At 70.9% G+C, this 41,849-nt stretch carries 40 protein-coding genes and 1 pseudogene; 23 read left to right on the plus strand and 18 right to left on the minus strand.

Features of this window, described 5'->3' with window-relative positions; genetic code table 11:
- Window positions 1-126 precede the first annotated feature (126 nt).
- Complete coding sequence (locus tag ABT08_RS01540; RefSeq protein ID WP_056207643.1) at window positions 127-888, minus strand: GntR family transcriptional regulator; 762 nt, start codon at window positions 886-888, stop codon at window positions 127-129.
- Between the two features lie 202 nt (window positions 889-1,090).
- On the opposite strand from ABT08_RS01540, the gene iolC reads away from it, so the two are divergent.
- The 9 genes from iolC (at window position 1,091) to ABT08_RS01585 (ending at window position 11,243) form a co-directional block, all read left to right on the plus strand.
- Window positions 1,091-2,044 carry a 5-dehydro-2-deoxygluconokinase gene (gene iolC, locus ABT08_RS01545; protein ID WP_056519374.1) on the plus strand — a complete coding sequence of 318 codons (954 nt, stop codon included), beginning with the start codon at window positions 1,091-1,093 and terminating at the stop codon, window positions 2,042-2,044.
- A 1-nt stretch (window position 2,045) separates the two neighbouring features.
- Complete coding sequence (locus tag ABT08_RS01550) at window positions 2,046-2,945, plus strand: Cgl0159 family (beta/alpha)8-fold protein (RefSeq protein WP_045247790.1); 900 nt, start codon at window positions 2,046-2,048, stop codon at window positions 2,943-2,945.
- A gap of 23 nt (window positions 2,946-2,968) precedes the next feature.
- Window positions 2,969-4,522 carry a CoA-acylating methylmalonate-semialdehyde dehydrogenase gene (locus ABT08_RS01555; protein ID WP_288113772.1) on the plus strand — a complete coding sequence of 518 codons (1,554 nt, stop codon included), beginning with the start codon at window positions 2,969-2,971 and terminating at the stop codon, window positions 4,520-4,522.
- A 78-nt stretch (window positions 4,523-4,600) separates the two neighbouring features.
- Window positions 4,601-5,512, plus strand: a complete 912-nt coding sequence (gene iolB / locus ABT08_RS01560) for a 5-deoxy-glucuronate isomerase (RefSeq protein WP_288113773.1) — start codon at window positions 4,601-4,603, stop codon at window positions 5,510-5,512.
- A complete protein-coding gene (iolD, locus tag ABT08_RS01565) occupies window positions 5,509-7,437 on the plus strand; it encodes a 3D-(3,5/4)-trihydroxycyclohexane-1,2-dione acylhydrolase (decyclizing) (RefSeq protein ID WP_288113774.1) in 1,929 nt (642 codons plus the stop codon). Before iolB ends, iolD begins: the two co-directional genes overlap by 4 nt.
- Entirely contained in the window at window positions 7,434-8,351 is a 918-nt protein-coding gene (locus ABT08_RS01570; RefSeq protein ID WP_045247794.1) for a sugar phosphate isomerase/epimerase family protein, read from the plus strand. The genes iolD and ABT08_RS01570 overlap by 4 nt, the downstream gene beginning before the upstream one ends.
- Window positions 8,352-8,370: 19 nt before the next feature.
- Window positions 8,371-9,378, plus strand: a complete 1,008-nt coding sequence (gene iolG / locus ABT08_RS01575; protein WP_045247795.1) for an inositol 2-dehydrogenase — start codon at window positions 8,371-8,373, stop codon at window positions 9,376-9,378.
- Between the two features lie 16 nt (window positions 9,379-9,394).
- The gene (locus ABT08_RS01580) at window positions 9,395-10,468 is read left to right on the plus strand and encodes a transaldolase family protein (RefSeq protein WP_056207623.1); all 1,074 of its coding nucleotides are present in this window, start codon (window positions 9,395-9,397) and stop codon (window positions 10,466-10,468) included.
- Between the two features lies 1 nt (window position 10,469).
- A complete protein-coding gene (locus tag ABT08_RS01585) occupies window positions 10,470-11,243 on the plus strand; it encodes a TIM barrel protein (protein ID WP_056519387.1) in 774 nt (257 codons plus the stop codon).
- Between the two features lie 56 nt (window positions 11,244-11,299).
- Here ABT08_RS01585 and ABT08_RS01590 read toward each other — a convergent pair whose 3' ends face one another.
- Entirely contained in the window at window positions 11,300-12,481 is a 1,182-nt protein-coding gene (locus ABT08_RS01590; RefSeq protein ID WP_045247798.1) for a Gfo/Idh/MocA family protein, read from the minus strand.
- Between the two features lie 203 nt (window positions 12,482-12,684).
- Between ABT08_RS01590 and ABT08_RS01595 the strand changes: the two genes are divergently transcribed.
- The 3 genes from ABT08_RS01595 (at window position 12,685) to ABT08_RS01605 (ending at window position 15,680) form a co-directional block, all read left to right on the plus strand.
- Window positions 12,685-13,665: a substrate-binding domain-containing protein gene (locus ABT08_RS01595; RefSeq protein WP_048809011.1), complete on the plus strand. Its 981-nt coding sequence runs from the start codon at window positions 12,685-12,687 to the stop codon at window positions 13,663-13,665.
- A gap of 66 nt (window positions 13,666-13,731) precedes the next feature.
- On the plus strand, window positions 13,732-14,793 hold the full coding sequence (locus ABT08_RS01600) for an ABC transporter permease (RefSeq protein ID WP_045247799.1): 1,062 nt from the start codon (window positions 13,732-13,734) through the stop codon (window positions 14,791-14,793).
- Window positions 14,790-15,680: an ATP-binding cassette domain-containing protein gene (locus ABT08_RS01605; RefSeq protein ID WP_048809012.1), complete on the plus strand. Its 891-nt coding sequence runs from the start codon at window positions 14,790-14,792 to the stop codon at window positions 15,678-15,680. Before ABT08_RS01600 ends, ABT08_RS01605 begins: the two co-directional genes overlap by 4 nt.
- Before the next feature lie 69 nt (window positions 15,681-15,749).
- Here ABT08_RS01605 and ABT08_RS01610 read toward each other — a convergent pair whose 3' ends face one another.
- Window positions 15,750-16,913 (minus strand): Gfo/Idh/MocA family protein, encoded by a 1,164-nt coding sequence (locus tag ABT08_RS01610; RefSeq protein WP_056207615.1) that lies wholly within the window; start codon window positions 16,911-16,913, stop codon window positions 15,750-15,752.
- 37 nt (window positions 16,914-16,950) lie between these two features.
- Window positions 16,951-17,880, minus strand: coding sequence for a sugar phosphate isomerase/epimerase family protein (locus ABT08_RS01615; RefSeq protein WP_045247801.1), 930 nt, complete (start codon window positions 17,878-17,880; stop codon window positions 16,951-16,953).
- A gap of 107 nt (window positions 17,881-17,987) precedes the next feature.
- On the opposite strand from ABT08_RS01615, the gene ABT08_RS01620 reads away from it, so the two are divergent.
- Window positions 17,988-19,109, plus strand: a complete 1,122-nt coding sequence (locus ABT08_RS01620) for a Gfo/Idh/MocA family protein (protein ID WP_288113775.1) — start codon at window positions 17,988-17,990, stop codon at window positions 19,107-19,109.
- A gap of 22 nt (window positions 19,110-19,131) precedes the next feature.
- Window positions 19,132-20,121 carry a LacI family DNA-binding transcriptional regulator gene (locus tag ABT08_RS01625; RefSeq protein ID WP_288113776.1) on the plus strand — a complete coding sequence of 330 codons (990 nt, stop codon included), beginning with the start codon at window positions 19,132-19,134 and terminating at the stop codon, window positions 20,119-20,121.
- A gap of 19 nt (window positions 20,122-20,140) precedes the next feature.
- On the opposite strand, the gene ABT08_RS01630 is transcribed toward ABT08_RS01625, so the two are convergent.
- The 5 genes from ABT08_RS01630 to ABT08_RS01650 are packed head-to-tail and all read right to left on the minus strand — an operon-like array spanning window position 20,141 to window position 24,306.
- A complete protein-coding gene (locus ABT08_RS01630; RefSeq protein ID WP_288113778.1) occupies window positions 20,141-20,929 on the minus strand; it encodes an SDR family NAD(P)-dependent oxidoreductase in 789 nt (262 codons plus the stop codon).
- Window positions 20,930-20,961: 32 nt separating this feature from the next.
- Window positions 20,962-21,906 carry a sugar kinase gene (locus ABT08_RS01635; protein ID WP_288113779.1) on the minus strand — a complete coding sequence of 315 codons (945 nt, stop codon included), beginning with the start codon at window positions 21,904-21,906 and terminating at the stop codon, window positions 20,962-20,964.
- A complete protein-coding gene (locus ABT08_RS01640) occupies window positions 21,903-22,532 on the minus strand; it encodes a bifunctional 4-hydroxy-2-oxoglutarate aldolase/2-dehydro-3-deoxy-phosphogluconate aldolase (protein WP_048809015.1) in 630 nt (209 codons plus the stop codon). Before ABT08_RS01640 ends, ABT08_RS01635 begins: the two co-directional genes overlap by 4 nt.
- Complete coding sequence (locus ABT08_RS01645; RefSeq protein ID WP_288113780.1) at window positions 22,529-23,287, minus strand: SDR family oxidoreductase; 759 nt, start codon at window positions 23,285-23,287, stop codon at window positions 22,529-22,531. Before ABT08_RS01645 ends, ABT08_RS01640 begins: the two co-directional genes overlap by 4 nt.
- A complete protein-coding gene (locus ABT08_RS01650; protein ID WP_045247806.1) occupies window positions 23,284-24,306 on the minus strand; it encodes a (R,R)-butanediol dehydrogenase in 1,023 nt (340 codons plus the stop codon). Before ABT08_RS01650 ends, ABT08_RS01645 begins: the two co-directional genes overlap by 4 nt.
- 157 nt (window positions 24,307-24,463) lie before the next feature.
- Between ABT08_RS01650 and ABT08_RS01655 the strand changes: the two genes are divergently transcribed.
- Genes ABT08_RS01655 through ABT08_RS01670 form a run of 4 tightly spaced genes read left to right on the plus strand, consistent with a single transcriptional unit; the run spans window position 24,464 to window position 28,064 of the window.
- Window positions 24,464-25,837, plus strand: coding sequence for an ABC transporter substrate-binding protein (locus ABT08_RS01655; RefSeq protein WP_045247807.1), 1,374 nt, complete (start codon window positions 24,464-24,466; stop codon window positions 25,835-25,837).
- A gap of 46 nt (window positions 25,838-25,883) precedes the next feature.
- Complete coding sequence (locus tag ABT08_RS01660) at window positions 25,884-26,810, plus strand: carbohydrate ABC transporter permease (protein WP_056207597.1); 927 nt, start codon at window positions 25,884-25,886, stop codon at window positions 26,808-26,810.
- Window positions 26,803-27,738 carry a carbohydrate ABC transporter permease gene (locus ABT08_RS01665; RefSeq protein ID WP_048809017.1) on the plus strand — a complete coding sequence of 312 codons (936 nt, stop codon included), beginning with the start codon at window positions 26,803-26,805 and terminating at the stop codon, window positions 27,736-27,738. The genes ABT08_RS01660 and ABT08_RS01665 overlap by 8 nt, the downstream gene beginning before the upstream one ends.
- Window positions 27,739-27,740: 2 nt before the next feature.
- A complete protein-coding gene (locus tag ABT08_RS01670; RefSeq protein ID WP_048809018.1) occupies window positions 27,741-28,064 on the plus strand; it encodes an L-rhamnose mutarotase in 324 nt (107 codons plus the stop codon).
- Window positions 28,065-28,070: 6 nt separating this feature from the next.
- Here ABT08_RS01670 and ABT08_RS01675 read toward each other — a convergent pair whose 3' ends face one another.
- The 9 genes from ABT08_RS01675 to ABT08_RS01715 are packed head-to-tail and all read right to left on the minus strand — an operon-like array spanning window position 28,071 to window position 37,882.
- Window positions 28,071-28,841, minus strand: a complete 771-nt coding sequence (locus tag ABT08_RS01675) for a FadR/GntR family transcriptional regulator (protein WP_288113782.1) — start codon at window positions 28,839-28,841, stop codon at window positions 28,071-28,073.
- Window positions 28,838-30,349, minus strand: a complete 1,512-nt coding sequence (locus ABT08_RS01680; RefSeq protein ID WP_288113783.1) for an aldehyde dehydrogenase (NADP(+)) — start codon at window positions 30,347-30,349, stop codon at window positions 28,838-28,840. Before ABT08_RS01680 ends, ABT08_RS01675 begins: the two co-directional genes overlap by 4 nt.
- A complete protein-coding gene (locus ABT08_RS01685) occupies window positions 30,346-31,545 on the minus strand; it encodes a fumarylacetoacetate hydrolase family protein (RefSeq protein WP_048809020.1) in 1,200 nt (399 codons plus the stop codon). Before ABT08_RS01685 ends, ABT08_RS01680 begins: the two co-directional genes overlap by 4 nt.
- A 5-nt stretch (window positions 31,546-31,550) precedes the next feature.
- Complete coding sequence (locus tag ABT08_RS01690; RefSeq protein WP_045247810.1) at window positions 31,551-32,357, minus strand: enoyl-CoA hydratase/isomerase family protein; 807 nt, start codon at window positions 32,355-32,357, stop codon at window positions 31,551-31,553.
- A complete protein-coding gene (locus ABT08_RS01695; RefSeq protein WP_056207591.1) occupies window positions 32,354-33,493 on the minus strand; it encodes an extracellular solute-binding protein in 1,140 nt (379 codons plus the stop codon). Before ABT08_RS01695 ends, ABT08_RS01690 begins: the two co-directional genes overlap by 4 nt.
- Window positions 33,490-34,716: a CaiB/BaiF CoA transferase family protein gene (locus ABT08_RS01700; RefSeq protein WP_056207588.1), complete on the minus strand. Its 1,227-nt coding sequence runs from the start codon at window positions 34,714-34,716 to the stop codon at window positions 33,490-33,492. The genes ABT08_RS01695 and ABT08_RS01700 overlap by 4 nt, the downstream gene beginning before the upstream one ends.
- Window positions 34,709-35,761: a Gfo/Idh/MocA family protein gene (locus tag ABT08_RS01705; RefSeq protein ID WP_045247862.1), complete on the minus strand. Its 1,053-nt coding sequence runs from the start codon at window positions 35,759-35,761 to the stop codon at window positions 34,709-34,711. The genes ABT08_RS01700 and ABT08_RS01705 overlap by 8 nt, the downstream gene beginning before the upstream one ends.
- A complete protein-coding gene (locus ABT08_RS01710) occupies window positions 35,758-36,690 on the minus strand; it encodes an MBL fold metallo-hydrolase (protein WP_169815898.1) in 933 nt (310 codons plus the stop codon). Before ABT08_RS01710 ends, ABT08_RS01705 begins: the two co-directional genes overlap by 4 nt.
- A 28-nt stretch (window positions 36,691-36,718) precedes the next feature.
- Window positions 36,719-37,882 carry a mandelate racemase/muconate lactonizing enzyme family protein gene (locus tag ABT08_RS01715; RefSeq protein ID WP_045247814.1) on the minus strand — a complete coding sequence of 388 codons (1,164 nt, stop codon included), beginning with the start codon at window positions 37,880-37,882 and terminating at the stop codon, window positions 36,719-36,721.
- Between the two features lie 90 nt (window positions 37,883-37,972).
- Here ABT08_RS01715 and ABT08_RS01720 point away from each other — a divergent pair, with 90 nt between their 5' ends.
- The 5 genes and pseudogenes from ABT08_RS01720 to ABT08_RS01740 form a co-directional block, all read left to right on the plus strand.
- Complete coding sequence (locus tag ABT08_RS01720) at window positions 37,973-38,962, plus strand: aldo/keto reductase (RefSeq protein WP_056207799.1); 990 nt, start codon at window positions 37,973-37,975, stop codon at window positions 38,960-38,962.
- On the plus strand, window positions 38,959-39,831 hold the full coding sequence (locus tag ABT08_RS01725; RefSeq protein WP_056207583.1) for an amidohydrolase family protein: 873 nt from the start codon (window positions 38,959-38,961) through the stop codon (window positions 39,829-39,831). Before ABT08_RS01720 ends, ABT08_RS01725 begins: the two co-directional genes overlap by 4 nt.
- Window positions 39,832-39,839: 8 nt before the next feature.
- The gene (locus ABT08_RS01730) at window positions 39,840-40,679 is read left to right on the plus strand and encodes a fumarylacetoacetate hydrolase family protein (protein WP_045247863.1); all 840 of its coding nucleotides are present in this window, start codon (window positions 39,840-39,842) and stop codon (window positions 40,677-40,679) included.
- Window positions 40,676-41,434, plus strand: coding sequence for an SDR family NAD(P)-dependent oxidoreductase (locus ABT08_RS01735; protein ID WP_288113788.1), 759 nt, complete (start codon window positions 40,676-40,678; stop codon window positions 41,432-41,434). The genes ABT08_RS01730 and ABT08_RS01735 overlap by 4 nt, the downstream gene beginning before the upstream one ends.
- Before the next feature lie 39 nt (window positions 41,435-41,473).
- A pseudogene (locus tag ABT08_RS01740) lies at window positions 41,474-41,849 on the plus strand (chloride channel protein); the annotation flags it as partial.

Consider the following 41,849-nt stretch of genomic DNA (forward strand, 5'->3'; position numbering starts at 1 on the left):
CGCCTCCTGAGGGGTGATGCGCGCGCGACGCGAGCTCAGGAACTCGCGCACCTCGGCGCGGATGTCGTGCATGCGTCCACGCTACGTCTCGCCGGTGCGGCGCGGGAGGTACTGGCGGTAGCCCCGCTACTTCGCGACGACGGTCGTCTCGAAGCTGTACATGTCGGGCCGGTAGCAGTGGTGGCCGTACTCGAGAGCACGGCCGGAGTTGTCGAAAGCGATGCGCTCCATCGTGAGCAGCGGGCCGCCGCGCTCGACATCGAGCAACTCGGCCTCATCGCCCTGCGCGCGCCGGGCGCCGATCTTCTGCTTGGCGATCTGGATCGTCACACCGCGCGCACGGAGGATCTGATAGAGCCCGCGATCCTGCAGCTGCTCGGTCGTGATGTCGGAGAACTCGATCGGGAGGTAGTTCTCGAGCACGGCCACGGGCACGCCGTCGGTGCTGCGCTGGCGGCGGATGAAGACGACGTCGGTGCCGACGGCCACCCCGAGACCCTCCGCGACCGGATCGGTCGCGGGCACGATCTCGTGGGCGAGCACGCGCGTGCCGGGCTCGTGGTGGCTGTTGCGGAGGTCCTCGTAGAGGCTCGTGAGCTCGACGGGGCGGGTGACCTGCCCCTGCACGACCTGGGTGCCGATCCCGCGGCGGCGCACGAGCAGGCCCTTGTCGACGAGCTCCTGGATCGCGCGCCGGATGGTCGGCCGGGAGAGACCGAGCCGTACGGCGATGGCGATCTCGTTCTCGAGACGGGCGCCGGCGGGGATCACGCCGTCGTGGATGGCGGCCTCGAGCCGGCTCGACACCTGGAAGTAGAGGGGCACCGGTCCCGTGCGGTCGAGGTCGGTGAACAGCTCTTCCGGCCAGTAGATCTCGTCGCTCGCCATCGCGCTCGCCGCCTCCTCTTCGGGGCTCACTCCCATGTCGCGACAATCTTACGTATGTCGACACATGTTCGGTGATATCGACGCGGAGCGGGGTGTTGCGGCATCCGAAGTGCCCCTTGCCGACAGGTCAACATGTGCTATTGTTAGGACATGCCGTCGACCAGGGCGGCGCAGGTTTCCGAAGAGAGTTGTACAGCGGAGTATGACGCAGAACACGGCACCCGAGATCCTCGCGATCGGTCGCCTCGGCGTGGACATCTATCCCCTTCAGGACGGTGTCGGGCTCGAGGATGTCGCGACGTTCGGCAAATACCTCGGCGGCAGCGCCGCCAACGTCGCGGTGGCCGCCGCACGCCACGGTCGGCGCTCGGGCCTCGTGAGCCGCGTCGGCCACGACCCGTTCGGTCGCTATCTGCTGCGTGAGCTCGACCGCCTCGGCGTCGACCCGCGGCTCGTCGCCGTGGATCCGGCGCTGAAGACCCCCGTCACCTTCTGCGAGATCTTCCCGCCCGACGACTTCCCGCTGTACTTCTACCGCGAGCCGAAGGCGCCCGACCTCAACATCGACGACGCGCAGCTCGACCTCGCCGCCGTGCGCGGAGCCGACGTGCTCTGGCTCACCGCGACCGGACTCACCCAGGAGCCCAGTCGCTCGGCGCACCACACCGCTCTCGCCGCACGCGACCGTGCCCGCCACACCGTGCTCGATCTCGACTACCGGCCCATGTTCTGGTCGGGTCCTGCCGCTGCGAGCGAGCAGATCGAGCCCGTCCTCGGCCAGGTCACGGTGGCCGTCGGCAACCGTGAGGAGTGCGAGGTCGCCGTCGGCGAGACCGATCCGCACCGCGCCGCCGACGCACTGCTCGAGCGGGGTGTCGAGATCGCGATCGTCAAGCAGGGACCGCGTGGCGTGCTCGCCAAGACCGCGGACGAGAGCGTCGAGGTCGCTCCCTACTTCGTGGATGTCGTCAACGGCCTCGGCGCGGGCGACGCCTTCGGCGGGGCGCTCTGTCATGGACTGCTGTCGGGGTGGAGCCTCGGGCGCATCGTGCGCTTCGCGAACGTCGCGGGTGCCATCGTCGCCTCGCGGCGCGAGTGCTCGACGGCGATGCCGACGACCGATGAGGTCGAGGCCGTACTCGAGAGGATCCGCTGAGATGGCCGCGCACACTCTGGGGGACGCGGACTTCGCCCGCGTGCGGGACATCCGCGCCCACCGGCCCGAATCGATTCGGACCGCCCTGGCCGACCGTGTCCGCCGGCCGCTGCTGCGCGGTGACGGGCGCCTGTTCATCGTCGCCGCCGACCACCCGGCGCGCGGCGCCCTCTCGGTCGGTGCCGACGCGCAGGCCATGGCCGACCGCTACGACCTGCTCGACCGCCTCGCGACCGCCCTGCAGCGGCCCGGCGTCGATGGCGTGCTCGGCACCCCTGATGTGATCGACGACCTCGCCGCCCTCGGCCTGCTCGACGACAAGATCGTCGTCGGCTCGATGAACCGCGGCGGGCTGCGCGGCGCCGCGTTCGAGATGGATGACCGCTTCACCGGCCACGACGTCGCGGGCATGGTGTCCGACGGCATCGACGTCGCCAAGACGCTGCTGCGTGTCAACTTCGCGGATGCCGCGACCGCCCCGACGCTCGAGACCACGGCGCACGCCGTGACCGAGGCCGCCGCCGCCCGACTGCCGATCATGCTCGAGCCGTTCATCAGCCGGTGGGTGGACGGACGGATCGTCAACGACCTGTCGACGGACGCAGTCATCCTCTCGATCGCCATCGCCCAGGGTCTCGGATCGACGAGTGCCTACACCTGGCTGAAGCTGCCGGTCGTCGACGACATGGAGCGGGTGATGGCGGCGACGACGCTGCCGACCCTGCTGCTCGGCGGAGACTCGGGGGCCGATCCCGACGAGACCTTCGCGTCCTGGGAGGTCGCGCTCGGACTTCCCGGGGTGCGGGGCCTTACCGTGGGCCGTACCCTGCTCTATCCGCCCGACGGTGACGTCGCCGCGGCCGTGGACATCGCGGCCGGCCTCGTGCACCCCGACCTGTGACCCCAACCGAGGAGAGTTCCGACATGAGCACCACTGTCTCCGCCCCCGCCGGCACCGCCGACGCCACCGATGTGCGTGTGATCTCGCACTGGATCGACGGCGCCGAACGCGTGTCGACGAGCGGCCGCACCGCCCCCGTCTACAACCCGGCTACGGGCGCCGTGAGCGCGCACGTCGCGCTCGCCGATCAGGCCGAGATCGACGAGGCGATCGCCTCCGCGCAGCGCGGTTTCGAGATCTGGAAGGATTACTCGATCGCGAAGCGCCAGACGGTGCTGTTCGCGTTCCGCGAGCTGCTCAACGCCCGCAAGGGCGAGCTCGCCCGCATCATCACCGCCGAGCACGGCAAGGTCGTCTCCGACGCGATCGGTGAGATCCTGCGCGGCCAGGAGGTCGTCGAGCTCGCGACCGGGTTCCCGCACCTCATCAAGGGTGCGTACTCCGAGAACGTCTCCACCGGCATCGACGTCTATTCGCTGCGTCAGCCCCTCGGCGTCGTCGGCATCATCTCGCCGTTCAACTTCCCGGCGATGGTGCCGATGTGGTTCTTCCCCATCGCGATCGCCGCCGGCAACGCCGTCGTCGTCAAGCCCAGCGAGAAGGACCCCTCCGCCTCGCTCTGGATCGCTCAGCTGTGGAAGGAGGCCGGACTTCCCGACGGCGTCTTCACGGTGCTCCAGGGAGACAAGCTCGCCGTCGACGGGCTGCTCACGAATCCTGTCGTGCAGTCGGTCTCCTTCGTCGGCTCGACTCCCATCGCGCAGTACATCTACGAGACCGCCTCGCGCAACGGCAAGCGCGTGCAGGCCCTCGGCGGCGCGAAGAACCACATGCTGGTGCTGCCCGACGCCGACCTCGACCTCGTCGCCGACCAGGCTGTCAACGCGGGCTACGGCGCCGCGGGCGAGCGCTGCATGGCGATCTCGGTCGTGCTGGCCGTCGAGCCGGTCGCCGACGAGCTGATCGCGAAGATCGTCGAGCGCATCGGCAAGCTCAAAATCGGCAACGGTGCGGGCGTCGACGGCGTCGAGCCCGACATGGGGCCGCTCATCACGGGTGTGCACCGCGACAAGGTGTCGTCGTACGTCGACATTGCCGAGCAGGATGGCGCCACCATCGTCGTCGACGGTCGCGGCTTCACCGTCGACGGTCACGAGGACGGCTTCTTCTTCGGTCCGACCCTGATCGACGAGATCCCGACGACTTCCCGCGCCTACCAGGAGGAGATCTTCGGCCCCGTGCTCGAGGTCGTGCGGATCCAGACGTTCCAGGAGGGTCTCGACCTCATCAACTCGGGCCAGTTCGGCAACGGCACCGCGATCTTCACCAACGACGGCGGCGCCGCACGGCGGTTCCAGAACGAGGTGCAGGTCGGCATGATCGGCATCAACGTGCCGATCCCCGTGCCGGTCGCCTACCACTCGTTCGGCGGCTGGAAGGCGTCGCTGTTCGGCGACGCGAAGGCCTACGGCGTGCACGGGTTCGACTTCTTCACCCGCGAGAAGGCCATCACGAGCCGCTGGCTCGACCCCGCAACCCACGGCGGCATCAACCTCGGGTTCCCGCAGAACACCTGATCCAGACCCGGATGCCGCGGCCCCGCCGATCTGGCCGCGGCATCCGCTCCTCTCCTCCCTCACGAAAGCAGCACTGCCATGCCCGCTCCCGACCAGCGCTGGTTCCACCGGCGCGGCGCCCTCGCCCGCGACGGGTGGGAGAGCGTCGTCGACGCCTCGACTCCCGGCTGGGCCCACACGGGCATCCGGGTGGCCGAGCTCGCCGCCGGCGACGTGCTCGCCCTCGATGAGCGCGACGTGGAGCGCATCGTGGTGCCGCTCGCGGGGAGCTTCCGGATCGAGACGGCGGACGCCGCCTACGACCTCGCCGGGCGGGCGAGCGTGTTCGACGGCCCTACCGACGTGCTCTACCTCGGCGCGGGCGCGGCCGCGACCCTGACGGGGAGCGGGCGCGTCGCCGTCGCCACCTCGCCGACGACCGAGCAGCGCCCGACGCGCCACATCGCCCGCAGCGATGTGCCCGTCGAGCTGCGGGGGGCGGGGGCATCCAGCCGCCAGGTGCACAACTTCGGCACCCCGCAGGCCCTCGACGCCGCGCGGCTGATCGTCTGCGAGGTGATCACCCCCGCCGAGAACTGGTCATCGTACCCGCCGCACAAGCACGACGAGCACGACCCCGGTCACGAGACCCGGCTCGAGGAGATCTACTACTTCGAGTCCGCGCCGGCGCGCGGCGCCGCCGGGGGAGCCGCGGCATCCGCCTTCGGCATGTTCTCGACCTACTCGTCTCCCGCGGGCGACATCGAGATCGACGCGATGGTGCACTCGGGCGACATCGCCCTGGTGCCCTACGGCTACCACGGCCCCGCGGTCGCGGCGCCCGGCTACGACCTCTACTACCTCAACGTGATGGCCGGCCCCGACCCCGATCGGGCCTGGCTCATCAGCGACGACCCCGCCCACGCCTGGGTGCGCAGCACCTGGGAGGGCCTCGAGATCGACCCGCGCCTGCCGTTCACCGCGGCCGGCGAGGAAGGCAGCACCCGATGAGCGCGACGAAGCGCATGACCGTCAGCCAGGCGCTGATCGAGTTCCTCGCCCACCAGTGGACGGTGGACGGCGACATCCGCGAACGCACCATCCCGGGCGTCTTCGGCATCTTCGGCCACGGCAACGTCGCGGGTGTCGGTCAGGCGCTCAAGCAGCTGAACGTCGAGCAGCCCGACCTGATGCCCTACTACCAGGCGCGCAACGAGCAGGCGATGGTGCATCAGTCGGTCGGCTACGCGCGCATCCACCGGCGCCGCGCCACGTTCGCCTCGGCCGCGTCGGTCGGGCCCGGCGCGACGAACATGCTCACCGGCGCCGCGCTCGCGACCACCAACCGTCTGCCCGCCCTGCTGCTGCCCTCCGACACGTTCGCGACCCGCGTCGCCGACCCGGTGCTGCAGCAGCTCGAGCAGCCCTGGGACATCGGGCTCACGGTCAACGACGCGTTCCGTCCGCTCTCGCGCTTCTTCGACCGCGTGCAGCGGCCCGAGCAGCTCTACTCGATCGCGCTCGCCGCCCTGCGCGTGCTGACAGACCCGGCCGAGACCGGCGCCGTCACGATCGCGCTGCCCGAGGACGTGCAGGCGGAGACCATCGACGTGCCCGTCGCGTTCCTCGCCGACCGCGAGTGGCACATCCGCCGGCCGCTCCCCGAGCGTGCCGCCCTCGCGCGCGCCGTCGCGGCGATCCGCTCCGCGGAGCGTCCTTTCCTCGTCGTCGGCGGCGGTGTGATCTACTCCGGGGCTGAGGAGCACCTGCGCGCGCTCGTCGAGGCCACCGGCATCCCGGTCGGAACCACGCAGGCGGGCGGCGGCGCGCTCGCCTTCGACCACCCGCAGTACCTGGGCGGGGTCGGGGCGACCGGAACGACCGCGGCGAACCGGCTCGCGGCAGAGGCCGATGTCATCATCGGCATCGGCACGCGGTACAGCGACTTCACGACCGCCTCGCGCACGGCCTTCCAGAACCCGGACGTGCGCTTCGTCAACATCAACATCGCCTCCTTCGACGCCTACAAGCACGGCACGCAGATCGCCGTCGTCGCCGACGCGCGCGAGACCCTCGCGGAGCTCGCGATCGAGCTCGAGGGCTTCGAGGTGTCGGCCGAGTACGCTGCGCGCACCGCGCAGGAGAAGGGCGTCTGGGATGCCGCGGTCGACCGTGCGCTCGCCGCGACCGACGCGCCGCGTCCCGGCCAGCCCGAGATCATCGGCGCCGTGCAGTCGGCGTCGGCCCCGGCGGATGTCATCGTGCAGGCCGCCGGTTCGCTGCCGGGAGATCTCCACAAGCTGTGGCGGGTGCGCGATCCGCTCGGGTACCACGTCGAATACGCGTTCTCGACGATGGGATACGAGATCGCGGGCGGCCTCGGCGTCAAGCGCGGGCTCGACGCCCTCGACGACGACCGCGACGTCATCGTCATGGTCGGCGACGGGTCGTACCTCATGCTCAACTCCGAACTGGTCACGGCGGTCGCCGAGGGCATCAAGATCATCGTCGTGCTCGTGCAGAACCACGGCTACGCGTCGATCGGCCACCTGTCCGAGACCGTCGGGTCCGACCGCTTCGGCACGAAGTACCGCACCTACGACGCCGACGCACGCAACTTCCAGGGCGACCAGGTGCTGCCGGTCGACCTGGCGGCGAACGCCCGCAGCTACGGGCTCGACGTCGTCGAGATCGCCCCCGGCGCCACCGCGACCGCCGATCTTCACGCCGCCGTCGTCGCGGCCAAGGCGAGCACCCGGTCGACGCTGATCCACATCGAGAGCGATCCTCTCGTCTACGCCCCGGACGGCGAGGGCTGGTGGGACGTGCCGATCCCGGCTGTCTCCACCCTGCCGTCCACCCAGCGCGCACGCGCCGCATACGAGGAGCAGCGTCGGGCCCAGCGCCCGCTGCTCGGAGAGGAAGGTGGGCGATGAAGGCCACCGTCGCCGGAGCACCCGTCAGTTTCGGAGTGTTCGAGCTCACCCCCGAGGGTGCCGAGACCCTCAGTCCCGACGCGATGCTGCGCATCCTCGCCGACTCCGACTACCGGGGCGTCGACCTGGGTCCCCTCGGCTTCCTCGGCGAGGGAGACGTGCTGCGTCGCCGTCTCGCCGAGTACGACCTGTCGCTCGCCGGCGGGTGGGTGCAGCTGCCGTTCTCCGACGACGATGCGTTCGCCGCCAGCATCCCGTCGCTGCACGCCGCCCTCCGGGTGTTCTCGGATGCCGCGGCCGCCGGGCCCGCGCGACTGCCGCTGCCCACCCTCGCCGACGACGGGTCGGTCGCCCGCCGCGGCGCCCCGGGGCGCGGCGAGGAGGTCGACCCCCTCGCGGAGGCGGCCTGGGAGCGTCTGATCGCGAACGCGGAGCGCGCCGCCGACATCGTGCGGGCTGCGGGCTTCGAGCCGACGTTCCACCACCACGCCGGCACGTTCGTGGAGTCGCCCGCGGAGATCGACCGGTTCCTCGCGAACGTGAACGTCGACCTCACCCTCGACACCGGGCACCTGTTCATCGCGGGCGGCGACCCGGCCGACGCGGTGCGCCGCTGGGGGTCCCGCATCAACCACCTCCACCTGAAGGATGTCGATCTCGCCGAGCTGCGCCGTGTGCTCGCGGCCGGCGGCGGCATGCCCGAGGTGTGGTCGTCGGGGTCGTTCGTGGCGTTCGGGCGCGGCGACGTCGACCTTGCCGCGGTGATGGACGCCATCGCCGCGCAGGATTACGACGGATGGATCGTCGTCGAGCAGGACGTGCTCAACGGCCCGGATGTCTCCCTCTCGGCGTTCCAGCGCGACCGTGCCGCCGACCAGCAGATCAACCGCGACGCCCTGCGCATCTGGGCCTGAGACCTTCGAGGACACCACCATGACGACCCCTCTCCGCTTCGGTCTGATCGGCACCGGCCGGATCGGCCAGGTGCACGCAGCGAGCATCGCCGCCGATGCCGACGCCGTGCTGGCGCGCGTCGCCGACCCCTTCATCGACGGCGCCCGCGCCGTCGCCGAGACGTACGGCGCGATCGCGACCGCTGACGCCGAGGAGCTGTTCACCGCCGGCGACCTAGACGCGGTGCTCATCGCGTCCCCGACGCCGACGCACGTCGACCTGATCGCCCGTGCGATCGACGCGGGCATCGCCGCGCTGTGCGAGAAGCCGATCGATCTCGACATCGCCCGCGTCGACGCGCTGCGCCCCCGCGTCGCGGCATCCGGCGTGCCGGTCGCGCTCGGCTTCAACCGTCGCTTCGACCCGGCGTTCGCCGAGGTGCGGGCACGGGTCGACGCGGGCGAGATCGGTGCGCTCGAGCAGCTGTCGATCATCAGCCGCGACCCGTCGGCACCGCCCGCCGCCTACGTCGCCATCTCGGGCGGCATCTTCCGCGACATGACGATCCACGACTTCGACATGGCGCGCTTCTTCCTGCCCGACATCGTCGAGGTGAGCGCGACGGGCACCACCACCTTCGACCCGGGCGCCCGCGAGCACGGCGACTTCGACACGGCCGTCATCACGCTGCGGTCCGCCTCGGGGGCGATCGTCTCGATCACGAACTCCCGCCACAGCGCGGTCGGATACGACCAGCGCATCGAGGCGTTCGGTGAGCTCGGCTCGCTGTCGGTCGCCAACATGCCCACGAGCCTCGTGAGCGTCTCGGGCGCCGCCGCCGTCGAAGCCCGTCCGCCGTATCAGAGCTTCTTCCTCGAGCGTTACGCCGACGCCTATGCGGCGGAGCTGCACGAGTTCATCAAGCTCGCCCGCGGCGAGGCGTCCACCAGCCCCACCTTCGAGGACGGCCGTGCGGCGCTCGTTCTCGCCGACGCGGCGCAGCGCTCGGCGACCGAGCGCGTCATCGTGCCTGTCGACCTTTCCTGACCCCCGAGGATCCACCATGACCATCGACACCGACGCCCCGCTCGCCCGCGCGGCCGCGACCACCCCCACCTCGCTCTGGAACGACTCGGCCGACCCCGACGAGCTCGCGCAGTCCATCGCCTTCGGCGCGGTCGGAGCCACCTGCAATCCGGTCATCGCGCTGACCGCGATCACCAAGCGACCGGATGTCTGGGGTCCCCGCCTGCGCGAGCTCGCCGACGAGCATCCGACGTGGGGCGAGTCGGAGCTCGGGTGGGCGGCGGTGCGCGAGCTGTCGGTGGCCGCGGCGCGGCTGCTCGAACCGGCCTTCGCCGCCAGCGGCGGACGCAACGGGCGACTGTCGATCCAGACCGACCCGCGGCTCCACCGCGATCGCGATGCCCTCGTCGCCCAGGCGGTCGAGTTCTCGACGCTCGCGCCGAACATCATCGTGAAGATCCCCGCGACCGCGACGGGCGTGGCCGCGATGGAGGAGGCCGCGTACCGCGGCGTCAGCATCAACGCGACGCTGAGCTTCACGGTGCCGCAGGCGCTCGCCGTCGGAGCAGCGCTCGAGCGAGCACTCGACCGGCGTGCGGCCGACGGGCTCGAGGAGCGCGAGTTCGGTCACGTCGTCACGATCATGGGCGGTCGTCTCGATGACTGGCTGAAGAAGTGGGCGAACGCGCAGCGGATCCTCACCACCCCCGGGGTGCTCGACTGGGCGGGAGTGGCAGCTCTCAAGCGGGCGCATCACCTCTTCCGGGAGCGGGGATACCGCAGCCGCATCCTCTCGGCGGCCTTCCGCAACGCGCTGCAGTGGTCGGAGCTGGTCGGGGGCGACCTCGTCGTCTCGCCGCCGTTCGACTGGCAGGCTCGCATCAACGAGAACCGCATCGCGGTGGCCGACCGCATCGACGTGCCGGTTGCGGCGGACATCCTCGCCGAGCTCGAGACGCTCAGCGAGTTCCGGCGCGCGTACGAGCCCGACGGGCTCGCGCCGGAGGAGTTCGCGACGTTCGGCGCCTCCCGCAACACCCTGCGGCAGTTCCTCGAGGCCGACGCCCAGCTCGACGCGCTCGTGCGCGACATCCTCGTGCCGGCGGCCTGAGATGCCCGTCCGTCTCGCGGCCTCCGCGGAGATGCTCTTCCGCGACCTCCCGTTCGTCGATCGGGTGCGCCGCATCCACGAACTCGGCTTCGAGGTCGAGATCTGGGACTGGAGCACGAAGGACCTCTCGGAGCTGGCCGCCACGGGTGCCACCTTCTCGTCGATGACGGGATATCTGCGCGGCGACCTCACGACGCCGCACGGCATCGCCGAACTGCTCGCGACTGCCGAAGAGTCCCTTCGGGCCGCTGAGCTCATCGACTCGCCGCGGTTGAACCTCCACGGCACGGGACTCGACCCGAACGGGTTGCCCGTCGTGCCGCACGACGTCGTCACCGGCGCCGAGTGGCTGATCGCGGCCGACACGCTCAGCCGTCTCGCCGAGCTCGGGGAGCGCGCCGGGCGGGTGTTCACACTCGAGAACCTCAACACCGCCGTCGACCACCCGGGCACACCTTTCGCCCGCGCCGAGGACACCCTCGCGCTCGTCTCCGCGGTCGACAGCCCCGGGCTGCGACTCAACCTCGACCTCTACCACGCGCAGATCGGCGAGGGGAACCTCATCGAGCTCGTGCGTCGCGCGCAGCCCTGGATCGGCGAGATCCAGGTGGCGGACGTCCCGGGTCGACAGGAGCCGGGGACGGGTGAGATCAACTACCGTGCGATCGGCGATGCGCTCGCCGCGATCGCGTATGACGGCGTGGTGGGGCTGGAGAGTTGGGCGAGCGGATCGAGCGACGACGCTCTCGACGCCTTCCGACGCGCCTTCGCCTGAGCTGATGACGAGAGGGGCCGGTGAGCGGTTCGCTCACCGGCCCCTCTCGTCATGCCTCAGCCGAACGTGGTCTCGCCGTCGACCTCGGGCACCTCGACCCAGCCGCCGGTCTCCGCGGAGCGCAGCGCCGCGGAGACGATCTCGGCGGCGGCCCAGGCGTCGGCGGCGGAGGGGGCGAGCTGCGTGCCTGTTGCCACCGAGCGCAGGAACAGCGATGCCTCGATCGCCTTGAGGTCGTCGAATCCCATGCTCGTGCCGACGCCGGGCTGGAATCGTGAGAAGTCACCGAACTCGGGACCTGCCATGACCGTGCGATAGCCCGACGGATCGTCGGCGATCTGCAGTTCATTCAGGCGCTGGAAGTCCCACCGCAGGGAGCCCTTGGTGCCGTACACCTCGAGCACGTACTCGGCACGCGGACCGATCGCGACGCGGCTGGACTCGAGCACACCGACGGCGCCTCCCTCGAATCGCGCGAGAAGTGCGGCGTAGTCCTCGTTCTCGACGGCGCCGCGGGGGCCGTCCTCGGAACCCTTCGAGAAGTGGCTGGCGGCACCCGCTGCCGGGAGGGGGCGCTCGGGGATGAAGGTCGCCGTCAGCCCGTTCACCGAGGTGATGCGCCCCACGACGTACTGGGCGAGGTCGGCACCGTGGGAGAGCAGATCGCCCAGGACTCCGGAGCCGGCGCGGGCGGTGAGGAACCGCCAGGTCAGGGCTCCGGCGGGGTCGGCCGAGTAATCGGCGAGGAACGAGACCCGCACGTTCGTGATCGTGCCGATGGCCCCCGAGCGCACCAGCTCGCGCGCGCGGGCGACGGCGGGCACGTGCCGGTAGTTGAATCCCACCGACGTGACCAGTCCAGCTGATTCGGCACGCTCGGCGATCTCGCGGGACTCGACAGCACCGCGTCCCATGGGCTTCTCGATCCAGAACGGCTTTCCCGCCTCGATGGCGGCGAGGGCGATCTCGTGGTGGAGGAAGTTCGGCGAGCAGATCGACACCACGTCGACCTCCGGGTCGGCCAGCACCTCGCTGTAGTCGGCGACGGTGCGGTCGAATCCGAGAACGTCGGTCGCGTACTCGCGTCCGCCGGCATCAGGGTCGGCGGCCACGACGAGGCGCGGCGCATAGGTCAGGTCGGGGTAGTGCTGGCCGGCGGCGAGGTAGGAGCGGGCATGCAGCCGTCCCATCCACCCGACGGAGATCAGGCCTACGCCGAGCGGCGTGCGCGTGGTCATCTCGGTCCTCCTTTGGATCGACATCGGCGCGCGGGCGGGGTTCCCGCGCGAGTCTGTGGCCAGCCTACGCGCTAGTTGACAGAATGTAAGAACAAATTGTCGAGAAATGCTGGACATCGTTCATTTGATCGGACATACTCTCATTCACGGGTCGGTCCCAGAGCCCGTCCGCACTCACTCAACGAAGAGAAGGAGCACCAGAGTTGGTCAAGAAGAAGCTCGCCATCATGGCGGCAGGCGTGGCGGTCCTCGCTCTCGCCCTCGCAGGTTGTTCGGGGAAGGCCTCGAGCAGCTCAACCGCAGACGCGGCGAACGCGTCGATCAAGATCTGCATCTACACGCACGGTGACGGCGGGACCTTCTGGTCCGTCGTGCAGAAGGGAGCGGAGGACGCCGCCAAGCAGCTCGGCGTCACGCTGGACTACCAGGGCTCGTCGAACGACTCCGCCAAGCAGGCCTCGACGATCTCCGCCGGAGTCAAGGGCGGCTGCTCGGCGATCGGCGCATCGGCTCCGGACCCGGGCGCCATCAAGGACGCGATGCTCGCGGCGAAGGCGGCGAACCTGCCGACCCTCACCCTGAACTCGGGTTCGGATGTCTACAAGGATCTCGGCGCCTTCACCCACGTCGGTCAGGACGAGACCGTGGCGGGTGAGCAGGCGGGTCTGAAGTTCAACGACCTCGGCCTCAAGAAGATCCTCTGCCCGATCCAGGAGGCCGCGAACTCCGGGCTCACCGATCGATGCAACGGCGCCGCGAAGACCTTCAAGGGCACCGTGCAGCAGTTCAACGTCGACGGCGCGCTCGCCGACCTGACCGGTGCAGAGGCGAAGATCCAGGCGGCCCTCCAGGCCGACCCGACGATCGACGGCGTGTTCGCCCTCAACGCCGACGTCGCCACGGGAGCCGTGCTCCCCGCCGTGCAGGCCGTCAACCCGAAGATCGTCGTCGGCACCGTCGACCTGTCGAACGACGCCCTCAAGGCGATCAGCGCGGGCACGCTCGCCTTCGCGATCGACCAGCAGCAGTACGCGCAGGGCTTCCTCGCCGTGCAGCTCCTGTACTTGGCCGTGAAGGACGCGATCGAGGTCGGTGGCGGCAACCCCGTCTACACCGGTCCGGCGTTCGTCACCAAGGACAACGTCCAGGCGGTCCAGGCTTCGGTCCAGGCCGGCACCCGCTAGTCCCTCCGGGCGGCGCGTTCGTCACCATGACGGGCGCGCCGCCCTTCTTCAGAGAGCAGCCACAACATGTCTTTCCTCACGAACACGAGCAACATCGCGGTCGATGAACGCGTGAGCCGCACCCCCTGGTACCTCAAGACGCTCCGCCGCCCCGAGCTCGGCGCACTGATCGGCGCGGTCGCGATCTTCCTCCTCTTCACCTTCGTCGACACGACCGGCAAGTTCGCGACCCTCGAGGGCGCGGCCGGCTGGACCGACTTCGCGGCCCCCGTCGGCATCGTCGCGGTCTTCGTCGCACTCCTCATGATCGGCGGCGAGTTCGACCTCTCCTCGGGCGTCATGGTCGGAACGTCGGGCCTGTTCGCGGGTCTGCTGATCACTCAGCTCGGCTGGAACGTCTGGGCCGCCATCGCGGCCACCGTCGTCATGGCCGCCGTGATCGGCTTCATCAACGGCATCCTGGTGATCCGCACCGCGCTCCCGTCCTTCATCGTCACCCTCGGCACCTTCTTCGTGCTCAAGGGCGCGAACCTCGCCATCACGAAGGGTCTCACCGGCACGGTCCGCGTCTCGGGCGTCGACCAGGGGGATGGGTTCGACTCCGCCAGGTCGCTGTTCTCCTCGACCTTCGACGTCGCCGGCACCCAGTTCCAGATCTCCCTGGTGTGGTGGCTCGTGATCACGATCTTCGCGACGCTTCTGCTCACCCGCACGGTCTTCGGCAACTGGATCTTCGCCTCGGGCGGCGACGCGAACGCCGCGCGCAACGCCGGCGTCCCGGTGAACCGCACCAAGATCACCCTGTTCGTGATGACCTCGGTGTCCGCATCGCTCGTCGGCATCATGTTCCTGCTGCGTCTTCGCGGCATGCAGGCCGGCCAGGGTGTCGGCCAGGAGTTCTACTACATCATCGCCGCGGCGGTGGGCGGCACGCTCCTCACCGGTGGCGCCGGCTCCGCGATCGGAGCCTCGATCGGTGCGCTGATCATGGGCTTCGCGGCCATCGGCATCCCCTACGCGCTCTGGGACCAGGACTGGGTGTCGACGTTCCTCGGCGTCATCCTCTTCTCCGCCGTGCTGATCAACATCACCATCTCGCGTCGCGCCCAGGGAGGTCGCAAGAAATGAGCACCGTCAACGAGCCTCAGGACGAGACGAACGCGGTCGCCGACCAGGAGATCGTCGCGGCCGTCGAAGAAGCCGCGGCCGAGAACGCGCACGAGCTTCCCACCGGAGTTCAGGCCGCCCTCGAGTTGAAGAAGGTCGGCAAGACCTTCGGCAGCGTGATCGCTCTGCGCGACATCAGCCTCCGTGTCGACCCGGGCACCGTCACGTGCGTCCTCGGCGACAACGGCGCCGGCAAGTCCACGCTGATCAAGATCCTGTCGGGCGTCCACAAGCCGAGCTCGGGCTCCGTCACGCTCGACGGCGAGCCGGTCGAGTTCTCGTCGCCGCGCGATGCGCTCGGGCGCGGAATCGCGACGGTGTTCCAGGACCTCGCCACGGTTCCCCTGATGTCGATCTGGCGCAACTTCTTCCTCGGCAACGAGCCCGTCAGCGGCCCGAAGGCTCTCGGACTCCTCTCGGTGAAGAACGCCAAGGACGTCACGAAGTCCGCCCTCAAGCAGATGGGAATCGACCTGCGCGACACCGACCAGCCGATCGGCACGCTCTCGGGCGGTGAGCGCCAGGCCGTCGCGATCGCCCGGGCCGTGCACTTCGGTGCCAAGGTGCTCATCCTCGACGAGCCGACGAGCGCTCTCGGTGTGCGTCAGTCGGGCATCGTGCTGAAGTACATCCTCGCGGCACGCGACCGCGGCGTCGCCGTCGTGTTCATCACGCACAACCCGCACCACGCCTTCATGGTCGGCGACCGGTTCTACCTGCTCAACCGCGGCCGGCTGCTCGCGGAGTTCGAGCGGGGCAAGGTGCAGCTCGAGGAACTCATCCAGGCGATGGCCGGCGGTGCCGAGCTCGAGTCCCTCGCCCACGAGATCTCGTCGATCCGCGCCTGATCGCGCTGCCGTTCCCAGAAGCACGAACCCCCTCCCCGAATCGGGGAGGGGGTTCGTTGTTCCCGGAGGTCAGGCGACCGGGACGGGGCCTCGCGTGCGTGCCGACTCGAACGCCGCACCGACGACGTTCATCATCGCTGTGGCGGTGGCGAAGTCCGTGTCGATCGGCGTGCCGTTCGTGATGGCCCGGAGGAACTCCTGGATCTCCGCGACGAACGCCTCGGCGTAGCCGGTGCCCACGCCGGCGCCCGGCATGGCGGCGACATCCGAGAAGTACGGGTGTGCAGGCCCGGTGAAGATGCGGCGCGGACCGTTGTAGGCGGCCGGCGACGTCGCGTTCTCGAAGAGGTGGAACTCGCCCGCCGAGATCGAGTCGAACACGGCGCTGCCCGCGGAGCCGAACACCTCGACGCCGAGCGAATTCGGAACCCCCGCGGCGATGCGGCTGAGCGCGATCTGCCCGATGGCGCCCGAGTCGAGCGTCACCCCGAGCAGAGCGACGTCGTCATTGGTGACCGCTCCCTTCTCGGACGATCCGGATGCCCCGTGGCCGATCGCGCCCGCGGTCGCCAGGGGTCGCTCGGTGATCACGGTGCGCAGCGACGCGCTCGAGACCTCCGCGATGCGTCCGGCGACGAACTGCACGGCGTCGATCGCGTGGGCGCCGATGTCGAGCAGCGCGCCGCCGCCCGACTGCTCCTGCGAGAAGCGCCACGAGAGCGCGCCGGCCGGGTCGGCCGCGTAGTCGGCGTTGTACCAGCCGCGCACGGTGTGGATGTCTCCGACGAGCCCGTCGGCGACCGCACGCGCGAGTGCGGCGAGGCCGGGCAGTCGGCGGAACGAGAAGCCGACACCGGTCACGGCGGGCGAGGCCTCGGCCAGCGCCTGCAGGTGCGACGACTCCGCCGGGGTGCGACCGATGGGCTTCTCGGCGAAGACGTGCTTGCCGGAGGCGAGCACCTTGGGCAGCACCTCGGCGTGCAGGAAGTTCGGAAGCGCGACGCTAATGGCGTCGACGTCGCTCGCGATGAACGCGTCGACGTCGGCGGTGGCGCTCGCGAACCCGTAGCGGTCCGCGACCGACTGGGCGAGGGCGAGGTTGGGGTCGGCGATGGCGACGAGCTCGACTGAGAGCGGCGAGCTGGTCGCCATCATCGCGTTGCGGTAGCCGAAGGCGTGCGCCTGGCCGGCCATTCCGGCGCCGATGACGCCGACACGAATGGGGGTGGACATGGGTGGTTCTCCTTGGGTGATGGGTGTCGAGGCGGGGTCAGCGGAAGCGTGCGGGGCCGCCGCATCCGGTGATGTACTCGCGCGTGCGTCGCGCGATCTGGAGGGGTGCGGCGAAGTCGCCGACGGGGTACATGTCCTGCTCGATGATCGCGAACACGCCCGGGTGGGCGAGGGCGGCCTCGTGCAGCACAGGTCCGTAGTCAGGCACGCCGTGGGGCGGCTCGACCATGACGCCGCGGGTGACGGCCTCGACGAACGAGATCTCGTTCTTGAGCACGTGCGCCAGCAGGTCGGGCTCGACCTGCTTGAGGTGCAGGTAGCCGATGCGGTCGGGGAAGGCCCGGATGAGGCGCACGCTGTCGCCCCAGTAGTACGCGAGGTGCCCGGTGTCCAGGCACAGGTTCGTGTACCGCGGGTCGGTGTTCTCGACCAGGCGCACCACCTCGAGGTACGAGCCGATGGGGCTCTCGGCGTGGGAGTGGAACTGCTGGCGGAGGCCGAACTCCTCCCAGAGGCGCTTGCCGATCTCGTCGTGCCCGGCTGTGAAGGTGCCCCATTCGTCGGCCGTGAAGGTGCGGGCGCCCACGACGTCGTCGTTCGCGTCGCGCTCCCACAGGCCGGGGATGGTGATCACGTGCTCACCGCCGAGCGCGGTGACCAGTCGCGCCACCTCGGTGACGTCGCGCCACGCGTTCTCGACCTCCTCCGGCGACCGGTGCAGGTGGGTGAACACGGTTCCCGCCGAGAGGGCGAGGTCGTGGGCCGCGAAGTCGTCGGCGAGGGCGGATGCCTCGGTGCCGAGGTAGCCGTAGGGGCCGAGCTCGGTCCAGTGGTAGCCGGCCTCCTGTACTTCGCGCAGGTACTGCTCGGGAGGGGGCTGGCGGTCGTCGACGGCGTTCCAGACGCCCCAGGAGTCGGGGGCGATGCCGACGCGTGGAGCGGCGACGTCGTTGTCAGGGGTGCTCACCGGCACTCCTTTCGGGTTGTTATTGTACGGACAAAGGGTAATCTAGAGCGCTCTAGGTCTGTGTGCAAGAGCGACGGCGGGCGATGCTCGTCGTGAGAGGAGTGGGCATGACCGCACGCACGCGTCTCGGCGTCGGAGTCATCGGTACGGGCTGGATGGCGCGCGCCCATGTCAGCGCGTTGCGGCGCCTCGATGTGCTGACGGGACGCGCCCACGGCGTCGACCTCGTCGTCGTGGCGGGGAGGGATGCGGCACGCACCTCGGCTGCGGCCGCCACCTGGGGCTTCCGCGAGTCGACCGATGACTGGGAGCGGGTCGTCGCCCATCCGGACGTCGACGTCGTCGTGAACCTCGCCTCGAACGCCGTGCACGCGCCCGCCAGCATCGCCGCGCTGGCCGCGGGCCGGCACGTCGTGTGCGAGAAGCCGCTCGCGACCCGCGCCGAAGACGTCGCCGCGATGGTGGATGCCGCGGCCGCCGTGCCGACCCTCGCAGTGGCCTCGTACAACTATCGCTTCGTGCCGGCGCTGCAGTTCGCCCGCCGGCTGCTCCGGTCCGGCGAGCTGGGAGCGCTGCGATCGGTCTCGCTCGGCTACGAGCAGGACTGGGCGTCACGCCCGGTCGACCGAACCGGGTGGCGCTTCGACGACCCCATCGACGGAAGCGTGGTCTTCGACCTGTCGCATGTGCTCGATCTGCTGCGCTGGCTCGTCGGTGAGCCGCGGAGCGCGGTCGCGAACGTGCAGACGCTCAGCGGCGGCGGTGTCGTCCCGGCGCGCGTGGGGACCGACCCGGAGGACTCCTACGCGGCGCTGTTCACGATGGAGGGCGGCGTCACCGCCGACGTGCGGGTGTCCCGCATCGCCACCGGCCGAAAGGGCGAGCAATTCGTCCACCTCACGGGGTCCCTCGGCGCGCTCCGGTGGAGCATGGAGGATCTCAACAGCCTGGAGCTCTTCCTCGACTCGGGAGACGATCAGCGCGAGGGGTTCCGCCGTGTGCTGGTGACCGAGCCGGGGCATCCGCTCATGGCGAACTGGTACGCGCCGGGCCACGTGCTCGGCTGGGACGACACGGTGCTGCACGAATGGGTCTCGATCTCGGGCGCCATCGCGGGCGGCGGCGACCACAGCGGAGACCTCGCGACGTTCGCCGACGGCGCGCAGGCGTTCGCGATCGCCGAGGCGGTGCGCCGGTCGTCGCGCACTCTACGGTGGGAGTCAGTGTGACGAGCACGGGAAGGTGCGTGACGTGAAGCGGGTCACGATGGAGGACGTCGCGCGCGAGGCGGGGGTCTCCCGCGCGCTCGTCTCGATCGCCTACCGCGACGCCGCTGGCGTCAGCGCCGCGACCCGCGCCCGCATCCTCGCGATCGGCGAGCGGCTCGGCTATGCACCCGACCAGGTCGCGGCCCGGCTCGCCGGCGTGGGCGGGCGCACGGTCGGCGTGTTCATCCAGGACCTCCACAACGACGTGTTCGCCGACGTGTTCGACGGAGTGCGCGCCGTCGTGGAGCCGGCCCGGAAGAGCCTGGTCATGGCCGTCGGCACACTCGACGGCCGCGGCGATGCGGCGGCCCTCGACACGCTGCGGCGCAGCCGCGTCGACGTGATCGTCGGGGTGGGCCTCCAGCTGCCGGATGTCGCGGTGCAGGCCGTCTCGCGCCATGTTCCGGTCGTCGCGGTGGCACGCGACATCCCGTCGGTGGATGCGGTGATCACCGACAACGAGGCGGGCGCGCGTGCCGCGGTGGAGCATCTCGCCGGGCTCGGCCACCGGCGCATCGCGTTCCTCGCGAACCCGCCCGGCGACGGCTACGGCGGGCGCGGAAGCGGCTACGCGGCGGCGATGCGCGCAGCCGGCCTCGCACCCCGGGTGGCGTCGAGCTCGTACCTGCGCGCGCAGGACGCGATCGACGCGGCGGCGCTGCTCGACGGGCCGGAGCCGCCCACCGCGATCTTCGCGTACAACGACCAGGCGGCGTTCGGGGTGCTCGATGCCGCCCACGACCGGGGGCTGGTGCCGGGCGTCGACCTGTCGGTCGTCGGCTACGACAACAGCTCGATGAGCCGGGCTCCCGGCACCGCGCTCACGACGGTCGACCTGCACGGCGCGGAGCTCGGACGCGCGGCCGCCGAGCTCGCCGCGGAGCGGGTCTCGCGTCCCGATGCGGAACGGCTGACGCGCACCTCGGCCCCGACCCTGATCGTGCGCGGCACGACCGGGCTCGCGCCGTCCTGAGCCTGCCCCTGCTCCGCGCTCAGCGCTCGAGCAGCCCCGCTGTCAGCGCGACGCGCGCCCGCCGGGGCACGAGGCCGACGATCACCGCACCGGTCTTGTTCTGCACGCCCGAGACGACGCTGTACGGCGGCTTCCGGCGGGCGAGGGCGCGGAACGCGGCATCCACCACCTGGGTCGGGGTCTGCATGGCGCCGACCGCGGCGCGCGCATCGCCGACCACGTCGAAGAACTCGGTCGCGGTGGCTCCGGGGCACACCGCCAGCACCGTCACGCCCTGCGGGCGCACCTCGTGCGCGAGCGCCTCGGTGAAGCTCAGCACGTAGGCCTTCGACGCTCCGTAGATCGCCATCGACGCCAGCGGCTGGAACGCGGCCGTGCTCGCGATGTTGATGACCGTGCCGCTGCCGCGGGCCACGAGCGCCGGCAGGAACGCCCGCGTGAGCGATGTGAGCACCGCCACGTTCAGCTGCACGAGCGCGTCGATGCGCTCCGCATCGGCCTCGGCGAACGCGCCCTTCATGCCGAAGCCGGCGTTGTTCACGACGTGGTCGACGCGGATGCCGCGTCCCTCGAGCTCGTCCGCGAGGGTCGCGACGGCGCCCGGCTCGGTGAGATCGAGCGGAACGACGTGGGCGCTGACGCCGTGGCGGGAGCGCACCTCGGCCGCGATCTCCTCGAGACGGTCGGCCCGGCGAGCGACCAGCACCACGTCGGCGCCGCGACGGGCGAACTGGTCGGCGAACTCGGTGCCGAGCCCTGCGCTCGCGCCGGTGATGAGCGCGGTGGTGCCGCGGAAGGTGATCGTCATGCGCACACTCTAGGCGCGCCGGATGTCCCGGGTCAGCGCTGCACGGGATCGAGCGGCCCCTCGTGGGCGAGGTCGCGGGCGTGGGGATATGACTCCCAGTCGCCCGGTCCCGTGCACGCGGCGGCGCCGACCCGCGCTGCGAGGGCGAGCCGCTCTGCGACCGGGGCGCCGGCGAGGGTCGCTGCGAGATAGGCGCCCACGAACCCGTCACCGGCGCCGACCGTGTCGACGACCGCCACGGGGACCGCGGGGACCCACAGCTCCGCGCCGTCGATCACGGCGACGGCCCCCTCGGCGCCGAGCTTCACGATCGTGGCCGCGGGGCCGAGCTCGCCGAGGCGCCGCGCCACCTGCGCGGGTGTGCCGCCGCCGACCAGGAGCCGTGCCTCGTCGAGCCCGGCGAAGACGATCCCCGCCCGCGCCGTCACGGCGCGGTAGAGCGTCGACGGGTCACGGTGCCGCCAGAGCCGGGAACGATAGTTCACGTCGAACGACACGATCGCGTGTGCGGCATCCGCTCGGTCGAGGGCGTCCCACATCGCCGCCTCCGCCGACGCCGACAGTGCCGGGGTGATGCCGGTCACGTGCACGATCCGCGCCGTCGTGAACACGTCGGCCGGAAGATCGTCGGGAGCGAGGCGACTGCCCGCGCTCATGTGTCGGCCGTAGGTCACCTCGGTCGTCGTCGCCGACGGATGAGACTTCAGCATCATCCCGGTGCCGGCACCGTCATCGACGTGGGCGTGCACGTCGACCCCCTCGGCCCGCAGCTCCCGCGTGATGCGCCGTCCCGCGCCGTCGTCGCCGACCCGTCCGATCCATGCGACCGATGCGCCCAGTCGCCGCGCAGCGATCGCGACGTTCGATTCCGCACCCCCCACCGAGAGCCGCATCCCGGTGACGTGCTCGAGGGAGCCGACCTCCGTCGCGCGCACGAGCGCCATGGTCTCGCCCAGCGTGACGAGGTCGGCGCTCATTCGTCGCCCCGCAGGCGCCGGACGGTCTCCGTCGCCGCGGCTGCGCGTCGGGTGACCTCCGCGAGGGCGTCGGCGTCGAGGGGTCCCCGGGGAACGAGCCAGCTGCCCGAGACGGCGCCGACCGCGGGTCGTGCGAGATAGTCGGCGAGGTTCGCGGCGTCGACGCCGCCGCTCGGCACGAACGACAGCCCGGGGAAGGGTGCCGAGAAGGCGTCGACGGCGGCGGCGCCGCCGAGGAGGTGTGCGGGGAAGAGCTTCACGACCTCGAGCCCCATGCCGACCGCGCGCATCAGCTCGGTTCCCGTCGCGACGCCCGCGATCAACGGCACCGCGAGACTGCGCGCGGCGGCGGCGACGCTCTCGCTGAGCCCCGGACTCACGAGGAAGGCCGCGCCCGCCTGGCAGGCGGCGCGGGCGAAGCGGCCGTCGGTCACGGTGCCGGCTCCCACGGTGATCTCGGGCACCTCCGCGGCGACCGCGCGGATCGCGGCCGCTGCCTCGGGTGTGCGCAGAGTGATCTCGATGGCCCGTACTCCGCCCGCGGCGAGGGCGCGAGCGAGTTCCACGGCATCCTCCTCCGCCGAGACGGTGACCACGGGAAGGATGGTGCCGGGGATGCCCGTCATCGTCCGAGCCATCCGCCGTCGACGGGGAGCACGACGCCCGACACGTAGTCCGACGCCGCCGAGGCGAGGAACACCGTGGCGCCGCCGAGATCCTCGGCCGTGCCCCAGCGTCCCGCGGGGATGCGGGCGAGGATGCTCTCCGACCGCTCCTCGTCGGCGCGCAGCGCGGCGGTGTTGTCGGTGGCGATGTAGCCCGGCGCGATCGCGTTCACGTTGACACCCCGAGGCGCCCATTCGTTCGCGAGCGCCCGCGTCAGCCCCGCAATCCCCGACTTCGCCGCGGCGTAGCCGGGTACGTTGATGCCGCCCTGGAAGCTCAGCAGCGACGCCGTGAAGATGATCTTCCCGGTGCCGCGCTCGATCATGGCCCGGCCGGCCGCCTGGGCGAGCACGAACTGGCTGCGCAGGTCGACGTCGAGCACCTCGTCCCACCACTCGATCGGATGCTCCGCCGCCGGCGCCCGGAGGATGGTGCCGGCGTTGTTGACCAGCACGTCGACACGCTCGTCGTCGAGTGCGCCGACCAGGCGGTCGACGGCGTCACGATTGGACAGGTCGCACGCCAGGGCGCGGAACCGGCGCCCGAGGCCGCGCACGACCGATTCGACGGCACTGCCCGATTCCTCGATCTGCGAGCTCACCGCGATGATGTCCGCGCCGGCGGTCGCCAAGGCGCGGGCCATCGCGAAGCCGATCCCGCGCCGCGCCCCCGTGACGACCGCGGTACGTCCGGTGAGATCGAACGGCGAGCTCACGAGGCATCCGCCACGTCGACGAGCACCTTCATCGCGAGCCCCTGCTCGAGGTCGGCGATGGCGGCGGCGGTCTCGCTCAGCGGCACGATGCGCGTGATGAGCGCATCGGCGGGGATGTGGCCCTCGGCGAGGAGTTCGACCGCCGTCTCGAAGTCGGCGCGTTCGTACACGCGGGCGCCGACGATGGTCAGCTCCCGCCAGAACACCCGCTGCAGGTCGATCTCACGCGGCACGCCGTGGATCGCGACGACGACGAGAGTTCCCCGAACCTTCGCGAGCGCCGTCGCCCCGCGCACGGCAGCCGCCGAGCCCGAGACCTCGAAGACGACATCGGCGCCGGCGCCGCCCGTCCATTCCTCGATCCACGCGACCTGGTCCACGCTCGTCGGATCGAGGGTCGTGAATCCGAGCGAGGCGGCCTGCGCGCGACGACGCTCATCGAGCTCGACCAGCACGACCTCACCGCCGAACCGGCGCGCCACCGTCGCGATGAGCGTTCCGATCGGCCCGCCGCCGATCACGACGGCCTTGTCGCCGTGCCGCAGACCCGACCGTCGCACGTCATGCACGGCGACGGCGGTCGGCTCGACGAGTGCGGCGTGGGTGAGCGGGAGTCCGTCGGGGAGGGCGACGAGGGTCTCCGCCGGAACGTTCCAGAACTCCTGCAGCGAGCCGGGGGAGTCGATGCCGATGAAGTCGAGGTTCTGGCAGATGTGGGAGTGACCCGCACGGCAGGCGGGGCAGGTGCCGTCCCACGAGAGCGGCATGACGGTCACGGGTGCGCCGATCCGCCATCCCGACACGCCCTCGCCGATGCGGGCTACCGTGCCGCTCATCTCGTGCCCGAAACTGAGAGGGGTCGTCACGCGGGAGTCCATGCTTCCGTGCACGACATGGAGGTCGGTGCCGCACAGCCCGGTGTACGCGACGGCGATCTGCACGTAGCCGCGCGGCGGCGGGGTGGGTTCGACATGGGCGACGGCGACGGTCGCGTCGCCGAGGTACTGCACTGTACGCATGGCACTCCAAAGGTATGACGTAAGACGAATGTAACAGTCGATCCGGGCCGAGAACAGGGGTTCATTGCTAATAGGTCACATGTATGATCTAATCAACTCACCCGCCGGCCAGTCCGGCCGCGAGTCGTCAACGACGTCGACCAGAAAAGGACGAGCAATGGCTCCACAGCAAAGACGCTTCACCCGCCTCTCCCGATCCGCCGCCCTCATCGCCACCGCCGCCACCGCACTGCTGGTGCTCTCCGCCTGCAGCGGATCCAGCACCGGCACGGCCACCGACAGCGGTCTCGGCTTCACGCCCGCCGACCAGGTCGCCGACAGTGCGATCACGGTGTGGGTGGATGCCGCGCGCGAGCCGGCGGTCGCCGCGTTCGAGAAGAAGTACCCGAACATCAAGGTCAACAAGGAGACCTACGACGGCAACGCCGGTGGGTCCGGGTCCTTCCAGACCAAGATCTCCCTCTTCGACCAGTCGGGGGAGGGCTGGCCCGACGTCGTCTGGTCGACCCAGACGAACGACGCCTCATGGGCATCGAAGGAGAACAACGGCCAGCAGGCCTTCGCGGCGCCCCTGAACAAGGGATGGTTCGACCAGAGCTTCCTCGACGGCTTCTCGAAGGGCGCGCTCGACCCGGTGACCGTCGACGGCACGGTGTACGGACTGCGCAACGACCTCGCACAGGTCGTCTTCTGGTACGACCAGTCGCTGTTCACCCAGTTCGGCTACCAGATCCCGCAGACGTGGGAGGACTACGCGGCCCTCAGTGACAAGCTCGCCGCCGAGCACCCGGGCTACATCCTCGGATCGGTCGGCGACTCGTTCGTCGGCACCTACGTGTACTACTACGGAGCCCAGGCGCCGATCTTCCAGTCGACCGCGTCGACCTTCTCGAGCAACTTCGACGACCCGAAGTCGCAGAAGATGACCGACCTGATCGACCACATGCTCAAGAACGGCACTCTCGTTCAGGACAGCGTCTTCAGCGCCGACTTCGTGAAGAAGTACCAGGGCAAGGTGCTCGGCATGCCCGGCCCGGTCTGGTACACCGGAGCGATCTTCCAGAGCAAGGACAGCCTGAACGTCCCCGCCGGCCAGATCGGCGCCGGAGTGCCGCTCCACTGGAACGGCGACTCGATCGGCACCGGCAACGTGGGCGGCGGCGTCTGGTACGCCTCCAGCCACACGAAGAACCTCGAGGCCGTCAAGACGTTCCTGCAGTTCGTGACGAGCGCCGACGAGTACCAGGTCGACCTCGCGCCGGGCTACCCCGCATACGCCTCGGCCGCGCAGAAGTGGATCGCCAAGCAGGCCAGCGGCGGCTACTTCGTCGGCGACTTCGAGAAGAACGTGACGGATGCCGCGGGCGAGATCTGGTCGGGCTGGGGCTACCCCAGCTTCAGCCCCGAGACCGCGTATGCGAAGGTTGTCGTCCCGGGCCTCGCCGCGGGCAAGACCCTCGCCTCCCTCACCTCCGACTGGAAGACCGAGATGGTCAACGAGGCGAAGGTCCAGGGATACACGATCCAGTGACAGCCCCGCACCGCAGCGGAAGGAACACATCATCACTGTCGACACGATGACGGCGCCCGCCGTCGGCTCCTCACGGGGTCGGCGGCGGGACGCCGCCGCGCGGAGGAACCCCACCCGCGCCCAAGCCGTCATGGGGTACGCGTTCTCGAGCGGATACAGCGTGCTGCTGCTTCTGTTCGGGGTCATCCCGGCCCTCTACGCCGTCTACCTGGCTTTCACCAAGAACGGCGCCTTCGTCGGCGTCGCCAACTTCGCGAAGGTGTTCGACGACTACCGTTTCTGGCCCGCCGTGCAGCACGTCGCGGTGTACCTCGTGATCTGGCTCGTGATGCAGACCGTGTTCGTCGTCCTTCTCGCGCTGATCGTGCACGCGATCGGGGCGCGCTGGCTCTCCTCGACGGTGCGGTTCATCTACTACATCCCCGGCGCGCTCGCCGGGGCCTCGAGCGTGATGCTGTGGCTGTTCCTGCTCGACCCGACGGTGAGCCCGGTCTCGGGCGTGCTCAACATGCTGGGCCTGCAGTCCTTCGTGCAGACGGTGTCGCTGGAGAACCTGCCCGTCGTCTTCACCGTCATCGCGTTCTGGACCGGCGCCGGCGGATGGATCGTCATCATGTACGGCGCGCTCAACAACATCCCGGTGGAGGTCATGGAGGCCGCCCGCATCGACGGCGCCGGTGCCGTCAAGACCGCCTGGTACATCCAGCTGCCCCTCATGAAGAAGTGGATCTCCTACATGGGGATCATGTCCCTCGCCGCCGGAACGCAGCTGTTCGTCGAACCCCGCGTGCTCTCGCAGGCGTCGAAGGGTGTCGTCCCGCCGGACTATTCGCTCAACCAGCTCGCCTATCTCTTCGCCTTCAAGCAGAACGACTTCAACGGCTCCGCCGCGATCTCGCTCATGCTGCTCGTCGTGGCGCTCGGACTCGCCACCTTCTTCGTCTTCCGGGGTGGTCTCTTTGAGCGTGATTGACATCGACGTGCGTGAACCGCTCACGACGACCGAGCCGCACGCCGTGCGCGGCACCGGCTTCGCCCCGGGACGCTGGGTCGGGCGGGTGCTCGCCCTCGTCGTGGCCGCGTTCTTCGTCGTGTTCTTCGCCCTGCCGCTCGTCTGGCTGCTGCTGGCCCCGACGAAGGACGCCCGGCAGTTGCTGGTCGACAACCCGTTCAGCATCGGGTCCCTCGACGCGCTCGCGACCAACTGGCACAACCTGATGACCTTCCAGAACGGCATCGTCTGGACGTGGCTCGGCAACTCGGTGCTCTACAGCGGTGTCGCCCTCGTGATCACCCTCGCCGTGAGCATCCCTGCCGGCTACGCCCTCGCGCTGACGGAGTTCCGGCTGCGCCGGGCGCTGCTCGCCGTGACCCTCGTGGTCATGCTCATCCCCAGCACCGCGCTCGTCCTCCCGGTGTTCCTCGAGCTCAGCGCGGTGAAGCTGGTCGGAACCCCCTTGGCGGTCATCCTGCCCTTCTCGTTCTTCCCGTTCGGGGTCTATCTGACGTACATCTACTTCTCGACGAGCGTCTCGCGCGACCTCCTCAACGCGGCGCGCATCGACGGTGCGGGCGAGTTCCGGGTGTTCTGGTCGGTGGCGATGCCGCTCGCGACGCCGGTGATCGCGCTCGTCGGCTTCTTCAACCTCGTCGGCAACTGGAACAACTACTTCCTGCCGTTCGTCATGGCTCCCGGCCGCAAGTCGCCCATCCAGGTGGGCCTGGCCGAACTGCTCTCGAACGTGCCGCTGTTCAACCCGACCTCGGCGGGGTCGGTGACGATCGACATGCCGACGCTCGCCCTCGCGACGCTGCTGTCCGTCGCCCCTGTGCTCATCATCTTCCTGTTCTCCCAGCGGTTCCTGGTCACGGGAATGACCGCGGGTGGCACCAAGGAGTGAGCGTGCGCCGTTTCGGCATGGTGGCCCGCACCGCCCCGGAGAGGCGTGAGGAGTACCTCGCGCTGCACCGGGCGGTGTGGCCCGGGGTGGAGGCCACCATCACGGCCTGCGGCATCCGCAACTTCACGATCTTCGTGACCGGCGACGTGCTGTTCGGCTACTACGAGTACATCGGCGACGACTACGCCGCCGACCAGCGGCGGATGGCCGCCGATCCCGTCACCCAGGAATGGTGGGCGCGCACCGGGCCGTGCCAGCGTCCGTTCGACGAGTCGTCGGGCGCCGCCAACTGGGTCGAGCTCGACGAGGCGTGGCACCTCGACTGACGCCCGTCAGGACGGATCGCGCCGCGTCGGGAGGCGACGACGCTGCCAGGCGTCGACGATGTGGGAGCGCATCGCGGAAGCAGCGGCATCCGCATCGCCTGCGACGATCGCGTCGTAGATGCGGCGGTGCTCGTCGAGCGTGAGACGGAAGGCCTCGTCGGTCTGGTTCTGCACGAACCGCGAGCTGGAGCGAGCCCGCTGGAACAGGATCTGCGTGATGTTGCTGGCGAGCTGGTTGCCCGAAAGCTCCATGAGCAGGAAGTGGAAGTCGGCGTCGGCCTGCGCGTAGGCGTCGACGTCGTGGATCGACTCCTCCATGTGCGCCAGCGCCGCCTCGACACGGGCGAGCTCGTCATCGGTGCGCCGCTCGGCGGTCGCAGCGGACATCGCGCCCTCGAGGGCCGAGCGCACGACGGCGAGCTCATCGAGCACACCCAGCGAATCGTCGTTCTCGACCATCACCGACAGCACCACCGGATCGAGCACGTTCCACGAGGTGGGGGGCTGCACGGTCGTGCCGCGACCGGGCGCGACCGAGACGAGCCCCTTCTCCTCGACGCGCTTCACCGACTCGCGGATCACCGTGCGGCTGACCCCGAAGTGCTGCGCGAGGCGCTCCTCCGGGGGCAGCGTGTCGCCGGGGGTGACCTCGCCGTTGATGACGACGCCGACGAGGTCGCGCACCACGGCGACGCCCAGACGGGCCGCGGGCAGGCGCGCGGGCGCGGAGCCGAACACGCTCGACGTCGCGCCGGAGGCGGGGCGGTCGAGGGTCATGCGCCCAGTGTAGCCAGGCGCAGAATTCCGTCCACGCGACGCGGCACGCTCGTCGTGGCGTCGCGCAGCTCGATCGGCAGCAGCGCCTCCGGGGCGTCCTGCCAGGCGAAGGGGCGCAGGAACCGCCGGATCGCCGTCACGCCGACCGAGGTGTGGAGCGTGTTCGTCGCCGGCCACGGGCCACCGTGGTGCTGACCCCACGAGACGCGCACGCCCGTCGGGTAGCCGTTGAACACGAGCCGGCCGACGCGCCGGGAGAGGTCGTCGACAAGGGGGCCCGCCGCGTCGAGCTCGTCGGGCTGTGCGTGGACAGTCGCGGTGAGAGAGTCGGGCACGGCGTCCAGGGCGGCGAGCACGTCGTCGAGCGTGTCGTACCGCACCACCACGACGAGCGGGCCGAACGCCTCCTCGGTCGCCGCCGGGGTGAGTTGCGCGGCATCGATCTCCAGCACCGCCGGGGTCGCGGTGAAACCGGTGTCGCCCACCCGCGCCGGCACCAGGGCGTGCGCGCCGCCCGCGCTGACGAGCGCGTGCTCGATGCGGAACAGCGAGGCGTGGATGCCGCCGTTGAGCAGCGGCTGGGCCGCGGCATCCTTCGCGAGACGCACGATTTCGTCGACGACCGCGTCGCCGTCCCGCGGGATGAAGACGACGCCGGGCTTCGTGCACAGCTGACCCGCCGAGCCGGTCACCGAGGCGAAGAGCCCGGCGGCGATGTCGGCCCCCCGCGCCGTCACCGCGCCCGGGGTGACGATCAGCGGGTTCAGGCTGCTGAGCTCGCCGTAGAACGGGATCGGGTTCTCGCGGGACTCGATGATCTCCCGCAGGATGCGTCCGGTGTGGAGCGAGCCGGTGAACCCGACCGCGGCGACCCGGGGATGTGCGACGAGCGCGGCGCCGGCCTGCTGGCCGTAGACGATGCCGAGCACGCCGTCGGGCGCGCCCGCCGCGCGGGCCGCCGCCTCGAGCGCCGCGAACGAGCGCGCCGAGGTGAGGGGGTGGGACGAATGCGCCTTCACGACGACGGGGTTGCCCGCCGCGAGAGCAGATGCCGTGTCGCCGCCGAGCACGGAGAACGCGAACGGGAAGTTGCTCGAGCCGAACACCGCGATCGGGCCGATCGGCACGAGCATGCGGCGGATGTCGGGACCGGGACCCATGGGCGTGTCACCCGCGTGGTCGATGACCGCCTCGAGGTAGCCGCCTTCGTCGACGGCATCGGCGAACAACCGGAACTGGAACGCCGATCGGGTCAGCTCGCCGTTCAGACGCGGCTCAGCGAGTCCGGTCTCTGCCGCCGCGATCGCGACGAGTGCGTCCCGGTCGGCCTCGATCTCGTCGGCGATGCGACGCAGCAGCGCTGCCCGGGCGGCCCGGGGCATCCGTCTGAGCTCGTCGGCGGCGGATGCCGCAGCCGTCGCGATGCGGTCGACCTGAGCATCCGAGGTGGCCTCGAGGGCCGTCGGGGACGCGACGCCGGTGCGCGGATCGGTGGAGGTCAGGGTCATCGGGATGCTCCGTCCGTCAGGAGACCGCGCCGCGCGAGCGAGGCGAACAGGTCGTGCAGGCCGAAGGCCCACGGCTCGACCGTCTCGGCATGGCGCACGCGGTTGACGAGCGTGCCGAGCGCCGGCGAGCCGATGCGCACGACGTCGTCGGGGTGGTGGGTGAATCCGAGCCCGGGGGCGTCCCGATCCTGCACCGGGGCGAACATCGTGCCGAGGTAGAGCACGAAACCGTCGGGATAGCGGTGCTTCGGACCGATCGTCTGGGCGACGAGGTCGACGGGGTCGCGGCTGATGAGAGCGAGCGGCGACTCGGCCACCATCGTGAACCCGTCGGCGCCGACGACCTCGAGCGTCACGGTCTGCGCACGCAGCGCGTCGAGGGTGAAGCGCCCGTCGAGCAGGCGTACGAACGGGCCGACGGAGGCGGATGCGTTGTTGTCCTTCGCCTGCCCGAGCAGCAGGGCGCTGCGCCCTTCGATGTCGCGCAGGTTCACGTCGTTGCCGAGCGTCGCCCCGACGATCTCTCCGCGCGAGGACACGACCAGCACCACCTCGGGCTCCGGGTTGTTCCACGCCGAGTCGCTGCGCACTCCCACATCGGTGGCGGCGCCGACCGTCGCGAGCACGGGAGCCTTGGTGAACACCTCGGCGTCCGGGCCGATGCCCACCTCGAGGTACTGGCTCCACAGTCCGCGCTCGACGAGCAGGTGCTTGAGCGCCATCGCCTCGGGCGACCCGGGGACGAGCGACTGCAGGTCGTCGCCGAGCGTGCCGAGCACCTCGTCCCGGATGTCGGCGGCGAGGTCGAGGTCGCCGTGCGCGCGCTCCTCGATGATGCGCTCGAGCATCGAGACCGGGAACGTCACCCCCGCCGCCTTGACGACGTGCAGGTCGATCGGGGAGAGGAGCCACGGATGCCGCGGGTGGCGCGCCTCGACGGGCGTGTTCGCGATCACGGCGTCCACGGAGCCGAGCCGCCGGCCGGAGGCGGCGCGCACGGCGGCCGCCGGCGTGGCGCTCTCGGTGAGCGCGCGCATCGTCGGGAAGCTCGCGCTGAGGTCGATCACGTCGTCGCCGCGCACGGCCACGACCGACGGACCTTCGGCCGCGGGGTCCCAGACCCGTCCGACCAGCAGGGCGTCGGCGGCATCTGTCGGGAGGGCGGCGGTCGCGCCGCCGTGCCACGTCGTCGTCATCCCGCTCACCGTCCTTCGAAGACGCCCGCGCGTCGCTCGGCGAACGCCGCGCGACCCTCTGCGGCATCGCGGGTCGCGAAGGTGATCGCCTGCATCTCGCGCTCGTACGCCATCGCACCGCTGCGCGGCAGGTCGGCGGCCGCGACGAGGTTCGCCTTCGCGGTCTCCACGGCGATGGGCGGGCGGGCGGCGATCGTCTGCGCCAGGCCGCGTGCCCGCGGGAGCAGGTCGTCGGGGGCGAGCACCTCCGAGACGAGCCCCCAGCGCAGCGCGGTCTCGGCGTCGATCGCGTCTCCGGTCATGAGCATCATTGCGGCGTTGCCGGGTCCGACGGCCGCCGCGAGCAGGGGCGACATCCCGCCGCCGCCGATCCAGCCGAGCTTGACCTCCGGCGCCGCGAAGCTCGCAGACGAGGACGCGAGTCGGATGTCGCAGGTCAACGCGGTCTCGAGGCCGCCCCCGAAGGCGTAGCCGTTGACCGCCGCGATGACGGGCTTGCGCACCTCTCGCAGGGCGTCGCAGTAGTCGCGGCGGTTGCGGAACGCCCAGGGGCTGGCGTACGCGTCGAGCGTGCGGATGTCGGATCCGGCGCAGAACGCCCGCTCGCCTGCGCCGGTGAGCACGACGGCGCGGACGCGGTCGCTGTCGTTGATCCAGTGCGCGGCGCGCTCGAGCTCCGCCGACATCTCCGGCGTGACGGCGTTGAGCTTCTCGGGGCGCGAGATCGTGAGCACGGCGACGCCGTCCTCGACCTCGACCACCACCTCCGCGATGCGCGAGACGAAGGTCGACTCCTCGGTCAGGGGACTCATGCGGGCATCCTCTCGGGGGTGGCTGCGGCTGCTCGGGCGGTGTGGAAGAGCTCCTCGAGCTCGTGGAGGACCGTCCCGGTCTCGATGTCGTCGGTGACGCCGGCGCGCAGCAGCGCCGATGCCGCCGACTGGAAGGGGATGTAGCCGGCGAATCGCGGCCTCACCCATGCCTGGTCGATCGTGGTGAGCGTGCTGCTGTAGAAGCCCCCGGACGCGGAGTCGACAGCTTCGTCGGTCCACGCAGCACGGGCGCTCGGCTGGCCGGCGTGCGCGGGGATGAGGCCGCGCTGCAGGTCGCTGGACATGAGTGCGCGCAGGTGGTCGATGAGCGCCGCGGACGGCGAGCATCGCCGACTGATGGCGATGCCGGTCCCGCCGAGGGTCGATCCGATCCGCGGGCCCGCGGTGGGTGGGGCGCCGAACCGCACGCCCCCCTCGCCCTGGGCGTAGGTTACGTAGCCGTACACGAGGGGGAGGTAGTCGAGGTCGTCACCGGTGCGCAGACGTTCGAGCAGGGAGATCGGGTTCTGCCCGATCGTCCCCGCGGGTGCGCTGCCGTGAAGGGCGCGCAGCACACGCAGGGCCTCGGCGCCGGTGGCGCGGGAGAGCAGGATGTCGCCGCGCGCCGGCTCCTCGCCGAGGCCGACCGCGATCGAGCACCAGCTCAGGAACGCGTGCGGGCCTGCCAGGCTCGGCGCGACGCGTGCGGTGCGCGAGGCGAGCGCCACGGCCTCGTCCCAGGTCGCCGGCGCCGCATCGAGGGCGTCAGGCCGCCACGCCGCCACCTGGGTGGCGGCGTCGAGCGGCAGCGCCCACGGGCGACCCTCGAGCACGTAGCTGGTGAAGCTCGGGCCGACCGCGGCATCCGACCATGCGGTGAGCTCGTCCGTCGAGAACAGCGCGTCCAGCGGATGCAGCGCATCATGGGCCCGCGCGTCGCCCAGGTGGGGGTGGTCGAGCACGACCAGGTCGAACTCCGCCGCGATCCGCTCGATCGGGGCGGACTCGAACCCCTCGAGCGGCTGCGCCTCCCATGTCAGCGTGTCGGGTCCGTCCGCCGAGAACGCCGCCGCGGCGGCGCGCAGCGCATCGGTGCCGCGCGGATGGTCCCAGGTGAGCCCGCGATAGTGCGTCATGACAGCGTGTCGGCCGGCGTCAGCACGGTCTCGGCGACCACGCCGCGTCCGAGCAGGTCGTCGGCGTCGAGGCCGAGCTCGTCGAGCAGCTCGCGTGTGTGCTGCCCGACGAGCGGGGCACCGCGGTCGATGCGCGGCGGTGTGGCCGAGAAGCGGTACGGAAACCCGGGGACGCTGATCGTCCCCTCGGTCGGGTGGTCGTAGGTGACGAACGTGCCGTTGTGGGCGATCTGCGGATCGGCCACGAGATCGGCATAGCCGTAGACGGGTCCTGCCCAGATACCCGCCGGGAGGAGCGTCTCCAGCCAGTGGTCGGTCGTCTTCGCGCGCAGGCGGTCGGCCGTGCGGCGGTAGAGCTCATCGCGGTGCGTCCAGCCCTCGACCTCGGGATCCATGCCGGCGAAGGTCGGTTCGTCGATCAGTCGCCCGAGCGTATCCAGGTCGGCGAAGCCCAGCGCGAGGTAGCCGTCGGCCGTGGCGAACACGCCATACGGCGCCCGGATGTACACGTGCGCGTTCGGCTCGGAGCCACGCTCCTGGGGCACACCGCCGACCGTGAACACCGACAGCTCCTGCATCTGCAGGGTCGTCAGCGCGTCGAGCATGTTGACGGTCACCAACTGGCCCTCCCCGGTGCGCTCACGGTGGAGGAGCGCCGCGAGCACGCCCTCGAACGCCGTCGAGGCGGTGACCGCATCGGCGAGGTACTGGCCGGCGGGCGACGGAGGCTCCCCGGCGCGGCCGGCCGAGAGCATCGCCCCCGACATCGCCTGCACGAGAAGGTCCTGCCCGGGGCGCGTCGCGTACGGGCCCGTCTCGCCGTAGCCCGAGATCGAGACGTAGACGATCGACGGATTGACCGCGCGCACGCTCTCGTAGTCGAGGCCCAGGCGGGCCGCCACTCCCGGACGGTAGTTCTGCAGGAACACATCGGCGGTCGCCAGCAGCGCGCGCACCGCCGCCGCGCCCTCGACCGACTTCAGGTCGATCGCGAGAGAGCGCTTGTTGCGGTTCAGCGACAGGAACGACACGTTGATGCGGTTTCCCCGAGCGCCGCCGGCGGACGCGAAACGCTGCCACTCGCCGGCGGTCGGCTCGACCTTGATGACGTCGGCACCGAGATCGCCGAGGCGCTGGGCGGCGAACGGCCCCGCCATCGCGATCGAGCAGTCGATGACGCGGTAGCCCGAGAGCACCCCGCGCGGTTCGTCGTGATCAGTCATGGATCCGGACCTCCCGTCCGTCGTCGGCGGATGAGCGCAGGAGCGCCTCGATGAGCTCCACGGATCGGGCCGCGACATCCGCCGTGCTGTTGTTGTCGGTGTGCGCTCCGGTGATCAGGTCGATGAACCTCGCCGGCGGCACCAGGCACTCGTACTCACCCTCACCCGGCGGGATAACGAGCTCCTCGTGTCCGCCGTCGTAACGGCTGAGGCGCACTCGTTCGCGCTCGACGTCGATCATCAGCACGCCGTCGCTGCCGAAGAGCCGGATGTCCACCTGGTACGGATCGCCGTCTGCGAGGGTCGCCGCACCCGAGAGTGACGCCAGCGCGCCGTTGTCGAACCGCACCACCGCCGCGTCGAAGAGGTCGACGGCGGAGCCGGCGTGCGCCGTGCGTCCGGCGACGGTCCGGGCGCGCAGCCCGGTCAGCCAGAAGAGCAGCGCCGACGAGTGCGTGACCTGACCGTGGGCATACCCGCCGCCGTGCGCGGGTGAGGCCCAGGTGCTCTGCTGGGGCGCGGTGGCCGACTCCCAGCGCTCGAGCATGTGGGTCGGGTCGCCGCCGAACAGACCTCGCGTCGGCGAGGCCATGTGGCACAGGGCGTACTGGATCTCCCCGATCGCCCCCTCGTCCAGCAGGCGCTTCGCGGCGACGGTGAACGGCTTGTAGTTCCAGCCGTAGGGGACGAGCAGGTGCACTCCCGCCGTCTCCGCACGCCGGGCGAGGTCCCAGGCTTGCCCGGCGTGCAGCGTCATCGGCTTCTCGCACAGCACGTGCAGTCCGCGATCGAGGGCGGCGACCGCCGCGGGGTAGTGCAGGTCGTGCGGGGTCGTGATGACGACCGCGTCGAGGCCCGCATCGAGCAGCTCGTCGATGTCGTGCGTGGCCATGCCGAAGCCGAACCGGTCACGCACGGCGAACACGTCGTCGCCCAGACCGCAGACGCCCACGAGCTCGACGTCCTCCCGCGCCTGGAAGATCGGGAAGTGGTTGCTGGTCGCCCACCATCCGGCACCGATCGCGCCGAGGCGCACGCGGCTCACGCGGCGCTCCGCAGCCACGTGCGGCGCTCGCCGCGGGCGGACTGCCGCACGAGCCCGCGCTGCTGCATCCGCTCGAGGTTTCCCGTCACCGGGAAGACGAGGTAGTCGGCGGCGGCGTCCGGCCACGTCCCGACCTCGGCGGCGATGAGACGCACGATCTCGAGGGTCGTGAGGTCCTCGGTGGTGCTCAGCACACGCGAGATCGCCGCGTCGAGCACGTCGACGTACTGCTCGGATGCCGCCAGGAACCCTTCGACCTCGGTGCCTTCGTAGAGCGGGTAGTGCGCCGTGAGGAGCAGGTCTGCCCCGTGCGCGCGAAAGCCGGTCAGCGTGCGCAGGTAGTCGTCGGTATCGCGGTAGGTCGGGGGGAACGCGGCGCTCCCGTCGGCGTAGGGCACCGTCGTGCCGAGTGTCGCATCGGAGATGAGGAGCGCACGCGAGCGATCGTCCCAGAGCGCGAGATGACCGGGGCTGTGGCCGGGCGCGGCGAGGACGACGATGCGGCGGTCGCCGAGGTCGAACGTCTCGCCTCCGGTGAGAGGCGTCACATCGTCGACGAGGCCCGTGACCGCGCGGATGTGGGCGGTGGTCTCGGCCGGGTCGTCGAAGCCGTCCGAGACGCGGAACTCGCCGTAGCGCTCGGCGATCAGGCGATCGAGGTCGGTCACGAGCGGAAGGTCGTCGGCGCCGGCGAACAGGGCGACGTGCGGCACCGCCTCGCGAAGGGCGGCGTTGCCGCCGGTGTGATCGAAATCGCAGTGGGAGTTGATCGCCCAGCGGATGCGCGCCGGATCGATTCCGGCGTCGGCGAGATAGGGGAGGAGCGTGCCCGTGACGCTGTCGGCGACGCCGGTGTCCCACAGGAGGATCCCTTCGGGGCCCTCGAGCAGGTAGAGCGCGACGACGCGCTCGCCGAGGGGTGCGACCACGCGGTGGAGTCCCTCACGGAGCAGCACCTCAGACCTCCCGATCGTGCGGGGCGTCGTCGGCGACGAGACGCAGTCCGGTGCGGCGGGAGCGCACGTGGGGTCCTTCGGGAACGGTCCAGCTGCCGTTGCGTCGCTCGGTCGCGATGGCGTCCTCATCGACCGTGATGCCGTGTCCGGGGGTGTCGCCGAGGACGATCCCGCCGTCGGCGATCTCGCGGTCGATCGCGAGGCCGAACGGCATGCCGAGGTCCTGCACCTCGGCGGCGAGATGATTGGGCACACCCGCGGCGGCGTGCGCCACCGCCTCGTTGGCGGTGAGGCCGACCGGGCTGATCGGCAGGTCCCGGGCATGGGCGGCGTGGGCGACGCGCAGGAAGTGGGTGATGCCCCAGACGCATCCCGACTGCACGATGTCGACGGCGCCGTGGTCGAACAGCGCACGGTACTGCTCGAGTCCGGTCAGGTTCTCGCCGGTCGCCACAGCCGCGCGGATCGACCGCGTGAGGCGGGCGTGGCCCGCGGCATCCCACCGGCGCAGCGGCTCTTCGATCCAGGTCAGGTCGTGGTGCTCCTCGACCGCGCTGACATAGCGCACGGCCTGCTTGAGGTTCCACGACTCGTTCGCGTCGAGCATGAGCGCGGGCCGCGAGGTGTTGCGGCGCAGGGCGTCGGAGACGATGCCGAGGCGCCGGATGTCGACATCCGCGTCACGCCCGCCCTTGAGCTTTCCGCTCGTGAAGCCGCGATCGGCCATGGCCGAGTAGAACGTCGCGAGGGACTCGTCGTCGAGGGCGATGTCGAGGCCGGACGCATAGCCGGCGACGAAGCGGTCGCGTCCGCCGATGAGGCGCCACAGCGGCTCCCCGGCGGCCTTCGCCTTGAGGTCCCACAGTGCCATGTCGAAGGTGCCGATCCCGCCGAAGGTCGCCCCGCCGTGACCGTCCTTGAACACGCGGGCGAGCATGCGGTCGTAGAGCGCGCCGACGGCCCGGGGGTCCTCGCCCTCGAGGGCGGGGAAGAGCCGATCGAGATCGTGGTCGGAGCCGGTGCCGATTCCGGTGAGCCCAGCGTCGGTCTCGAGCAGCACGACGGGCACGTCGGTGATGCCCGAGGCGATGTGCCCATTGACGTCGCCGATGGGGCGGCCCCAGTCTCGGTGGGTGCGCAGCACGCGGTATCCGGTGATCTTCATGTCGTCCTTGATCGAGAAGCTCCTGCACGAGTCGTGCTGGAAAGAGCATACATCACATGTTAGAACTGTAGGGAAGAGAGAGGCTTGATGATGAGCACCCGACCCTCGCCCCGTGGCGTCCGGCTCACCGACGTCGGATTCGGCGCCGCGCAGCTGGGAAACCTCGGCCGCGTGACGACCGACGACGAGGCGGCGGGCGCGGTCGAGGAGGCCTGGCGCCGCGGCATCCGGTACTTCGACACCGCGCCGCACTACGGACTCGGCCTCTCCGAACGTCGCCTCGGCGCCGCCCTCGCCGCCCGTCCGCGCGACGAGTACGTCATCTCCACCAAGGTGGGCCGGCTGCTCGAGCCGAACGAGCCTCCCCACGGCACCGACGACGGGTTCGTCGTGCCCGCCACCCACCGACGCGTCTTCGACTTCAGCCGCGACGCGATCCTGCGCTCGGTCGACGAGAGCCTCGCCCGGCTCGGTCTCGACCGCGTCGACATCCTCTATCTGCACGACCCCGACCACGAGTGGGAGGCCGCCTCGACGACGGGCGTGGACACCCTCATCGAGCTGCGCGACCAGGGCGTGACGAGGGCGATCGGCGCCGGGATGAACCAGTCGGCGATGCTCGCGCGGTTCGTCCGCGAGTGCGATGTCGACGTCGTCATGCTCGCCGGGCGCTACACCCTGCTGGAGCAGGGGGCCGCCGAGGACCTCCTGCCCGCCGCGCTCGATCGGGGTGTCGCCGTGATCGCCGCGGCGGTCTACAACTCCGGTCTGCTCAGCGCCGATCGCCCCGCCGCCGGCCTCACCTACGACTACCTGCCCGCGCCGGAGTCTCTCATCGAGCGCGTCACCCGCATCGCCGAGGTGTGCGAGCGTCACGGCGTGCGCCTCCCGGAGGCGGCCGTGCAGTTCCCGCTGCGGCACCCCGCGACCGCGTCGGTCGTCGTCGGCATGCGCACGGCCGATCAGGTCGACTCGACCCTCGACCGTCTCGCCGCACGCATCCCCGTCGCGCTCTGGGACGACCTGCGCGCCACCGGCCTCCTCGTCGCCGACGACGCGATCGACACGGTGGCGCCGTGATCATCGACGCCCACCAGCACATCTGGACGCGCACCGTCGCCGACTACGACTGGCTGACCCCCGCGGCGGGCGTGCTCTACCGGGACTTCACGATGGCGGATGTCGCGGCCGACCGCCGTGCCGCCGGCGTCGCCGGGGTCGTGCTCGTGCAGGCCGCGGACGACGCGCGCGACACCGCCCACATGCAGCGGGCCGCGGATGCCGATCCGGCCGTTGTCGCCATCGTCGCCTGGGTACCCCTCGACGCCCCCGCCGCCACGGCCCGCGCCCTCGAGCGGCTGCGGGAGGACGACCGGATCGTCGGTGTGCGCGCGCTCATCCATGAGCGCGACGATCCGGACTGGATCCTGCGCGACGACGTGGCCGCGGGTCTCGCGCAGGTCGCCGCCGCAGGCCTCGCGTTCGACTACGTGACGGCGTCACCGGCCGCGCTCGCGCACCTCCCGCGTCTCGGGGAGCGCCATCCCGACCTGCGGCTGATCATCGACCACCTCGGCAAGCCGCCCGTGGGAGGCGGCGGCGACACCGCGCTCTGGCGGCGCCTGCTCGCCGCGGCCGCGGAGAACCCCCGTGTGCACGCGAAGGTCTCCGGACTGTACCCCGCCGTCACTCCCGCCGACTGGGCGGCAGGGGACATCCGCCCCCTGCTGGATGCCGCGCGTGAGCTGTTCGGCGCGGACCGGCTGCTGGCCGGCAGCGACTGGCCGATCTCCCTCATCGCCGGCGGATATGCCCGCACCTGGGAGGGCATCCAGCGGGCCAGCGACACCTGGAGCGCCGACGAGCGCTCCCGCCTGCTCGGCGGTACGGCCGCCGAGTGCTATCGGATCGACCCTGGGCGTCTGGCCCGGGCGAAGGAGGACCTGTGACCGAGTTCATGCGCATCGGGGCGCCCGGTGCCGAGATCCCCGTGCTCCGGCACGAGGGGGCGCACTACGACCTGCGCCCGCTCACGCACGACATCGACGGCGCGTTCCTCGCCGCCGACGGGCTGCGGCGAGCCCGCGACGCCGCGCGCGGCGGCGGACTCGAGCGCATCGATCTGACGGGTGCGCGCATCGGAGCCCCGGTCGCGACCCCCGGGAAGGTCGTGTGCATCGGGCTAAACTACCGCGACCACGCCGAGGAGACCGGCGCCGCGATCCCGCAGGAGCCCGTCGTGTTCATGAAGGACCCGGGCACCGTCGTCGGCCCGTTCGACGAGGTCCTGATCCCCCGCGGGTCGCGCAAGACCGACTGGGAGGTCGAGCTCGCCGTCGTCATCGGCACGACCGCGCGTTACCTCGCGAGCGACGAGGAGGCGGCGGCATCCATCGCCGGCTACGCGATCTCGAACGACGTGTCCGAGCGCGAGTTCCAGCTCGAGCGCGGGGGACAGTGGGACAAGGGGAAGAGCTGCGAGAGCTTCAACCCACTCGGTCCGTGGCTGGTGCCCGCCGATGAGGTAGCGGACCCGCAGGACCTCGGGATGCGGCTGTCGGTCAACGGAGAGCAGCGCCAGAACGGGTCGACCTCGACGATGATCTTCGGCGTGCTCGAGGTGGTGCGCTACCTCTCGCAGTTCATGGTGCTGCGGCCGGGTGACGTCGTGAACACGGGCACCCCGGCGGGGGTGGCACTGGGCATGCCGACCCCGGTCTACCTGGCCCCCGGCGATCGGGTCGAGCTCAGCATCGACGGTCTGGGCACGGCGCGCCAGCTGTGCGTGGCGGCATGAGCGCCGGCGCCTGGCGGGGTGTGCGCGCGATCGTCACCGGCGGCGCCTCGGGCATCGGACGCGCCACCGTCGAGGCCCTGCAGGACGCCGGCGCCATGGTCGGCGTGCTCGACCTCGCCGTCGACGACCTGCCGGGCGCGGCGATCGGCGCATCCGCCGACCTGCGCTCGCGGACATCGGTCGCCGCGGCCATCGATGCGCTCGCCACGACGCTCGGCGGAGTGGACGTGCTCGTGAACAACGCGGGGATCAGCGCGATCGGCACGGTCGAGGAGAACGACGACGACGAATGGGCGCGCGTGCTCGACGTGAACGTCATCGGCATGGCGCGCGCGTCGGCCGCCGCGCTGCCGTGGCTGCGGCGCTCGGAGCGCGCGGCGATCGTGAACGTGTGCTCGATCGCCGCGCGCAACGGCCTGCCTCAGCGCGCGCTCTACAGCGCTTCGAAAGGCGCGGTGTACGCGCTCACCCTGGCGATGGCGACCGACCACGTCCGCGAGGGGGTGCGCGTCAACTGCGTGTGCCCCGGCACCGTCGCCACGCCGTTTGTCGATCGGATGCTGCAGAACTTCCCCGACCCCGTCGCCGAGCGGGCCGCCCTCGACGCACGCCAGGCCACCGGTCGCATGGTCACGCCCGCCGAGGTCGCGGCGGCGATCCTCTACCTCGCCCACCCGGCATCCGGGTCGACGACCGGCACGGCGCTCGACGTCGACGGCGGCGTCACCCACCTGCGCATGCGGCCGACCCCCTGAGCGCCGGGCACGCGTCGCCGGGTGCGCTAACGTGACGGCGTGACATCCGCCGCCCGCGCCCTGCCCGCGCGACGTCTGCCGGCACTGCTCACGCTGCTGCGACTGGGGCTTGCGACCCTCGTGGTCGGGGTGGCCACGGGGCTCGCGGTGCTGCTGCTGGTGTCGATCCTCCACGTGATCGAGCATGTGGTGTGGGGCCACGAGGAGGGGCCGTTCCTCGACGGACTTGCATATCCGGCCGTGTGGTGGCTGCCGCTTGTGAGCGTCACCGCGGCGGGAGTGATTGCCGGAACCGGCTGGTACCTGGTGCGACGACTCGGTCGCCGCATCGCCAGCGTCGAGGAGGGCGTCGCCGGCACGCCCATGCCGTGGTGGGAGACGCTCATCGACACGGTGCTGCAGGTGGCATCCGTGG

It is taken from the genome of Microbacterium sp. SCN 71-21, from assembly GCF_001725695.1.
Classification (GTDB): Bacteria; Actinomycetota; Actinomycetes; order Actinomycetales; family Microbacteriaceae; genus Microbacterium; species Microbacterium ginsengisoli.

Coding starts and splice junctions, on each gene's coding strand:
- ABT08_RS01540 (WP_056207643.1), bottom strand. CDS start 888: ATGGCGAGCGACGAGATCTACTGGCCGGAAGAGCTGTTCACCGACCTC.
- iolC (WP_056519374.1), top strand. CDS start 1,091: ATGACGCAGAACACGGCACCCGAGATCCTCGCGATCGGTCGCCTCGGC.
- ABT08_RS01550 (WP_045247790.1), top strand. CDS start 2,046: ATGGCCGCGCACACTCTGGGGGACGCGGACTTCGCCCGCGTGCGGGAC.
- ABT08_RS01555 (WP_288113772.1), top strand. CDS start 2,969: ATGAGCACCACTGTCTCCGCCCCCGCCGGCACCGCCGACGCCACCGAT.
- iolB (WP_288113773.1), top strand. CDS start 4,601: ATGCCCGCTCCCGACCAGCGCTGGTTCCACCGGCGCGGCGCCCTCGCC.
- iolD (WP_288113774.1), top strand. CDS start 5,509: ATGAGCGCGACGAAGCGCATGACCGTCAGCCAGGCGCTGATCGAGTTC.
- ABT08_RS01570 (WP_045247794.1), top strand. CDS start 7,434: ATGAAGGCCACCGTCGCCGGAGCACCCGTCAGTTTCGGAGTGTTCGAG.
- iolG (WP_045247795.1), top strand. CDS start 8,371: ATGACGACCCCTCTCCGCTTCGGTCTGATCGGCACCGGCCGGATCGGC.
- ABT08_RS01580 (WP_056207623.1), top strand. CDS start 9,395: ATGACCATCGACACCGACGCCCCGCTCGCCCGCGCGGCCGCGACCACC.
- ABT08_RS01585 (WP_056519387.1), top strand. CDS start 10,470: ATGCCCGTCCGTCTCGCGGCCTCCGCGGAGATGCTCTTCCGCGACCTC.
- ABT08_RS01590 (WP_045247798.1), bottom strand. CDS start 12,481: ATGACCACGCGCACGCCGCTCGGCGTAGGCCTGATCTCCGTCGGGTGG.
- ABT08_RS01600 (WP_045247799.1), top strand. CDS start 13,732: ATGTCTTTCCTCACGAACACGAGCAACATCGCGGTCGATGAACGCGTG.
- ABT08_RS01605 (WP_048809012.1), top strand. CDS start 14,790: ATGAGCACCGTCAACGAGCCTCAGGACGAGACGAACGCGGTCGCCGAC.
- ABT08_RS01610 (WP_056207615.1), bottom strand. CDS start 16,913: ATGTCCACCCCCATTCGTGTCGGCGTCATCGGCGCCGGAATGGCCGGC.
- ABT08_RS01620 (WP_288113775.1), top strand. CDS start 17,988: ATGACCGCACGCACGCGTCTCGGCGTCGGAGTCATCGGTACGGGCTGG.
- ABT08_RS01630 (WP_288113778.1), bottom strand. CDS start 20,929: ATGACGATCACCTTCCGCGGCACCACCGCGCTCATCACCGGCGCGAGC.
- ABT08_RS01635 (WP_288113779.1), bottom strand. CDS start 21,906: ATGAGCGCCGACCTCGTCACGCTGGGCGAGACCATGGCGCTCGTGCGC.
- ABT08_RS01640 (WP_048809015.1), bottom strand. CDS start 22,532: ATGACGGGCATCCCCGGCACCATCCTTCCCGTGGTCACCGTCTCGGCG.
- ABT08_RS01650 (WP_045247806.1), bottom strand. CDS start 24,306: ATGCGTACAGTGCAGTACCTCGGCGACGCGACCGTCGCCGTCGCCCAT.
- ABT08_RS01655 (WP_045247807.1), top strand. CDS start 24,464: ATGGCTCCACAGCAAAGACGCTTCACCCGCCTCTCCCGATCCGCCGCC.
- ABT08_RS01660 (WP_056207597.1), top strand. CDS start 25,884: ATGACGGCGCCCGCCGTCGGCTCCTCACGGGGTCGGCGGCGGGACGCC.
- ABT08_RS01675 (WP_288113782.1), bottom strand. CDS start 28,841: ATGACCCTCGACCGCCCCGCCTCCGGCGCGACGTCGAGCGTGTTCGGC.
- ABT08_RS01680 (WP_288113783.1), bottom strand. CDS start 30,349: ATGACCCTGACCTCCACCGATCCGCGCACCGGCGTCGCGTCCCCGACG.
- ABT08_RS01685 (WP_048809020.1), bottom strand. CDS start 31,545: ATGACGACGACGTGGCACGGCGGCGCGACCGCCGCCCTCCCGACAGAT.
- ABT08_RS01690 (WP_045247810.1), bottom strand. CDS start 32,357: ATGAGTCCCCTGACCGAGGAGTCGACCTTCGTCTCGCGCATCGCGGAG.
- ABT08_RS01695 (WP_056207591.1), bottom strand. CDS start 33,493: ATGACGCACTATCGCGGGCTCACCTGGGACCATCCGCGCGGCACCGAT.
- ABT08_RS01700 (WP_056207588.1), bottom strand. CDS start 34,716: ATGACTGATCACGACGAACCGCGCGGGGTGCTCTCGGGCTACCGCGTC.
- ABT08_RS01715 (WP_045247814.1), bottom strand. CDS start 37,882: ATGAAGATCACCGGATACCGCGTGCTGCGCACCCACCGAGACTGGGGC.
- ABT08_RS01720 (WP_056207799.1), top strand. CDS start 37,973: ATGAGCACCCGACCCTCGCCCCGTGGCGTCCGGCTCACCGACGTCGGA.
- ABT08_RS01730 (WP_045247863.1), top strand. CDS start 39,840: ATGCGCATCGGGGCGCCCGGTGCCGAGATCCCCGTGCTCCGGCACGAG.
- ABT08_RS01735 (WP_288113788.1), top strand. CDS start 40,676: ATGAGCGCCGGCGCCTGGCGGGGTGTGCGCGCGATCGTCACCGGCGGC.